We start from the raw sequence: 57,671 nt of genomic DNA on the forward strand, positions 1-57,671 counted from the left end.
ACTATCCCATCTACCTGCGAAAATGATCTACTGGAAAAGCTACTGGAAAGTTACTGGAAAATTTTCTAGTAAAATATATTTGGCGCGTTTATACTCTAAATATGTCGCCAAACAATATAGACGCCATTCTTGCTTCCAATACTGAGGAACGTACCCGACAGTTATGCTTGCGGGACGAAGACCAGTGGTTTGAACGTAAGGCGATAGAAGTATCTCCAAAAATCTTGGCTCGCACGCTTATTGCATTTGCGAACGCTGAGGGCGGTACCGTGATTGTGGGAGTGAAAGACCGCAAAATTCAGGATTTAAGGCGGTTCACAAAAAAAATTAACGAGCTGCGTATGACTCCCGGTACTCAGTACTGTATTCCGCCGATTGATTGTGAAGTTACAGAAGTAGTAACTAGTTCCCAGGGTGGTGAATCTAGATTTGTTTTAGCTTTTTCGGTAATTCCTAGTGGGCAAGTGCATCACGGAACGGATGATAGTTGCTACCTCCGTCGTGGCGACCGTTCGCTGCGTCTGAGCTCGGATGAAGTCCGCCGCTTGGAGTACGACCGGGGAGCTAGGCAATTTGAAGCTGAAACTGTCCGCGACCTCATGGTTGATGACTTACCCCAGAAAAATATTGCTCCTTTCTTAGAAGCTACTGGCGCTACCCGCGGAAAAACACACCTGCTGCGTTCGCGTTCGCTTTGCGATAAGGATGGACGCATCAATAACGCGGCATATCTACTGTTTTCTGATTCTCCGCTGGTACTCCTACCGGGAGCATATGTCCGGGTATGTCGTTTTCAAGGAAATGAGCGCTTGACTGGTCAGAGCCAAAATATAGTTTTTGATCAGAGAACTGAGCTGCCCATACCGCAGGCGATTGAGCAAGCGGTGCAGTGGATTGAGGCAGTAATACCCCGACGCCGCGCCTTGGGGCAAGACGGCAAATTTGCTGATATGTCAGTGATTCCTCAAAGTGCCTGGTTAGAAGGTTTAGTTAATGCGGTGATACATCGTGCCTATGACCTAATAGGAGATGGTATCAGGATTGAAATATTTGATAATCGGATTGAAATTAGCAACCCGGGTAGCTTCCGAGATAGAAGGCTTGCCGCTAAAGCTCCCCTCGAGATAGCCAGATACGCAATAAATCCTAGGATTGCCCGCACTTGCTGCGACCTGGGGTATGCCCAGGAGCTGGGGGAGGGTATTAAACGTATGTTTTCACAGATGAAAGAGGCTGGGTTATCTGATCCGGAATACCGGCAAGAACCTATGCATGTGATCCTAACTCTGCGGTATCAGCCACGTCTAAAAGGAGCAGAGGAGGGGCTTTCACGTAGCGCAAAAGCAGTTATGGCAGCTTTGCAAGCCCTCGGAGGCTCCGGAGGAACCGGCGATATTGCTCAGTTTGCACTACTTACCAGACCGACAACGCGGGCGGCTTTGAAAGATTTGAAAGATCTAGGGATAGTTTCTTGGCAAGGGAAAAGTGTGCGCGACCCGCGGGCAACTTGGCATTTGAAATAGAGGAGTATGTGAGAGGTGCCTAGATTAAAAAAGTGCAAAATCTGCTTGTCTGGGCGTCATTCTTAGCTACTGGAAAAGCTACTGGAAAATTTCTTTTTCTAGTAGGTTACAACAACTATCCCATCTACCTGCGAAAATGATCTACTGGAAAAGCTACTGGAAAGTTACTGGAAAATTTTCCAGTAGAATTTACTATCTGATGTAAGCGTCAAAATAGCCCTAGAAGACTGAAAATATAACCTTGCCTAGAGTCGGTCAATGAACTCGGTCGCTACCTCTTCGGGTACGCCCTCTTCCCGCATTACATCCCGGATTGCGTCCCAGCGTTGCAGGCGTCCTTGATCCCGCATTTGGCGTAGCTTATCGCGATCGGCTAGCGAAGAAGCCAGCAGATTATCTACGCTGCCGATTTCCTGTTCGAAATGAGATTTGCGAGCGCGGTCGCGGGCATTTAGACCTCTTACACTGCGAGCCACCAGGAGTACTAACGCTGCACCACAGAGAACAAAACCGATCGTCAATAAAACACTCATGCGGCGATTGTCTCACTTCGCCCTGAAGTAGTCCTGAAAACGAACTGAAAATAAGTTGTTACCAGGGGTTTAGGGATTTGCCCAGCCATTGGGAATACATCCCAGGTTTTCTCCGCCATCTGCGCTTTGCTGTTGCATTACCGGAGCTAAGCCTCCCGGTTGGGGACAGAACAGATGTCCGTGTCCGAGCCAATGCCCGGTTTCGTGGGAAACCTCGTAGATTCGGTAATCGGTGATGGTTTTCCCTTTTTGGAACCACATTTTTGCGCCGCCAATCCACCGGTGGGCATTGAGCACCACATTATCGCCATTGCGACAGTTGGAAACCCCATTAGTGGTCAGGGGGGCGCAAAGCCGGTCGGTCAGGGCGGGGCTGGCGATAACTATCCGAAAATCAGCCTGCCCATCGGTGCGGGTAAACGAGATTTCCCCCTGTTTTCCGCCCCATCCGCGGGGATCGTTCAAGATAGCGTGAATACTTTTTGCAGCAGTTTCACCGTTGAGGGGTAGCCCGTTTTCTACTTCCACCCGATAAAAGTAGACTTTGCCGGTGCCGCGTCCTTGCCAGGTTCCGGGTACTACCGAAGTGTTTCCAGAAGCCGAAGGGGGTACGTCTTTAGAGGTTTCTCCTCCCGGTAAGTCTCCTTTTACCTGCAAGGCGATCGCCGGCTCTTTTGCTTGCTGTTTGGGATTAACCAGCGGAACCGCAGTCCAATGTAAAGTGGGCGCGGTCTGGACTGCCTGCGCCGACTTGGGGGCTCGCGGCATTGCGGAAATGATCAGAATAAAGGTGATAGTCAGCGCAATCGCAAGTGAGGAGGCGCGAATAAGCAAATTCCAGTCCGAGCGCCGACGTGCGCGGTTGGCTCGAGACTGCAGACGCTGTCTCCTAGGGGGATACTCTGACACATTCAATAGTTTAAGCGATACCGGGAGTCAGTTTTACTGCCTCGCTGTGTATGAGGTCCTTGGTGAGGGATAACTAGCACAGCGCCGGTGACAAATGCAGAAAACTCTGTCTGTTGCCGACGTGTTTCCTGAAGATACAGTAGCCTTGGTTTCAGTTCAGGGACTCAAGGCCTAAGATCTGGTTTCCACCTGTTAGGATTAGATACGGAAGTATCGCTTTTTAGCGCAGTCTAAATTCAATATGGAGGCCATTAACCTATGGCAAAATATGTCTACACGTTCGCCGAGGGCAACAAGGATATGAAGGATCTGCTGGGGGGCAAGGGTGCCAACCTGGCGGAGATGACCAATCTGGGTTTGCCTGTTCCCCCTGGTTTTACGATTACTACCGATGCTTGTCGGGCATACCTCAAACATAACGAGGTTCCCGAAAGCCTAGTTCCAGAAGTAACCAAGGCTTTGCGTGCGGTGGAAGATCAGATCGGGCGTACCTTGGGGGATGAAGAAGAACCGCTGCTGGTGTCCGTGCGTTCGGGTGCGAAGTTCTCGATGCCCGGAATGATGGAAACCGTCCTCAATGTAGGGCTGAATGACCGTTCGGTAGTTGGTCTGGCAAAAATGTCAGGTTCGGATCGCTTCGCTTGGGATTCTTACCGCCGTCTGGTGCAAATGTTTGGCAAGACAGTGCTAGATATTGACGGCGATTTATTTGCCGATGCGCTCGATTCCATGAAAGAAAAAGTTGGCGCGCGAGCCGATGTGGATTTGACTGCCGAAAACCTGCAAGATTTGACAGCACAGTTCAAACAGATCGTTAAAGAACAGACCGGGAATGATTTCCCGCAAGATCCTCGCACCCAAATGGATATGGCGATTGAAGCCGTATTTAGGTCTTGGAATACCGAGCGGGCAGCAATTTATCGTCGTCGCGAACGGATTCCGAATTCGCTGGGAACCGCGGTGAATATCTGCACCATGGTGTTTGGGAATATGGGTGATGATTCCGGAACCGGCGTGGCCTTTACCAGGGATCCTTCAACCGGGAAATCAGGTGTTTACGGTGATTTCTTGATGAACGCGCAGGGCGAGGACGTGGTTGCCGGTATCCGTAATACCGAGCCGCTTTCTCACCTCAAGACGGTAAATGAGCCGGTTTACAATCAGCTAATCAAGATTATGCGCAAACTGGAAACCCACTACCAGGATATGTGCGATATCGAGTACACCATCGAGAAAGGCAAGCTGTGGATGCTGCAGACCCGCGTGGGTAAGCGGACAGCAGCTGCTGCTTTCCGGATTGCGGTTCAGCTAAACGAGGAACGTCTAATCACCAAGGATCAGATGCTAGAACGCGTCAGTGGTGAACAGCTCACCCAGTTGATGTTCCCCCAGTTTGATAATGATGCCGTGCGGGTCAGGCTAACTCGCGGTATGCCGGCTTCTCCTGGGGCTGCTGTGGGCGGAGTTGCGTTTAATAATGAGCAGGCTGAGGCCGCAAAGAATGCTGGGAAATCCTGTATTTTGGTGCGGCGGGAAACGAATCCTGACGATTTGGCAGGTATGGTCGCTGCCGAGGGCGTGCTTACGGCGCGTGGCGGCAAGACTTCTCACGCCGCGGTAGTGGCGCGTGGTATGGGTAAGACCTGTGTTTGTGGCGCAGAAGCTCTAGATATTGATGCCGAAGCCGGGACTTTGACCGTTGACGGCAAGACTTTCCACGAAGGCGACATGATCGCCATTGATGGCGGAACCGGGGAAGTGTTCGAGGGTGCGGTTCCGGTTCAGGACTCCCCAGTAACTACTTATTTAGAGAGCGGTCTAACAGCTGGTCTTGAAGCTTGTGACAACGATGCTGATTTGCAGGATTTGGTGCGTTGCGTAGACCGGATGATGGAACTGGCTGATAAACGTGCCCGCTTGCAGGTGCGTGCGAATGCTGATAATCCGCAGGATGCGAAGCTCGCAGTAGAGTTTGGAGCTAAAGGGATTGGGCTGTGCCGTACGGAGCATATGTTCTTAGGTGATCGCCGTCCTCTGGTTGAACACGCTATCCTTTCGGAGCCAGGTTCTGCTGACCGTAAAGACGCTCTCGCTCAGTTGGGTGAGCGCCAGCAGCAGGATTTTGTGGAAATGCTGCAAGTTATGGACGGCAAGCCGATGACGGTTCGCTTGATTGATCCTCCGCTGCACGAGTTCCTGCCAGATTTGACTGGTTTAGAGGTTAAAGTTGCCCTGCAAAAAGCTGAAGGCAAGGTAAACCCGGATGATCAACGGATGCTCACTGCAGTTCGGAAGATGCATGAAGCTAACCCGATGCTCGGTCTGCGTGGGGTGCGTTTGGGTATGTGGATGCCCGGTCTGTTTGAAATGCAGATTCATGCGTTAGTGTCTGCTGCCGCAGAATTGAAGAAGCAGGGTCTGGATCCGCGCCCGGAGATTATGGTTCCCTTGGTAGGTTCGATTACGGAGCTGGGAATTATTCGCGACCGCGCTCAGGCGATTATTGACGAGATTTCTCAGTCAGCTGGCGTGGAACTGGATATCCCGATTGGTTGTATGATCGAGCTTCCTCGCGCTGCGATTACCGCCGAGTCTATGGCTAAAGAGGCTGATTTCTTCAGCTTCGGAACCAATGACCTAACTCAGACTACCTGGGGTTTCTCTCGTGATGATTGTGAGGGCGTGTTCTTCCCCAAGTACATTGAAGAGGGCGTGTTTGGGACTTCTCCTTTCGAAACGATTGATACTCATGGTGTGGGTCGTTTGGTTAAGGAAGGGGTCGGCCGCGGTCGCTCTACTAAGCCGGAGCTGAAGATGGGTGTTTGTGGCGAGCATGGTGGCGATCCGGAATCGATTCATTTCTTCCACAAGACCGGGTTGAATTACGTGTCTTGCTCGCCCTTCCGGGTAGCAGTTGCCCGCCTGGAGGCTGGTCGCGTGGTGGCTTTGGAGAACATTGAAGGATCCGGAGAGGACGCTACTGCTTAATAGGTATTTCGGGTGGCACCTGGCCTTCCTGCCTTGACCGGCAGGGCTGCTGGGCAGTCGCACCCTAAGCTATTTTCATAGCACCCCTGGGGGTCGGCGAGATAATCCCGCCGGCCCCCCTTATTTCATTTTGGTCGGCGCAGTTAGGAGCGAGCTTGCCCCGATTTCCCCCAACCCGATATGCGGGAGAGCCGTAGCAAATGTGGGTGGGAACAATACTCTGGTGGGAGTTTTTCTTTAGACTCGTTTTAGGAGGTGGGCACGGTGAATTGGATTAACAGCTTCGAAATTATCTGCTACTTGCTTACGACAGCGCTGATTATCGACATCCTAAGAAAGAAAAACTGGGATGAGTTGAGCCTGTTTTTCTCAGCGGCGCTGGCAGGTTTCGCCCTCGAAATGCTGGCAGTTTGGCTGACCGGAATCTATCACTACAGTTCACAGTATTTTATTAGCATTGGTTGGGCTCCCAACCAGTTCCCTTTCTTTGGGGGACTAATGTGGGGCGGGGTAGCGGTTGCGGCGCTTAGACTTGCGAAAAAAATCGGGTTATCGCGAGGCTTGACGGCACTGCTCGCCGGCTGGCTAGTGGTTTCAATGGATCTTCTCCTGGATGTGGCCGCAATTCGGCTAAACGGGGGATTTTGGATTTGGGAAGGACGCCCAGTTACTCTGGCCATCAACCACCATATGTTCATGAGTGTAATCTGGGTTAACTTCTTGGGATACCTCTTTGAAACCCCAATGATCGTTTATTTAAATCAGCGTTTTTGGCAGCGTCAGTCCCGGCCAAGGTCTAAACCATTAATCGCCGTGGCTACCCTAGCTATCGGCCTAGCAGGCGTGACTTTTGTAGGAATCGCCTCCGCCGCGTCCTTAAAACTCAATCAATTAACCGATGAGTGGTTTGCCCCGCTAGCCTTCCTGGCGCTCTGGGGATTTATTTTCGTAATTTCGCTGCGGCAGGTAGTAAATAAGAAAACCCACCTGACTTTTAAGGGATCCAAAGACTGGACAATATTTATTTTTTGGGCAGCGATCTATGGCTACTGCCTGGTAGCGCTAGAGTTCCTGGGTATTTTTAAGGCAGTGCCCGCCTATCGAATTTTCGCGTATTTTCTATGTCTGCTCACTTTGGCTTTATCTCTGGCAAGCCAGCGACCTGCGCTGACAGTTGAACGGTGACGTCTACTTGGGTAAATACGGGAAGTGTCAGCCTTAACTGCCTGAAGTGTCAGAAATAAATAATTCTGACACTTCAGGTGTATGGAGCTATTTGAACGGTTTTCAAGAGATCTGCTGGCTGTAATATCACTGCTCCAGGAGTATGGGAATGGAACACGCTTTAGGAGCTAAGCGGGGAACAGATAAGATCAGGGGTAGAAGCAAGGAAAGGTGAGTTATGGCTATCGGAGCAGGCGACTACCGCACCTTTAGCTCTCTCTTGCGCGAAAGTTTCCGCGGGGAAGTGCTAGATTCCCGCACTGACCGCGCCGTCTATGCTACTGATTCTTCGAACTATCGGATTCCCCCGAAGGTTATTGCCTGCCCGAAAGATCAAGATGACCTGCGGGTATTGCTGCAGATAGCCCGGGAATGCCAGGTACCAGTGACTGCCCGAGGCGCGGGTACCTCGTGTGCGGGAAATGCCATTGGCCCCGGAGTAGTAATCGACTATTCGCGCCATTTGAACCGGATAATAAAAATTGACCCCGAAAATCGTTACGCGATTGTAGAGCCGGGGGTAGTACAAGCCCAGTTGCAACAGGCAGCAGCCCCCTATGGGTTACGATTCGGTCCGGATCCTTCTACCTCTTCGCGCTGCACTATTGGGGGGATGATCGGCAATAATGCCTGTGGCCCGCATGCTACCGCCTATGGGCGTACCGCAGATAACGTTTTAGAGTTGCGTCTAATTGACGGCTTAGGACGCGAGATAATCGCCGGGCAGACCCCGCAAAACCCGCCAGAAACTTCGCAAGACGCGCCTGCACCTGACGAACAAATCCAACAAATTCCCGGTTTAAAATCCCTGGTAGCAGCGAATCTAGCTACTATCCGCAGAGAGTTTGGGCGCTTTGGACGCCAAGTTTCTGGTTATTCCCTGGAGCATCTACTGCCCGAAAATGGTTCTGCCCTCGCACCTTTCCTGTCTGGAACTGAGGGCACCCTGGGGGTTATTACCCAGGCGACCGTGCGCCTCGTCCCTCTGCCTAAAGCTCCCGTACTGGTGGCCTTAGGTTTCCCCGATATGATTGCCGCCGCTGCCGCGGTGCCGCGGATTCTTCCCTTAAAGCCCCTGGCAGTGGAAGGTATGGATGCCCGGCTGGTGGAAGTAGTGCGCCGGCATAAAGGCCCAGGCGCAGTTCCAGATTTGCCTAAAGGTAGCGGCTGGCTACTGTGCGAGGTCGGCGGGGAAGGCGTAGATGAGGACGCCACCTTACAGCGGGCGCGCCAACTCGCAGACGCTTCTGGAGCCCGCGGAGAGGCAGTCATGATTTATCCTCCCGGCGCCGATGCAGCTGCTCTTTGGCGGATTCGCGCAGATGGAGCGGGACTGGGAGGACGCACTCCCCAGGGAGATCAGGCCTGGCCAGGTTGGGAGGATGCGGCAGTACCTCCGGAAAATTTGGCCGCCTATCTGCAGGATTTCCAAAAACTGTTAGAAGAATTCGGGTTGGACGGACTGCTGTATGGGCATTTTGGGGACGGATGCGTACATGTACGGCTCAATATGCCACTGGGCAGCGCTACCGGACTAGGTAAATCGCGAGAATTCTTATTTGCCGCCGCGCAGCTAGTTGGAAAATACGGTGGTTCTATTTCCGGGGAACACGGGGACGGTAGAGCCAGGTCTGAGCTACTACCAAAAATGTATTCCTCGCAGGCAGTAGAGTTATTTGCACAGGTGAAAGCCTTATTTGATCCTGAGAACTTGATGAATCCCGGGGTATTGACCGGGCCGGCCGGTCCGGATGGGGTGGCAGAAAACGTACGGCGTACCCAAGCGCACGCCCTGAAAGCAAGTCCAGAAGGCTTTGCTTTTTCCGAGGACGCCGGGAGCCTTACCGATGCTTTCCATCGTTGTACCGGGGTGGGAAAATGCCGCGCCGATAACAGCGGGGCTGGCGGATTCATGTGTCCCTCTTTCCAGGCGAGTGGCCGCGAACAGGAAGCTACTCGCGGGAGGGCGCGTATCCTGCAAGAAGCCACCAATGGGGGGCTAATTCACGGATTGTCGGATCCCGAAATCTGGCAGGTGCTCGATTTATGTCTAGCGTGTAAGGCCTGTTCCGCGGATTGTCCTGCCGGGGTCGATATGGCAAAGTGGCGAAGCGAAACCCTATTCCGGCGCTACCGGGGACGGCCGCGTCCGCTGTCTCATTATGCGCTGGGATGGTTGCCGCGGTGGCTGCGGCTAATGGCAAAGATTCCGGGAGCCAGGCAGCTAGCAAACTTGGCTACCAAGATTCGCCCGCTAACCCAGGCGGCGCTAAAGCTGCTTCACTTGGATACGGAGCGTGTGCTTCCTCGCTTCGCGACTCACTCTTTAGAAAGTCAATATCCGAACCGCCTGTTTTGGCCGAAAGAATCAGCGGTTTCGCCCTGGAGGCAAAAGCAATCAGGCAAGCCCGAGGCAGTAGTACCTGCCGAAGTAGTTAAAGCTGGAAAAAGAACTCGGCAGGCGGCGCTTTCAGCCTCTAAATCCGTGGTGATTTGGGCGGATTCTTTTTCCCGAGGACTAGATCAACGCGGAGTCAAAGCCGCTATTCAGTTGCTGAGTAGGGCAGGCTGGCAGGTGTTTTTGGCCCCGCCAGATACTTGCTGCGGGCTGACCTGGATTACCACCGGGCAACTTAAAGGGGCCAGGCGACACCTCGAAAAACTTCTTGAACGTTTGGGGCCGCTTGCCGCTAATGGAATCCCGATTGTGGGAATCGAGCCCTCATGTACCGCGGTGCTACGAGACGACCTGTTAGAACTCCTCCCAGCTGACCCACGCGCCCTAATGGTTAGGGAAGCAACCTTTACCCTCGCCGAATTTATCAACACTAACTGTCCCGACCTGCGTTTACCTGACCTTGCCGGGGTGAAAGTAGTCGCTCAACCGCACTGTCACCATTATTCAGTGATGGGCTGGGAAGCCGACCGCGCCCTAATCGAGAAAACTGGTGCACAGTTGGTGGAACTGCAAGGTTGCTGCGGCATGGCCGGGAACTTCGGGATGGAAGCCTCGCACCGTCAGATGTCGCTGGCGGTAGCCGAGCACGGCCTCCTACCGCAGTTAAAAGCCAACCCGGACGCTGTTTTCCTGGCGGATGGGTTTTCTTGTCGCACCCAGGCCGAGACTTTGGCTGGCCGAGACGGAGTACATTTAGCGGAATTGCTGGCTAATCCGGATACCTTCAGGAAAAAATAGTTGTTAACAGCGCCATGGGCGCTAAAACCGGCGTCCTGAAGGATATCCGTGACACAATGGAGTAAACATCCTTTAGAAAAGCAGGGAGCGGTGAATCGATGGCACTTTTTGAACTGGAATCCGGCCGCCTAATACCGGCACAGTTTGGCACCCCGGTAGGGCATGGATTAGAGATGGATGTGCTCGAGTCCATTCGCTCGCAGGTGTTGGAGGTAATTGACCGTCCCCTTTTCCCGGTTGCTTGGGCAGGGGACAGCGGGGAATCGGGAACCGGCCCGCATTCCTTAACTGCCCTGGACGCTTCGGGACAGGTAGTTTCGGTTGAAGTGCTCTCCCGTCTCGATCCAGTGAGCCTGGTGGCCGCAATTTCTCGCCTCGGGCAGGTCTCCGGGCAAGGATGGATGGATTTAGCCAGTCAATATCCAGGAGGAGTACAAGCTTTTCAAACCGGTTGGGCAGAGTTCCGGGAAGCTATGCCGCCCACCACTCAACCGGGACCGCGATTATTCCTGGTAGTGGGGGAAATCGATGAGGGGTGTTACGCTGCGCTGGGGGTGCTGTTTGCTTCCGGAATTGAGATTCACCAAATTTCTGCCCGCCAGATGTCTAATGGCCGTCGTTTCTTAGAAGTGTCGCAGGTTACCTCAAGTTCTATTAATTATTCACGCCCGCAAATCGGAGGGCATCGGGCTCCGGCTCCACAGATTTCGTGGCATGTCGATGAAGAGTCCGCTCCGCAGGAGGCTCAAGTTTCTCCGGTGTCACCTGCGCCTCCCACGCCGCCTGCAGCGACAGAGGTTTCCGAAGAAGTATCGACTGGTGACGGGCAAGCAGAATCTATTGAAGGCGAAGAGTCGGTAGAAAATGTGGGAAACGTGGTACCTCAGGAGGATAGTCCGGAGGAAGAAGCGAGTGTAGAAGCGGAAACTCCAGCGGGAGAAGATGGGGGTGTAGCTCCAGAATCTTTAGCCGAAACAGCTAAGGAGACAGATGCTGCTGCCAATTCTGCTGTACCTGAGTTGCTGCAAAAAGATGCCGCAGGATTGCGTTCTATTTCGTCACTGGTTGGTCAAGATGCAGTGTTGCTGTGGTCAGATGATCGGGGACGGATTTGCGAAGCTCTCCTGAAGGAAGAGGGAGTGATTGATCCGGGTGACGGCCAGCTTACCGAGCAAGTTCAGGCAGTGTTTGAGCAGGTCGGGGGGAATAGTGAACTGGATGCGTGGGAGGCATTCCGGATTGGAAACCTGGAGGGCCCCACATTGGCAGAAGCTATTGCGGAAGTTAACGCGGAGATAGAACGCCATGCGGCTTCCGGCGAGGGCAAACACGGTCACTAGGAGACGATAATGGAGAAAGGGAGTTCATCTGCCGCGTCATTACCGACCGAGCCGGCAGCGATGCCCGCACCGGTAGGTCGGTGGGTGCCAGATATTTTAGGGCCGGGATTTGAGGCTCGTACCCTGGAGCTACCCCGTGATGACGAGGGCGAACTGTGTGCCACTTTGGTGCGTCACCTTCCCCAGGATGATCGCTGGGCGATCTCAAATACCCCCGATAAGCCTGCCTTTACCTGTCTGTTCATTCACGGTTGGAATGATTACTTTTTCCAACGGGAGCTGGCTCGCCATATTTCCTTAGCGGGCGGCGCGTTTTACGCAATTGACCTCTGCAAATATGGGCGATCTTGGCGAAAATGGCAGACATTTGGCTGGACTGAAGACCTGCTATCTTATGATCTGGATATTTACGCCGCTCTAGAGGTTATGCGGGAGGAACATCCGGGGTTGCCGTTAGTGTTGGCCGGTCATTCTACCGGGGGTCTGACGGCTGCCTATTGGGTGAACCGGCACCGGGATCAAGTGGCGGGACTGCTGCTGGATTCTCCCTGGATTGAAATGGCGGGGGGAACTTCCCAGCGTTTCGGGGCGCGCGCCCTGGCAGAATTGTTTTCCCGACGGGCAGCCAAGAAAGAGGTTCCGCTGCAGTCGGCTGACTCCGCTTACGTAGATTCTTTGATGGGTTGGGATAGCAAGGTTGACGGCACCCTGCCTAAACGCTTGGAACCCTGGCTGCAAGATCCCTCCCTGCAGGGATGGCCACTGGTTTCAAATTGGAAAGGTACTCCGGATGCGGTAGTGCGTTTTGGCTGGGTACGGGCGATTACTGTCGCTCAAAAGCGGCTTTTATCGGGTGAACCTACGGATGTGCCTACCTATTTCTTGACTTCTACCGCTTCTTCTAGTGGAAAACGCAAACGGGAAATGATGTTTACTGATTCGGTGCTAAACGTGCAAACCATGTGCGCGAATGCCTGGCGGCTTTCTCGTCGCGTGACCATGGAACGTTACCCCGGAAAACACGATCTATTCTTATCTTTCCCCGATGTGCGTCAAGAGGTGTGGTTCGGCAGTCACCGTTGGCTTGCCGAAGCCTTGCCGGGGCAAGCTCGTCCTATAAGTGAAATCGGCGAGACCGCAGCCCGCGCCATCTGCCCCTAGAGCTTTTTACTTATCCCGTTGTGTTGGGGAACTGAGCATATAAGTCAGCTCTCAGCTAGGCACTTAAGTTGAAAACTCCGAAAGAGTCTTTTCTTCAGAGCCTAGCTGAGAGCTTGGCCTAGGAGTCACCGCCCAAGGAGGATACCCAATCTGAGCCTAATGTTTGCTCGCTGGGTAGCAGTGAAACCGTTTTCCTTTTATTTATCGACAGTGGCTTGCTCTTGGGAAGCCAACTTTTCGATTGCTGCCACATCTGGCTGCGGAGTGTGAGGCAGATTGGTATTGATCTCTACCGAGGGGTTCTTTAGATCAATATCAGTGTCGTCTTCCTGGGGGTTGTACGGTATTTTCCCGTTTAGCACATCGTAAACGCGCTGGCGATCAATGGTCTTTGTCCAGGTGGCAACCAATAGGGTTGCAACTGCGTTCCCGGTGAAGTTGGTGAGGGCGCGTGCTTCTGACATGAAGCGGTCAATACCGACGATTACACCTACACCGTCTAGTAGTTCCGGACGGTGGGATTGTAGGCCGGCAGCTAAAGTAGCGATCCCGGCTCCAGAAACCCCAGCGGCGCCCTTCGAAGCAATCATCATGAAGATCAGCAAGCCGATTTGTTCGCCCAATCCCATAGGCTTGTTCATGGCGTCGGAGATAAAGATTGCCGACATAGTCAGGTAGATAGCAGTTCCGTCTAGGTTGAAAGAATAACCGGTAGGAACCACAATCCCCACCGTGATTTTGTGGATTCCCAGGTGTTCCATTTTCCGCATCAGGTTTGGCAACGCCGATTCGGAGGAGGAAGTAGCTACGATCAGCAGGTATTCTTTTGCCAGGTATTTCATCAGTTTAAAGATGTTGAAGCGAGTAAATATCGCTAGGACAGAACCTAATACCACGCAAATGAACAAGATACAGGTGATATAGAACGCCACCATCAGTAGCAGCATCTGACCTACCGCTTTGGCGCCGGTAGAACCGACCACTCCCGCCATAGCGCCAAAAGCGCCGATGGGAGCCAGCCACAAAACCATGTAGAGCACCTTGAAAACCAGTTTTTGGATGGCGGCGACAGCCCGCAAGATTCCGTCCCCGGTTTTGCCTAGGCTTTGTACGGCGAATCCTACTAAGAGGGCGATGAACAGAGTTTGCAGTACCGAGCCGGAGGTGAGGGAAGAGAAGAAGGTGTCGGGAATAATCGATTGGATGAAGCCAACGATCCCGTCCCCTTCTTGTTTGTTGCCGGAAGTGAACTGGGCTGCCGCATCTTTTGTGGCTTCAATATTTAGGTTGCTACCGGGCTGGATTATGTTTCCTACTACTAAGCCGATACCTAGAGCAAATGTGGACATAGTTAGGAAGTAGGCTAGAGCGATTCCACCAGCTTTTCCTACCGAGGCTGCGGCGCGTACCGAGCCAATTCCGAGGACAATCGTACAAAAGATTACGGGCACAATCATCATGGTGATTAGCCGGACGAAGGTGGTGCCGACAACCTTGAATTCTTTGGCTACATCGGGAGCGACTATTCCGAAAATAATCCCGGCGATGACGGCAATGATGACACCGATGTATAGCCAGTGAGTGTTGTCTTTCTTTGGCTTTTTACTTTCGGGCACATAAGGTTTGCTAGCGGTTAGCTCAGTGACCTGGGGGCTAACTTGGGGAATTACTTCACCTGTATTCTTATTGCGTTTGCGCATACCCATAGAGGAACTCCTGTAATACGTAATGGTTACAAAATCTGGGACTAAACGACTGGGAGGAAAATAAAAGTTTATCTTTCCAGCGAAGCGTGAAAGTAGGCTATAACCACTAAACTCTTGATGCAAAATCAATATTTTGGTTTTCCCCATATTTTGGTTATAGGCCTTTTATCCTAGGCCGTGAAAGCCTGTTTGTGAGGTTGCGCACATGCTACTTTTTTGGGAGGTTGCACTGCCTCGAGGCAAGTTTTTTAACGGTTGTGACAATCAGGTTGCGATAGCCGGCAGGGTGGCGTAGAAGCTGTCCTAGGGGCTGAACTCTCCACTAAGCTCTCAACTCAACTCTCAACTTTAACTCTCTATAGTTGAGAGCTACATGAGAGTTGAGTTGAGAGCTCGAATGGCTTGCGGTTTGCAGGGAAGGGTCACGTACGTGGTGTCTGTGGCTAAACGATGCTGTACTGTAAATCAATCTGTTACACGTTAAATAACCCACAAAAGGGGCATATCCTGCCCTTCTGCTTTGACCTGCCGGGAAAGGGGCTGTTAAATTGGCTATTGCCCAAGATCGCCGGTGCCCACACCAGTGGGTTTAAGTTCCAGATCGGAAGCCTGTGTAGGTTGAACGATGCGTAACGTATCGAAAATAGTTGCGCGTCCTCGGAAAAGAGGACGTCCTTCCCTTCGGGGGGCAGCAGCTAGGATCGATAGGTTTATTTTCGCCCCGTGCAATCTGCACGGGGTTTTCTTGTTCTGGCCCCCGGCACGGATAAACGGAAGGAGGGCCTAATGGCGAAAGCTGATAAGCAAGCCATGATCGCTCAGCTGGAAGAAAAAATCCGCTCCGCATCGGCCCTGCTGCTCACCGAATACCGCGGGTTGACCGTGGCTCAGATGACTGAGCTGCGCAAAAACCTGGCAGGAACGGCTACATATTCCGTCACGAAGAACACGCTGGCCAGGATTGCCGCCAAGAACCAGGGAATTGACTTCCTGGACGAGGAGCTAACCGGCCCGACCGCGATTGCGTTCGTAACCGGAGAGGCCGTGGATGCGGCCAAGGTGCTGCGCGACTTCGCCAAGGATAACGAGCAGTTGGTTATTAGAGGCGGTGTCCTCGACGGGAATTTCTTGTCTGCTGATGAAGTCAAGAAACTCGCTGAACTGGATAATCGCGAAACTACGCTGGCCAAACTGGCCGGAGCAATGGAAGGCAAACTGGTACAGGCTGCCTTTATGTTCAAGGCGCCCGCCTCCAAGGCGGTTCGCACCGTGGACGCCCTGCGCGAAAAGCAGGAAAAAGCGGCTTAGCAAGGCCGCATAGATCGACAAGAAAAAATCTGCCTCGCGTGGGCAAAAAGAAAGGAATGCCAATATGGCTAAGCTCAGCAAAGAAGAGCTAATTGATGCTTTCAAAGAAATGACTCTGTTGGAACTGTCCGAGTTTGTTAAAGAATTCGAGGACGTCTTTGACGTAGAGGCTGCTGCTCCCGCAGCTGTCGCTGTTGCTGCCCCCGGTGCTGCCGGTGGCGAAGAAGCAGCCGAAGAAAAGACCGAATTCGACGTAGTGCTCGAAGCCGCTGGCGACAAGAAGATCGCTGTAATCAAGGCTCTGCGCGCGCTACAGCCCGGACTGGCTCTGAAAGAAGCCAAGGAGAAGGTTGACTCCGCTCCGACCACCATCCTGGAAGGCGCTTCCAAGGAAGACGCTGAAAAGGCCAAGGCTGATCTGGAAGGCGCGGGTGCTTCTGTCACTCTGAAGTAAGGCTAGTTAGTCTTTTACTTTAAAAAGGCGGTGCGGGGAGAAGTTTCCCGCACCGCCTTTTTTACCGCATATGTACAGGCAATAATCCGCTATATGCTTCCAATTGCTGGCAACAAGATTGCGGTTAGGGAACTAGAGTTTTAACCGCGGACTTTGAGGAAGCTACAGGTTAATACCCTAAAGCTACTTATTCGCGGAGGGCACAAAACCAGGCAATTTTAAGTGCCAGCACGCTGGTAGGCGTTAGGATGCAAACAGCTTCGCGCGACTTAAATCAAAGTAGGGGTGATTTCATGACTGTGCTACGCCACCTGGGTAAAAAAGAATGGTTGCTTAGCGCGCTGGCGATTATCACCATTATTTGCCAGGTTTTCTTAGATTTGCGCCTGATTGATTTCATGCAAACCATCACCGAAATGATTGTGAAACCAGGTGCTACCGTCAGCGGGGTGCTATCAGAAGGCGCAAAAATGCTCGGCTGCGCCGCCGGATCGATGATAGTAGCCATAGTCACCGGTTATTGCATGGCCATGATTGGTGCCACCGTGGCCCGCAACCTACGTCAAGCCGTTTTTACCAAAGCGATATCCCTACCGCAAGCAGATTTTGAGCGCTTTGGCGCGCCCTCGCTAATTACCCGCTCCACAAATGATGTCACTCAGCTGCAAATGTTCGTGGTGATGGGGTGTCAAATGATGGTGAAAGCCCCCATCCTCGCCATCTGGGCAATCGTAAAAATCGCCGGGAAGAACCTTACTTGGACCGCCGCAACCGGAGTTGCGGCATTGATACTGCTGGTCATGATTTTGATCATTTGGCGAATCGTGATGCCGCGGATGATGCGGATGCAGCGGATCACTGACGACCTGAATCGAGTAACCCGCGAACACATGGAGGGGGTGCGGGTAATCCGTGCCTACGGCTCCCAGAATTTCCACGAGCAGCGTTTTGAAGCCACCAACACCGAACTAACCAACACGCACCTAATCGTATCCGGCACTTTTTCCTTCATGATGCCGGTCATGAACACGGTGATATCCGGGCTTAACCTGGCGATCTATGTTCTGGGTGCTTTCATGATTTCCGCAGCTGCCGGCGCGGAAAAAATAACCTTGTTTTCGCAGATGATCGTGTTTTCTGGGTATGCGACCCAGGCGATTGGCGGATTCTTGATGATGGCAATGGTATTCGTCTTCGCACCCAGAGCAATCGTTGCTAATCGTCGTATCCGGGAGGTACTAGATTGCGAACCTTCCCTAGTTGAGGCGGCCGATATCGACAATAAATCGAGTCGCGTCCTCGAGAAAGAAACCCGCCCAGACCTACAGGTGCCGGCGATTGAATTTAGAGACGTGTCATTTAGCTACCCCGGAGCCGAAGACGACGCCCTCCACCAGATAAATCTAAAGATTGCTCGCGGGCAAACCGTAGCCCTCATTGGAGCCACCGGCAGCGGGAAAACATCACTGGTGAACCTGATTCCCCGAGTTTATGATCCCCGGGAAGGACAGGTTTTGATTAACGGCAAAGACGTGCGGGAATGGTCGCTGCTAGACCTGCGTAACCAAATCGCATATTCACCCCAAAAAATCACGCTATTCACCGGCACTATCGCTTCCAATATTGCTTTTGGAAAAGGTCCGAAAAACATTACCCCCGTCGATATTGTTGAGGCTGGTGACATCGCTGCCTGCGATTTCATTGCCGATAAAGAGGGTGAGTACGCGGCGGAAGTAGCTCCAGGGGGCACAAACTTTTCCGGCGGGCAAAAACAACGGATTTCGATTGCCCGGACAGTGGCCAGAGACGCGCAAATCATGATTTTCGACGATACTTTTAGCGCCCTCGACTATGCCACCGACCGGGAGGTTCGCGGGCAGTTATCGGCGAAAGCAAGCGAGAAAACCCAGATCATTGTGGCGCAGCGGATCGCTACTGTGCGAGAAGCTGACCAGATTCTAGTGATCGATCACGGCAAAATCGTGGAGCGGGGAACGCATGAGTCGCTAATGGCTTCCTCAAAGATTTATCGAGAAATTGCGCTGTCCCAACTCTCTGAGGAGGAGTTGGCATGAAAGACCTAGAAATGAGCAGGTGGAATCGGCAAGTCGAGTCGGCGCGGCGTGGCCTAGAACCAGTCGCAGAAAAAATGTCACCAGTACGCCCAGGTGGAGGGCACGGTGGGAATGTCTATGAGAAAGCCCAGAAAGGACAGTTCTCCCAATCGGTGCGCGGTCTTGCCCAGTTTTTAGGGCGCTACCGGATAGCTATCCTGTTCGCGGTAGTTTTGGCAATTGCCGGATCGCTTTTGACTGCGGTCACGCCGATGTTCCTAGGGTTGATAACCGACGAGATTGCCGCCGGATTGCGTAGCAGTATCGATATGGATCAAATCTTTGCCCTGTTGCGGATGGCTACCCTCGTCCTTGCCTTAGGCTTCTGTTTTAACCTGGGGCAATCGTTGATTATGGTGATGGTTACCCAACGCACTGGGCAACGGATGCGTTCCGCGATTGACCGGAAAATCGATCGCCTGCCGCTGTCTTTCTTTGACAAAACCAGTCACGGCGACACTATGAGCCGGGTAACCAACGATATCGACACCCTGGTGCAAACCCTGCATTCGGCAATCACCACTATCATTACCGGCGTAGTCACCCTGGTGGGAGCCGCTTTTATGATGCTCTACACCGAGTGGCGGATGGCGCTAGCCGGTATGGGGGTCACCCTATTGGGGTTCGTTCTCAACGCGGTGATTATGATGTTCTCCCAGCGTTTCTTTATTCGCCGGCAATCCTATTTGGGCAGCCTAAATGGGCATATTGAAGAATCGCTATCCGGGCAAGGAATCATCAATATCTATAACGCGCAATCCGGCACCACTACCGAGTTTAACCGTCGTAACCAGCGACTTTTTAATGCGACTTGGCGCGCCGATTTCCTCTCCCAGTTAATGATGCCGGTAATGGGATTTGTGGGAAACCTCGGTTACGTGGTGGTATGCGTGCTGGGTGCAGTCCTGGTGGTGAAAGGCTATGTAACTATCGGCGTAATCGCCGCCTTCATGCTCTATATCCGGGTTTTTACCCAGCCGCTATCGAACCTAGCTTCTGCCGCGGCCTCCTTCCAATCAGCAGCCGCTGCCGGAGGGCGCGTTTTTGAAATCCTGGAAGAGGACGAGCTATCGGACGAATCCGAAAAACCGGCGCTGACTGGCCAAGTAACCCGGGGCGAGGTCGAGTTTCGGGATATCCACTTCTCCTACCAGAGAGGTAAAGAAATCATTCACGGCTTCTCCGCCCTAGTAAAACCGGGACAAAACGTAGCGATAGTAGGGCCGACTGGAGCTGGAAAAACCACCCTGGTAAACCTGTTGATGCGCTTTTATGAACTGGACAGTGGGGAAATCCTCTTGGACGGAACCCCGCTTTCTGCAATGCGGCGCGAGGACGTGGATTCACAGTTCGCTATGGTGCTGCAAGACAGCTGGGTGTTCCAAGGAACCTTGCGGGAAAACCTGGTATATTCCCGGCAGAACGTATCCGAGGAACGCCTGGAGCAGGTGATTAAAGCAGTAGGACTCAGTGACTTGGTTGCGCAACTGCCTCACGGCCTAGATAGCGAGATTCGAGAAGATTCTGCCCTCTCTAGCGGACAACGGCAGCTGGTGACTATTGCTCGCGCTATGCTTGCCGATAAGCCGCTGCTGATTCTCGATGAGGCTACATCCTCGGTCGATACCCGCACGGAACAGCTGATTCAGCGAGCGGTAGCCAAAGCTACCACGGGGCGCACCTCGTTCGTGATTGCCCATCGTCTGTCTACGATCCGCGACAGTGACGTGATATTCGTGATGGAACATGGCGATATTGTCGAGTTCGGCACGCATGAAGAGTTGCTGGCCTCCAAAGGCGCATACGCCCGCCTCTACAACGCACAGTTCACCAAAGGTGACATTGATGCTTGATTGATTCGCGCTGAAACTAGGTTCCCCTCCTGCCCAAAAACACGAAAAATGCTCATGCATTTTCCGAGTTTTACGCCCGCCTAGCCGACTCGGAAAAACCTAGTTTCAGCGCTTTCTTCGCCATTCATGTCTGTGTTTTGCTGTAGCTGCGCGTTGGAAGTTGCGGATCTGAAGAAGTAAAAGTGCTTGTGGATTCGGTTCCTGGCAGATGCTAAGAATGGAATTTATTGGGCAGAAGGAAAAATCTACCCTCCGCGCCTGCATAGATGAAACTACCTCTGGAATCTTCATCTTTATGTGCGGTCGGCGTAGTCACGCGTTCAAGGATGCCGGTCTGCAATCACCTAATATCGCCAATTCCACCAGTATGGAATATAGATACTGGTATTGAAGATTCGTGAGTCTAACGGTTCTAAGCTAGAAAGCGCGCTAGCTAGGGGGCGTTCTTGACTCTAAAGCACCTTAGAGAAGAAGTCTTGGGTGCGGGGGTTTTGAGGGTGGTTGATTACCTGTTCAGGGGTGCCCTGCTCCAAGATTTTGCCTTCGTCCATGAACACCACATGGTCGGCAACTTCCCGGGCAAAACCAATCTCGTGGGTAACCACAATCATGGTCATCCCGCCGCGTGCCAAATCCTGCATGACCGACAACACTTCCCCCACTAGCTCGGGATCAAGGGCGGAAGTGGGTTCGTCAAACAGCATTAGCTCGGGTTCCATGGCAAGGGCGCGGGCAATCGCGACTCGCTGTTGCTGTCCCCCCGAAAGCTGCGCTGGGTAATGGTCTGCGCGATCTGCCAGCCCCACCCGCTCTAACAGCTCCAACGCCTGAGCTTGCGCCTTCTCTTTGCCGATTCCTTTCACCTGTGTAGGCGCTTCCATCACGTTTTCTAGCGCCGTCTTATGGGGGAACAGGTTGAAGCGCTGGAACACCATACCCACTTGGGAGCGCTGGCGCGCGATTTCCTGATCGGTCAAACGGCGCAGCACGGTTCCCTGCTCGGTAAGCGAACCGCGACGGCGATCCAAGGCAGCGCGGAAAGGATTTTTCGAGGGCGCGTCCTCTTCCATCCCCAATAGTTCTCCGTTGAGGTAAACGCGTCCTCCAGACACCTGTTCCAACTCGTTTACGCAGCGCAGGAGGGTAGATTTGCCTGAGCCGGACGGACCCAGCAGCACGCACACTTCACCGATAGCTACCTGCAAACTTACATCCCGCAGTACGTGGAGATCCCCGAAAAACTTGTGGACGTGCTGCATATCCACCATCAGGGGTTGATTTTCTGTTTGTGAGGTCATGGGGTGTACTCCAAGAAAGGATCGTCTTTGGTGGTGCCGGATTCGGCCATGGCGCGCATTTTACGGGATCCGGCGGATTTCTTATCTCCACCGGTACGTTCATCGAAACCCCGACCGAAGTAACTTTCGATATGGTTTTGAATTACCATCAAAATCGAAGTAATTGTCAAATACCAGATAGCTGCCACCAGCAGTAAGGGGATCGGCAAGAATAGGCGCTGCCCGATGGTTTGGGTGGCGAAAGTAATCTCCAAAGTAAACGGCACTGCCAAGACCAGGGAAGTGGTTTTCAGCATGGAAATGGTTTCGTTGCCAGTAGGCGGAATGATTATCCGCATGGCTTGGGGCAGGATAATCCGTCGCAGAATCTGACTGCGTCGCATTCCTAGGGCGCGAGCGGCTTCTTCTTGCCCAGAATCTACCGCATTCAGACCGGAACGTACGATTTCTGCCAAATATGCGCCCTCGTTAAGTCCCAACCCTAAAATCGCTGCTACCGCCGGGCTAATTACCGTATTGGTATCAAAAGTCAGCAACTCTGGCCCAAAGGGAACCCCTAGAGACAGGGTGGAATAGAGGGTGGGCAGCATTCCCCAAAATAGTAGCTGCGTATAGATAGGGGTTCCGCGGAAGAACCAAATATAGGTCCAGGACACCCCTTTCATAATCGGGTTAGGGGATTGGCGCATAATCGCCATAGTTACCGCGAGGATCACCCCGATAAGCATGGAAACTACGGTCAGTATCAGCGTCCACATGATGCCGCGCAGCACCGTGGGGTGGAAGATATATATGGCTACCTGATCCCAACGGAACTTTTCATTAGTGACCAGGCCATGCACCAGCATGGCGGCCAGAATCAGCACTACAACCGCACTAACCAGGCGGCCCGGTGAAAATACCGGGCGCGGCCTGGTCAGCGTGGCGCCATCTTTCAATTTTTGGCTATTCATATTTAAAGGTTATGTCCTAGTAAGTTACTCGGAAACTTTCGGATTAATCTCGGCTTTTTCGAGAATGAAGCTATCAGCACCGTAAAGGGCGAAGATTTTCTCCAAAGTTCCGTCATCCATTAGTTTTTGCAGAGCTGCCTGTACCGCTTTCGCCAGTTGCTCGTTATCTTTATTAACCACTACGCCATGCTGGGCGGTCTCGAAAGCTTTGCCGACAATTTCTAGTTCGCCGCCGCTCATCTTGACTGCGTATCCCACGACTGGGGAGTCGGCGAGTACCGCGTCATACTGGCCTCCAGTGACCTTGGGGACAATCTCGGTCTGCATTTTGTGTTCTTTTACGGTGACTGCAGGTTTTCCGTCCGCCTCACACTGTTTGGAAATCTCTTTAATGGTTTCCTGTTGAGCGGTGCCGGTCTGCACCCCCACGGTTTTGCCGCACGGGTTCTTCGGATCGAACTTCTTGGGGTTGTCTTTAGCTACTCCGTAAGAGAAGCCTAGTTCGGCGTAGGAAACCATCTGGGTCTCGGCTTCCCGCTCCTTGGTGATGCTGAAACCGGAAACTCCGATGTCATATTTGGTTCCAATTTGCGGAATCAGGGAGTCGAATTCACCGTGAGTGGTGGTGCCGTCTTTTAGTCCCATGACTTTGGCAATGGCCTTGACCATGTCTACATCGTAGCCGGTAGGAGTCTTATTGTCGGCCTTCATGTATTCGGCGGGGGCGTAGTCTACCGAAGCCCCGTTCTTGAGAACTCCGGCCTTCTTGATGTCGGCAGGTACTAGTTTTTCTACTGCGGGGTCGGCTTTAATAGTTGATACATCAAAGCCCTTTTCGCCCGGATCGTCTGTGGGGGCGGTTGCCTCACTACCGGAGCTGCAAGCCGCTAATCCGAGCGAGGTGAGGGAAATGGCGGCGAGCGCCGCAAGTTTGCGTTTCATGATATCTCCAATCAGTAGGTCTGTAGAAAGTATGCAATGCAACGAATAATTATGCAAATTCCTGCGGGAGGTCTGTGGTGGGTATCTCTTTTACCCCTCCTGCGCCCTCGTAAAACTCGCGTTTTCAAGGGGCGAAACCCATTTTTTTGCGGTGAGGACGTGCACGAGCCTTATAAGAAACAAAACCCAGATATGCTAGGGACGTGAACAAACGCTGCTCTCGCAGGTCGCGGCACGCTATTGCTATTTTGATTTCTGCTTTAGCGTTAGCGCTACTTATACCCCTGCCCGCTCAGGCGCGCGAGCATCCCCGCGTCCTCGTCCTTATTTCCTCCGGTCTTTCCTGGTCAGACATCGATCCGGCAGAAAAAGAGGGCAAAGAATTCTTGGAGGCTCTAGGAACAGCTAGGGTAGCTAACTTGACTCGCCATAACGCGGCTAAAACTACCTGTCCCTTAGATGGGTATCTAAGTTTATCGACAGGCATGCGAGTAACTCCCACTAAAGCCCGTGCCCAGGGATATTGCCCCGAAATTCCCGCTCTGGGTGACGGTGTTTTCTCCGCAGCTGCGCTAAAAGAATGGCAAAAAGATGCCGCTCGGCAAAATGAACAAGCCGTTCCCGGAATTTTAGGGAAAAGTCTGGCAGAACAGGGTAAAAAAGTGGTGGCTATCGGTCCGGGAGCCAGCGTGGCCGCTATGGATAATAGTGGAAGGGTAGCTAACTATCGTCCGCGAGCAACTGCCGAGGAGCTTACCTCCCAGGTAAAAGTGGCTTTAGAGGACGCCGAAGTCACTATTGTCGATGTGGGATTGGTAAGTTCAAATAGCGCTATTAAAGTTTCCTCCACTTCGTTAAACGCCACTCCTGCCGATGGTTTACCGGGAGCAGATAGAACAGACAAACCCCGCAGTAAACAGGTTTTGGCCTCTCTTACTGCCGCCCTGAAAGCCGCTCAAGCCGCAGATCTGGTTTTCGGTTTAGACGTTGCCGATCATTCCGCCACGCCCCATTTAGGGATGGCTTTTACCCGCGCCCACGGGGAAAAGCCGGGAATAATTCGTTCCTCTTCTACCCGACAGTTGGGGTTAGTGTCTACCGTTGACTTCACCAGCCGCATCCTCGATGCCACCGGTGCAAACGCTCCTGAATATCTAGTGGGAGGAACCTTTAGCGTCGCGCGAGACTATGGAATGGCCGGCAATTTAGACTGGTTGCGCAACCAGGCTCTGCGATCCGATCAGGCAAGCATTCTGCAGGCGCGCTTTATTGTGCTAACCGGGATTATCTTATTGGCAGCAGTGGGGCTTTTGGTATTTCTACTACGACGGGAGTATTTGGGGCTCTCTAGTAGCTCCCGTAAGGTAATCGTGCTCTTGTGCCTGAGCGCCAGCTTACTGGGGCCGGCTAGTTTCCTGGCGTCTAATATTCCGGCCGGTATCTTGGGGGGAACTGGCGGGAATTTTACGGCCAACGTCCTACAAATGTCGGTTCCCCTCCTTACCGTGCAATTTTTCTTGTTACTGATTGCAATCTCCCTGGCTTTGGCGGTGTTTTGTCTGGCCGCCGGAAAGGTTGTTGCCAGGTGGTGGGCAGGGCTGCAATTTTCTGCTCCGGTACTGGTCGCTGCAACTCTAGTGATTATCTGGTTGCTGGTCAGCCTATTAACGGGATCTCCCGATCAAATCTCTGCCATGTTCTCTTCTGCCGCCACTGCTGCTACTCGTTTCTACGGGCTAAATAACAATAAGTATTCTTTCTTATTCGCCGCGGTCTTAGCCCTAGAATGCCTGGTTTTAGCGCCTGCAGTGGCCAAGTTCCCGGAGCGGCGCCGTCGCTACTTTATCTACGGTTTCACTCTGCTGACAGTAGCCGTAATCCTAGATGGTTTCCCCTGGCTAGGAGCCGATGTAGGCGGGCCGCTAGCCATGATTCTCGGGATAGGGATCACTCTGAACTGGGTACTAGGCAAAAAGGTGGGGCCAGGAAAAGTAGTGGCGCTTATAGTCGCCGCATTTTTGGCCTCGAGTTTATTTGTATTGGTCGACAAGCTAGCTAGCCCCCCTGCCCGCACTCACTTTGGGCGTTTTATTTCCGAGGTGGCGAATGGAGGCGGAGGAATTATTGTGAAGCGTAAAGCTGAAGCCATGGTGAATACCTTCGGTGGCTCCCTCATCTTCACGGTTTTGGTAATTCTGGGAGCTGGGGTAACTATTTGGTACCTTATTAGACGCAAACGAGGTGCAAGCGGCGTCGCGAGTCGTCCCCACGCGCGGCTTGGCGGAGGGTTGTCGACGTTGAATCGCATTCCGGGGGCAGCCTATTTTGCCAAGGGAGTGTTGCTTACCTCCGTACTGGCGGCACTAACGAATGATTCTGGGGCTCTGATCCTAGTTTGCGCGGGATTATTTACCCTTCCGGCTCTCGATGTCATGCTGATTTTAAGTGCCAAGGAAAAGTCGCAACTGCAAAAACTGAGAAGCTAGAGGCTAAATAATCAAAATTCGGTGAAGTCGGTAACTTTCCTCTCTAGAGTTTTTGTATGCCTAACTCCGTTTGATAGTCTTTTGAGGTGCCTGAGTGCACGAGGCGGGTTACCCAAGCGGCCAAAGGGATCTGACTGTAAATCAGCCGGCGTAGCCTTCGGGGGTTCGAATCCCTCACCCGCCACGATGCTAAGTTTTCGGACTTGGCGGCAAACAGGTAGACTGCTAACTGGCAGGACGGAGTAAAATCTGTTTAACCAGCAGCTACGTTTACTGTTGCCCCGATAGCTCAGTAGGCAGAGCGTCTCCATGGTAAGGAGAAGGTCCAGGGTTCAAATCCCTGTCGGGGCTCTAGGGTTTGTTTTCACAGATCCTCAAGCGGCGGGGTAGCTCAGTTGGTGAGAGCGCACGACTCATAATCGTGAGGTCGCGGGTTCGAACCCCGCCCTCGCTACTTTTCAATTTCGATTGAAAATAGGTAATGCCGCTAATCGGGCGGCCCGAGACATAGAGGTAAATAAGAATGGCCAGCAAGTCGTCCGACGTACGTCCTAAGATCACTCTGGCGTGCAGTGAATGCAAAGAGCGTAACTACATCACCAAGAAGAACCGCCGGAATAATCCGGATCGTCTGGAACTGATGAAGTACTGCCCGCGTTGCCGTAAGTCGACTTCGCACAAAGAGACTCGCTAAGGGCGGGATCATTTAGCTAGCTGCTCTCGGCTCCTGCGGGTCTGTCGCGTATCCGTTCTCTATGTGCCAGATCGTTAACTTGGAATAGTCGCTAATGGATGCGGAAACCGTTGGAATAATCAGCTAGAAATAAAGATAAAAGAATACAGTTTAGGCTTAACGCCAAACGTATAGGCTTAATACTAAATGGTTGGGGGTCGCTGCTAAGCGACCCCCAACCATTTACTATTTCAGTTCGGCGCTAGGGGCTGAGGTAATCCCAATCTCAGGATTACCCCAGCCCCCTAGTAGTTAGCTCCCTAACCAGCCAGTTTTTGCAGCGCCTGCAAAGACTTCTGGGCATTAGCTTTCGGGCCGCCACCAGCCGGAGGTTCCGCATCAATCATGATGTCCTGTTCCAGCACGTAGTAGCCGTCAAACCCGGCTTTGTCCAGTTCAGACACAATGGTACCGAAATCAATGTCGCCCTCTCCGATGGGGGCAAACATGCCGGCCTTAACTCCCTGCGACCAGGTGATTTCACCAGGTAGCAACTTGTCAGTCATTTCCTTATGTACATCTTTGGCGTGGACGATCACCGTGCGACCGGGGTATTCCTTAACGATTGCCACTGGATCACAGCCGCCACAAACCATATGTCCGGTATCCAGGCACAGGGCTACCTTGGATTCATCCAGCATTTTGCGGATCTCGCAGTCATTTTGAATCATGGTTCCCCAGTGCGGATGCACGCAGGCTTTCACCCCGGCTTCAGCGCAAACATCGCTGATCCGATCCAAGTTCCCGAACAGAGTCTTCCATCCTTCCTCATCAAGTACCGGGCGATCATCATAACCGTCACGGCCGGAATCAGCTGCCAGAATCAGGTACTCGCCACCGGCAACTTTAAAGGCTTCAAGCTCCTTCTGTACTGCCGGAATCGGGTCAATCTCGGGGTCGTGCATAATCGCCAGGAAGAAAGCTCCCACCGGCTTCAAATCGTACTTGCTAACTTCTTCGGCGCGAGCGGCGGCCTCAATCGGCAACCACCCCTGGGGGCCGAATTCAGTCGCGGCTAAACCGATTTCCTTCATCTCGGTCAGCACCCGCTCAGGGGTCATCTGGTATCCCCAACCTGGTACTTCACATACACCCCAAGAAATAGGAGCTCCCGCAATCTTCATATTATCCTCCATTGGTATTTATACAGGTAAATAGGGTTTGTTCAACTTGTTTTCTTCTTTATCTACTTTTATTGCTGTCTGATAAGACGCCCTGGTTACTGGCGCGTCCTCCATAATCCTTATTGGATGCCGCTCGGTAACCTATTGGCCTACTTTGACCGGGCGTTGTTCGCGAGCTGACTTTCCAGCGGCCTCTGCTAGTAGCAGCGCTTGAGCGCCATCCTCGATTGAAGGGGTAGGCTTGCCGCCTTCCGTAACTACCGAAATGAACTGGTTTAGCTCAGCCGCATAGGCCTCGGCGTAGCGAGTTAGGAAGAAATCCAGGTACGGTTCGCGGGACAGAGAATAGCTGTCTTTAGAAAGCGACACCGTGGTGGGACGCTGATTGTCGGCATTTAATTGCCCGTCATGGCCGGTTACCTCTAGGCGCTGATCATAGCCAGTGGCGCAATGACGATTATTGATAATGGTGGCTACTGCTCCCGACTTGGCGGTTAGCACAATCACCGCGGCGTCATAGTCGTTGCAAGCCGCAATTTCGGGATCTAGGTTCTGCGGGATGGTAGTGACGGTGTCAATGTCTCCCAGCAAGAAACGAGCCATATCGAAATCATGGATGGTCATATCTTTGAAGATTCCCCCGGAAACTTTAATGTAGTCCGCAGGAGGAGCCGCCGGGTCGCGTGAAATAATGGTTACTTGTTCAATTTCACCGATCTCGCCCTTATCCATCAGCTCTTTTACCCGCGCAAAAGAGGGATCAAAACGGCGGTTGAAACCCAACATCACCGTGGGATCTAGTCCCTTGAGCGCTTCGCGCAGTTCTTCAACTTTCGCGGTTTCCATGGCAACGGGTTTTTCGCACAGGGCAGCTTTACCAGATTTAGCAGCGGCGATGATATGAGGAACGTGCAGCGGCGTGGGAGAACCAATGATCACGGCATCAATATCGGGGTTATCCCAAATTTCTTTTTCGTCGGTTACTCCGCGTCCCCCGTATTGTTTAGCGAGTTCGTCAGCCGCTTCTTGGCGGATATCAAAAACCACTTCAAGAGAAGCATCTGGGTTGGCCGCTAGGGTTTTTGCGTGAACGTGCCCGATTCGTCCGGCACCCAGTAATCCAAATTTCAACATAAAACAACTCTGTTCTCTGCAGGGGAGTAACTAAGCTCCCATTCCTTTGTCCTTACAATAAACAAGAATAAAGGAATAATTTACGAATGTAAATACATAAACAAAAAATTTCGGTAAAACCGATAACCATTTAGCTATGTACCGCGGTATCCGGTAGCGATTACGGGGATACAGGTAGTCGCAAGATAGAAGGACGCGCGCACCCTCCTAGAAAAATCGAATAAAACGCTACTTCCAGCGCAGTAGCATTAAAAAGCCTCCGAAAGCTACGCCTAGACCCAAAGCTAGGTTCCAGTTACCGGCATTGGGGATGGGGTAGGAACCAGAAGAAATATAGTAAATAACCACCAGCACCAGGCCGACCAGCATTAACGCTACCGAAAGCGGTGCCCACCAACTGGGGGAAGGCTTCATATCAGCAGCCCAAGACTTGTTTAACTCCTCTGGCTGTTGTTCGCGGTGGGGCTTAGCGCCTTTACGCTTACGAGACTCCGGCACGGGGTGACCTCCAAAAGTAGGGTTTTACTAGCTAGGTTCATTCTAGTGTTATTGGCGCTGTAGACCTAGTTAGATCCGTTTTCCGGTAAATTAAGTCTAGGATGATACCAGGACATCGCGTCCTGAACCCACAGTAAGCGAACTCGGAAGAATATGAGTAGGAAAACCAAGCAAGCGCGGTCAGCGACCAATAACCGTCGGCATCGTTTTGATCCCATTGCGGCTTTCGGCGAGCTATTAATTATCGTGGGGTTGCTGGCCGGGCTCTTCGCGTTCTGGGACGTTTTTGTCACCGACTGGCAGGTTGCCAGTTATAACCAGAAAGCTTTAACCTCGTTCCAGCAAGCCAATAAATCCTGTCCCAATCGTATTTCGAAGGACGAACGCACTAGCGCTCCGCCCAGCGGGGGAATCAAGCAAGAAAATGAAACCCTAGGGGCACTGCATGTTCCGAAATGGAACTATATGGTGATTCCGGTTAAAGAAGGTACTACGCAAACCATTTTGAATACCGGGGCTGCTGGGCACTATGAAACGACGGCGCTTCCCGGACAAATCGGAAACTTCTCGGTTGCCGCCCACCGTCGTTCCTTTGGTTCTAACTTCCGCCGCATTGACGTGTTAAAACCCGGGGACACCGTGGTGATGGAGACTGCAAACGAGTGGCTGATCTATAAGGTCAGGGACCATAAGATTGTGCTTCCTACCCAATCGGATGTGATCTTACCGGTGCCAGAAAAACCGGGGGAGCAGCCCAGCGAACGCCTAATGACTATGACCACCTGCAACCCGGAGTATGGCAACTGGGAACGTTATATCGTGCATCTAACTTTCAATCACTGGGTGCCCAGAGATAGCGGCATCCCCAAAGAACTGGCAGAAGGAGGCAACGCATGTGCGGGCTAATCTGGGATCTACTGCCCGGCCCGAAGTGGCTGAAATTCCTGCAGGTAGTACTGATAATCGCCCTCATCATTATGGCCTGCTTTTGGTGGCTATTCCCCTGGATTTCCCAAACCCTGGATCTAACCGGTACCACCGTGGGCAGCCCCCAAGGATATAGCAGCAGCCAGGCAAGCTGGTTATAAGCTGGCTATACAGCACCTGCCGTTAACTGGGTATAACCACAGCTAGTGGCCAGGGGATGCTAAACCTAAGGGGTAGAGCTGCTCGGGGAAGGTTCCGAGCTGGCATTATCTCCCGTTGGCGAGGTAGACGGGGAAGACGAGGAACCAGGTGAGGGCGCAGGCGGCGTCTTCGCCACTTTAACCGTGACAGAGCTGCCTACCTTAACCCGTCCCAAAGGATCCACCGCAATGATTTGCCCATTAGGAGCCTCAGTGGTTTCTTCACTGATCGTATTCGTCTGTAAACCTAAGTCAGCGAGGTATTTCAACCCCTCTTCCTGAGTTTTACCGACAACCTGCCCGGAATCGATCGATACGTAACCGGAAGAAAGTACCAGAATAATTTCATCATCCTTGGTGGCCGAAGATCCCGCCTCCGGAGTCGTGCGAATAACCCGATCGGCTGCAACTTTGGAATCGTCCTCGTATTTTACCGAGCCGACCTGCAAACCCGCATCCTCTAAGGTCTTCCGAGCTGCCTCTTGGGTTTGTCCCGAAACATCGGGAACGGTAATTTCGGCAGCACCTGAAGACAGCTGGATAGTAACTGTCGAACCTATATCTACCAGTGAGCCAGGTTTAGGATCGGTAGCTGCGACTTTACCTTTGTCTACGGTGTCAGAAGCTATAGCTTGCCCCTGCTCCATAACTAAACCCAGGTCTTCTAAGCTGCGTTGCGCCTCGATAGCGGTCATTCCGATAATGTTCTCGGGAATGGCCACTTGTTCGGGCTCCTGGTTCTTATTGGAAGTGATCAGCCACCAAACCACCGCGATGAGGGCGATTGCCGCTAATATCCCCATGACTACTGCCCAAATAGTTTTCCTCTTCTTTTTCTTTTGGGCAATCTCTTTTTCCTCGTCCTCGTTATCTGGATCCTCTCCCAGAACCTGTGACCACTGGGCGGGAGCATAGGAAGTGTGGGGGGCAGCAATGCCTTCTGTCGGCGTGGTAACTGGTAGCGGTGGCAGCATCGGGGCAGAAATAGCAGCTCCGGCGGCCGCCCGCACCATATCCGAACGCATAGACGCCGCATCCTGATAGCGTTCCTCGGGTCGCTTAGCCAATGACTTCATAACCATGCGATCAAGTTCGGGGCTAATATCGGCGGCAATAGCAGACGGTAGCGGCGGCATTTCGGCCACATGCTGGTAGGCAACCGAAACTGCGGAATCTCCTTTGAATGGCGCCCTTCCGGTCAGCAGTTCAAATAACATGCAACCACAAGAGTACAGGTCAGAACGGGTATCTACGGTTTCACCACGTGCCTGCTCGGGAGATAGGTACTGAGCGGTTCCCACCACCGCATCGGTACTGGTCATGGTCTGTCCCGAGTCTTCTAAGGCACGGGCAATCCCAAAATCCATAACCTTGATTTTTCCGCTATTGGTAAGCATCACGTTGCCGGGCTTAATATCCCGGTGTACCAGGCCGCGTTTATGGGAATACTCAAGGGCATTGAGTACCCCCGACATGATTTCGACGGCCTCGTTAATCGGTACCGGTTGGCCATCAGTGAGGAGTTGGTGCACCGTGTGCCCTTCTACCAGCTCCATGACGATATAGGGGACGTGCACTTCGGTGCCGTCAGGGGCAGTCACCACCTGTTCGCCAGTGTCATAGACCTGCACGATGTTTTCATGATTTAAGGAAGCAGACGCCAAAGCCTCACGTCGAAAACGCGTCAGGAATACCGTGTCCTTTGCCAGGTCTATACGCAGCATTTTGATCGCTACTACCCGCGACAGCAGGGTGTCGTAGGCCTGGTGTACTTCCGCCATTCCCCCTCTGCCGATGAGGGAACGGATTTCGTAGCGTCCTCCGCCTATGCGGTATGGAGATTCTGCCATGGGTCTTCCTTTTGTTCCGAAACTACCATTATTACAGCTTTTTGTTGAGGGGGCACCGGCGTGGGGGCGGCGGAATAAACCAGGCTAGCCCCCAGGCTTAAAGCGGTTACCAGTATCCACAAAATCAGGGTTACTAATACCAGATATAGCGGAGAACGAGGCGTGGCGTTTCCATGTCTAGCTCTGGAAACATCTTGGTTCCACCATTTCTGGCTCAAGAAGGGCGCTTTTTCGTAAGGGCGACGTAATCTAGCCACCTGCGCCGCTAAGGGGTCAACCGGTCTTATGCCTATCTGGGATTCTAGCCGGCGGCTCCAAGCAGCTAACGGTGCCGTTAGGGAGGGAGCAGCAGCTTGCGCCGCTGGCGAAGGTGGCGTGGCATAACGAGGGGGCGCACTCGCTTTGCGCCAGTTAAGCGCTTGCGGCAGCGAACGCAGACGCTCTAACTGCGAGCGGGGTCGGGAAGCAGAAACTGGAGGTATCAGCGCCGCGAACTCGCGAGGACGTTCGCGCAGGCGTACTCGTTGTTGCCAGGCTTTCTCGGGTAAAGGCACCGAATCCGGTAGGATCTGGGGAGCCGGAACCGTCCCTCCGGAAAGATAGAGCATGGGGGAGCCGTCTTCTTCTCTAGGAGCGCTAGCGGTTGGTTGAGGCTGCCAGGTGGAGTCTTTCGTGGTCGCGGCAGCTGCCGGCTCATCAATATCGGGCGAGGGCGCCTGTTGCCGGGAATCAAGGCTTTCCTTAACGGAGGTGCTGGCAGGTAAAGGTATGTGTACTGCCTGGTCTAGTTGCGCTATTTCTTCCAGATCCTCTTGCAGATTCTCCAGATCAGCCGGTTCGGTAGACGTCGGATCTGGTGCTTTATCTGCCAGCTCTGCCGGTTCTGCTAGAGTGGCGGCTTCCTCTCCGACCTCGGGAACGCTGTCTTCATCAGCGGGGGCAGCTGGCGAGTCACCTGCGGAATTAAGCGCCTGTTGCACTTCCACTAAACGTTGCATTAAGGTATCTGCACTGGCCAGACGTTTTTGAGGTTCTTTTTCTAACAGCTGCATCACCAGTTCACGCAAACTGGGAGCCACAGAATCAGGCAGAGCCGGCACCGGTTTATTAACATGGGCGAAAGCAATATGTACCGGTTTGTCACCGCTGAAGGGGCGTTTGCCGGCTAAAGCTTCATACGCGATAATCCCCAGGGCATAGAGGTCGCCTGCGGGAGTAGCTGGCTGTCCCATCGCTTGTTCAGGCGGCAGATACTGCGCGGTACCCATAACCATCCCCGCCTGCGTTAAATTAACTTGCCCCGGAGCCTTAGAAATCCCGAAATCGGTTAGTTTTACTTCTCCCGTAGGAGTAACCATAATGTTGCCCGGTTTAATATCCCGGTGCACAATGCCGGCACCATGTACTGCACTGAGAGCATCAGCGGTCTGATACAGCACCGATAACAGGAAATCAGTCTCTAAAATGTGTTCCTGATCCAGGATTTCGGTGAGCGAAACCCCATCGACCAGTTCCATACTGATCCAGCCCAGACCGGAGTCCTCTCCTGAGGCGTGTACCTCCGCTAAGTTCGGGTGATGAACCCGAGAAGCGTTATAGGCCTCAATCTGCAATCGGGACAGGAAAAGCTTTTTACCCGCCAGTTCCGGGCGCAGAATTTTAAGCGCCAGCCTTTCGCCAGTTTTTTCATCCAGCGTCTGCCAAACCTCTCCCATACCGCCGATCGCAAGGCGAGAAAGCAGCAGGTAACGCCCCGATATCTTCATCCCAACTTTTAAGGAGGCAACCGCTTTTTGCGCGTTGGTGGCCTGCCCGGTAGCAGTCGCTGCCGGTTCCAGAGGAGTTGACATTTCGGCTTCCCCGGCGCGCGGCGGGACAGGTAATACGTGACTATCAGTCATGATTTATCGCCGCCTGTACCACTTGTTTTGCTACCGGTCCGGCAACCGGTCCGCCGTGAGGGGTGGGGTTGGAATTATCGCCCTCAATTACTACCGCGAAAGCCAGAGGCAGGTTAGGGGTATCTGCCCAGCCCACATACCAGGCATCGGTTTTGTTGCCACCGGTTTGCGCAGTTCCCGTTTTAGCACCCATCTCTACTCCGGCTACCCGGCCAGCTTCGCCGGTTCCCTCGGTAACGGTGGCGATCATCATCTGTCTAAGCTGCGCGGCGACCTCTTTAGAGATCGGTTTTCCGAGTTTGCCCCCGGAACGATAAGTTCTGGTGGCTTTTCCATCTGACCCCAACTCGGCGGCGACCAGGAAGGGACGCACCTGAGTTCCCTGATTGGCTACCGCTGCGGCTACGGTAGCCATCATTAGCGGTGAAGTGCGCACCTCATATTGCCCGATCGCACTCATCATAGTGGAAGCTATCCCCGGGTCGGAGGAAGGGAAATAAGATTTTTGGACTGGCAGCGGAATCTTTAAATCGCTCTTGGGATTGAAACCAAAAGCCTCGGTCTTGTCTTTTAATGCCTGATACCCCAAGTCTTGACCGATCTTAGCGAAAGGCGTGTTACAAGAATACGCAAAGGCATAAGTGAAAGTGGGATGGCCATTTCCGCATCTCGTGGATTCAATATTGGAAATTTTAGCCCGCGAGCCGGGCAGTGGCACCGAGACGGGAGCCTCTACGGCGTCCTCAGGCGCGCGGATTTGCTGTTCTAGGGCGGCAGCTGCAGTAATGATTTTAAAAGCCGAACCGGGAGGGTATTCTCCGCGCAAAGCCCGATCTAGCATAGGTTTGGACGGGTTAGCCTGCAGCTGCTTCAAGGTCTGTTGTGACTGTTTTTCACTGCCGGTCGCTAAAGAACTGGGATTAAAGCGCGGGGTGGTAACCGCTGCGAGGATTGCCCCACTTTGATAGTTGATGGCAACTACCGCACCTTTACGATTGCCGAGTGCCTGAGCTGCGGCCTGTTGAATCTGCGGATCGATAGTAAGGACAATCCCTCCGCCCTTTTGATTCTCTCCCGCTGCATATTTTAGTAACTGGGATAATGCCTGGCTGGAGGCTTCTCCCATTAACACCGAGTTCTGCAGCCGTTCCATCCCGGTAGCGTTACCTCCCGGGGAAAGATAACCGGTCAGATTAGAGTAAAGCGGCGCTTGCTCGGAGTAAACCCGGTGGTAACGCTTGCGGTAACCGGTAGAGTCTTTCGTGGGTTTTGAAGCCGCGATCGCGTTTTCTCCCACCATAATGGGGCCGCGTTCAATATATTTGGAACGGTAAAAGGCGCGAGAATTCCGCCCATCCGCGTTCAGGGAATCAGCCCCCAGGAACTGGATATAGGTGCACGCCACCATCAAAGATAAAAACATGACAAAGACTACGAAAAAAAGCCGTTTAATCTGTGGATTCATGACGTTCACCTCCCGGAACTGGTCGCGCAGGAAAAGCGGCGTCAGGTGCTGCAGGGCTGGAAAGCGGTTGCGCCGATGAGGCGCGTTTGGTCGGCTTCCCGCCGGGATGGGAAGTAGCGGGGGAGGAGAGATAGTTATTACGGCTAGCAGTCTTAGCCTTAAGCGAGGCAGAGCGTTTGTCTTGTTGGCGAGCAATTATTGCTTCTAGTTCGGCGGTATCGATGACTCCGCTTTCGGTTCTTACCGGCTGGCGCGCCTCGCTAGATAGGCGCAGTAGCAAGGCCAAGATCACCCAGTTGGCGACCAGTGAAGATCCACCCGCGGCCACAAAAGGCAAGGTAAGGCCAGTAGAGGGAATCACCCGGGTTAATCCTCCGACTACCACGAACACTTGGAATCCGATGGTGAAAGCAAACCCGGTAGCCAAAAGCTTTCCAAAGCTATCGCGCACGATCAAGGCAGTACGCAGCCCGCGTTCTACGAAAATAAGATAAAGCGTGAGCAGAGCAAGGGATCCGGTTAACCCCAGTTCTTCCCCGAGGGAAGCAAAAATAAAGTCTGAGTTCGCGAAGGGGGTTAGGGAGGGCGAACCTTGCGCCCAACCGGTACCGAGAATACCGCCGTCAGCCATCCCAAATAGCCCGGAGACTAACTGTCCCGAGCCTCCGATGGGGCGGGAATAGATTTCTGGATCGAGGGCGTGGAGCCAGACATCAATGCGCGCTTGCACATGCGAAAACAGGCGGGAAGCTAAGAACACTGCGGGTGCGAACAGGATCGCTCCGATTAGCAGCCAGGAAGTTTGATTGGTGGCCACATACAGCATGGCCACGAATAAACCGAAGATTAGTAGGGAAGTGCCCAAATCTCGCTCGAATACCAAAATCAAAATGGAGGCTGCCCACACCACCAGGAGGGGGCCGAGATCCCTTAGTCGTGGCAGTCGCATTCCCAGCAGCGATTTTCCCCCTTGGATTAAGGCTTCCCGCCGGGTAGTTAAATATCCGGCGAAGAAAATTGCTAAACAAATTTTGGCGACCTCGGAGGGCTGGATGGAAAACCCGATGTTAATCCAGATGCGAGCTCCGTTGATGCTGCGTCCGATAACCGGCGCTAAGGGCAGCAGTAACAGTACAATTGCCAGCAGCATCGACAGATAGGTGTAGTTACGCAGCTTGCGGTAGTCACGAACTACTGCCAGCGTAATCACCATCAAAACTACGCCTATCAGGGTAAATAACGCTTGTTTGAATCCGACATACAGGATGGAATCTGGGCCATAGGCCAAATCTAGGCGGTAAATCATCACCAACCCGATACCATTCAAGGCTAAAACTGCAGGTAAAAGTACTGGGTCAGCGTAGGGGGCGAGGAAACGAACCGCTAGGTGAGTGGCGAGGGCGAAGGCACCCAGTACGCACATATGCAATACGAAGGAAGTGGGCAGTGCCCCAGTGCGGTTAACATTAATCGAGAAATACCCCAAGAAACACATCGCCAGGGCGATCACTATTAGCAATAGTTCAGCCAGCCGGCCAGTAGGGTGTTTTATCTTTGGCACCAGTACATTACCCCCTTCCTATATCTGCTCTCTCATCTTGGTAGTTCGATTTTTTGATGGCTACTGGTTAGTTAGGAGTTACTAGCTGAGCTTGACGAGGAAGTTTCAGCGGTTGCAGATGCCTCCGATTCTTGCTTGGTTTCCTCTGCGGTAGTCGCAGGGGATTTAGTTTCGGAAATCGAAGTTGACGTGGCCGGCGGGGTGGGAGTGGGTCGTTCCGACATGCCATACCACACAGCAGTGGCAAATAGGGCTAGCAGGACTATCAGTCCCACAATCGCGCCGATGATTCTTCCCCAGCGATATTTGGGAGCAGAGTCTTCCTCAGTTAAAGATTCCGTCGGTATTGCCGCCCGCGCCTGACTAAAAGAATCGTCCTCGTCCTCGTTATCTGTTTGATCTTGACTGGCAGGATCGGATGTGTCCTGGTCGTCGCTGGCTGCTTCGTCGCCGGGCTTTTCTGTCTGTTGGCTACGGAGCTCAGCCAGCCGGTCGGTAGCAGCTGCCCCCACGATCTGAGGTTCTTTATCTTGCGGATCCTCGACAATGTCGGCAACCACGCAAGTGATATTGTCTGGCCCGCCCGCTTTTAGCGCTAGTTCTACTAGAGTTTCACAGGCCTGTTGCGGGGTTTCGCTCCGGTAAAGAATCTTGCCAATGGTGAGGCCAGAAACAAAGCCGCATAGTCCGTCAGAGCAGAGCAACCAGCGGTCACCTACTGTGAAGTCGGGTTGGGATTCGTCAAGATTCACGTCCTCTTGGGAATCTCCTAGCACCCGCAATAGCACAGAGCGTTGAGGATGGTTCTCTGCCTGTTCAGGGGTGAGTTGTCCCGTATCTACCAGGTATTGCACGAAAGAATGATCATTGGTCATTTGCCGCAATTCTCCGCCGCGCAAACGGTAGGCACGAGAATCCCCAATATGGGTCATAGTGATAGCGTTTTCGCTGCGACGAATCGCGATACAAGTAGTGCCCAGGCCGGCTAATGCCGGATCTTGGGTGGAGCGTTCGCACAGCTCCTGGTGTGCTTGGGCTATTGCTTCCCGTAGGCTTTCGAGAGCCTCCTCGGGGGTATCTGCTGCGGTGTCGAGGGAGCGTAAATGATCAATCGCAATCGAGGAGGCAATATCGCCCCCGGCAGGCCCGCCCATCCCATCTGCTAATACCAGCAAGTTGGGTCCGGCGTAACCGGAATCCTGGTTAGATTGGCGGATCTTGCCGATATCAGACAGGGCGGCATAGTTGAATCCGATGCTCATCTAGTTAACTCCATTGTTGTTTGTCCAATCCGCACTACCATTCCCAGCTCTAAAAGCTGAGCAGTGGTGAGACGGTTGTTGTCAATGAACGTTCCGTTCGTTGAGTTTAAATCCTCGATAAACCATTGCCCGTCACGGTAATAAATGCGGGCATGTCGATTGGAGGCGTAAGAATCCTGCAGAGGCACCGTGCAGTCCCCGGATCGCCCTAAGAGGATTGGTTGTCCATCCAGTTTTAACCGATTTCCGGCTAAGGCACCCCCCGTGAAAGCTAAGTAGCGAGGGCGACCCCCACGTTTGCTTTTACGAGGTTTAGATTTATCAGGTTGCCGGTTAGCTTTACGGGAGCGGCTGGTTGGGGTTTTTGCGGAGGCGGTGGCGGCCAGGGAAATATCGCGACGCAACACTACCGCTAATCCGATAACTAGCAGCCACAATAGGGCTACGAAACCGAATCGTAAAATAGTGTATAAAAGTCCAACCGCCACGATTACCGCCTACTATTCATCCGCGCTTGAAGTCCAAAATAGCAGGTGGGTGCGGCCGATCGTTAGTTCGTTACCGTCTAAGAGAGTGGCGGCACTGATGCGATGCCCTTCTACATAAGATCCATTAGTCGACCCCAGATCGGTGGCAATTACCCCTTGGGGAGTAATCCGAAGTTCCAGGTGACGTCGGGATACTCCCGGATCGTGGACTACGATATCGGCTTCCGATCCGCGACCGATCACTGTGACCGGCTCGGTGAGTAGCCACTGTTGCCCCTCAATATCAATGATCGGATGGGAGGGGCTGGCGCCGGCGGTAGTTACCGGCGCTGCCGGCCCGCGACGGATCGAGTTATCGATTTTTAGCTCCCCTAGTGGGTGGTCTCCGGCTGAGAACACTACTTCTACCGGGCCGACAAACACGTAGCTTTGTTCGGTGGCATAGGCGGTGGCATCTTGGGCGAGTTCTTGCGAAAGCACCTGCGAATTAGCCGCCATCACCGAGTCATAGTCTTTTTGGTTGAGCAACACCTGGTATTCGTTCGGTACCACCACCCGGCCGTCACTCAAGGTGGCGCGGGAGTTATCCATGCTCTCACGAATAGCCGTTTTTACATCCACGGCTTTAATCGAGCTGGCGAACATCTTCGAAAAAGGGGCGTTTACCCCCAAAGAAACGGCTTTTTCGAAGCGGTCAACCACTCCCATATTTTCGTCCTCTCCTGTAAATCTAAGAATCTACGGTCAGTGCCTGCCTTGCGCTGTTATAAGTAGCCGGACATTGCCGGTGCTAACTGCGCGCAGTAGACATACCTAACTTCAAGGTTAATCGAAAATTCGCTAATAAGTATTATCCCAGGGTCAATAGGACGAATTTCTAGCAACTTATTGGGGGATAGGAGCTGTTGTCAGTCGGTAGGTTATTACTCGGCAGAGGAAAAACCTGTTTATTACTTGTGAAACGTAACGCCTTTTGCTCCTGGGCTTGCTCCCGCCTTTGGTTTCGGGGTAGATTTCTATTCGTTGGTTAACGCTTCCGGGCGTTAATCTCAAGCGCAAGTGGCGGAATTGGTAGACGCGCACGGTTCAGGTCCGTGTGCCCTTTACCGGGCATGGGGGTTCAAGTCCCCCCTTGCGCACCAGATTTTAAGGCTCTGACCAGTAGGAATGCAGCGGTCAAAATAAAAATTGTCTCCACGTTGTCTGAACGTTGTCTAATGAAAGTTCCGCGTGCAATATCCGTGCAATATCGAAATCAGTTTTTTCTCAGCCTCGCCCTAATCGTCTACAAAGGCGCAGGTGTGGGTGCCGGAGGCAGTAAGCTTCCCGTCCTCGGAAAATATCTTTAAGAAATAAGTCGCGAGGGTGCGCCCGCTTTGGGCTAAAGTCGCTACGCAATACACCCGCCCCGCGCTGGCCGGACGATGGTGGGTGACAAAAATATTAGACCCCACCGCATGTTTGCCTTCCGGAGCCGCATAGTTGGCAGCCAAAGACCCGGTAGTTTCTCCCAACACCGCATTCGCCCCGCCGTGCAGCACCCCCAGGGTCTGGCGGTTACCCTCTACCGGCATGGAGCAAACCATCAAATCCGCGCCCAGGTGGTGAAAACGGATCCCCATCGCCTCAATAAGCTGTGCCTTAGCCGAGGGACACTTGTCGGAAACATCCGGCAAGGAAAGCAAGAACCGGGAGGTTTGTTCGGGATCGGTCAAATCCGGCAAAGCAATCGGGTCGTCAACTTCGTCGCGGTAAACCAGTTTTTTTTGCATACACCCATACTATTGCTGGCGGCAGAGGGTAAATGGCTAGATTGCTATTTCAGAGGCTCCAGTTCTTTAGTGTCTTAAGGCGGCTGCTGGAGGGATTTTAGCAGCACGTAAGGCAGGAACCAGGGATGAGAGTATTCCGATGATCATTCCTCCGGGAATCAATAGCACCGGTATTATCGGGTACATTACTGGCGTCCACCCTTGTAGCTTGACTAACACTAACAGTGAAACTAAGCCGAGAAGTACTCCAAAAAAAGCGCCGATGCCGCCAAGAAACACTCCTTCAATAATAAACTGGCATGCAATGTGACGCGGACGTGCCCCAAGAGAACGACGTAGCCCTATTTCTGTAGTGCGTTCAATAACCGAGGTTAGCGTAGTTGTCATAATTCCTATTGCTCCCACTACTAAGGAAAGAATAGAAACCCCGATTGCCATTGTGTTTAATGAAGTTGTTACTTTACCTCGGAGTTCTTCGGTACTTGGTGGCATTCTGACCGCTACTAGTTCTGAATGCCTGGCAGATACTGCATACGGAAGAGCAGCTGCCACTTTTTTAGTGGCACCTAACTCGGTTTCAACCACGCCAGCAAGTCCCTCTCCAGCTTGATATGACACATCACTGCCGTCTAGATTTTTAGAAATAATTACCGCTGAACTTGCGCCCGCGGCCTGGCCAGTGGAGGACAAGACCCCAAACACTGGAATAGATTTGCCATCGCAAATAATTCTTGTGGTGCCGTCAGTTGTGGTCATATCCAAGTTGTTAGCAGCAGTTGGCCCTAACAAGGCGACCGGCCCTGGAAATTGCTCCACGCTTTTATCGAAAAATCTCCCGCTTTTTACTTTCATGCCACTGGCTTGTAAAAACCCGGGATCAGCCACGATTATAGGAGTGGCTTGAGTCTCGCCGGGGTGAGTGCGGCAATCGGCTTGAGGTGCGGCGCTGTAACGTCCTGCTGCTTTTACCCCCTGCATTTTCGTCACCCTGTCAGTGAAGTTTTTATCTAGTATTTGCTCAGCATCTTCACGGGCAGTAACGGTTATGGTAGTCGCGGTACGCTCATCGAAAGTTGCGTTTATGTCGGCACTGGCGGAGAGAGACCAACCTAAGGTGACAAGAAAAACTAGAATCCCCACGGTTATCCCAAACGCGGTCATGACGGAGCGCATTTTTCTGCCCCAGATGGCACCAAGAGATTGCTGTAGTAGCAGTCCCCAATTAACTCTTGTCATAATTGATCTGCTCCACGTTTCCATCTACCACCAAATAACCGTGGCCGAAATGGTCGCGCACTTCCGGCTCATGCGTGACCACTACCAGAGCGCACCCACTGCTCCGTTGTACCTGCAATAAGAGTTCAATAGTTTTTTGGGAATTATCTTGATCGAGATTCCCCGTGGGTTCATCAGCTAACAGTAGACTGGGTGACCTAGTTAAGGTTCGAGCAATGGCTACCCGTTGTTTTTCACCCCCGGATAAGGTACTAATACGAGCGGTTGCTCGATGTTCTAGCCCCACTGCCGATAAACAAAAGAGTGTTTTTTCTTTTCGTATGTTCCTTTCGAGATTACTGTAGGTAAAACCCAACTCGATATTTTGTATTACATTCAGGTAAGGAATTAAACCGAAATCCTGAAAAATAAAACCAATGTGATCAGCTCGTAATTGATCAATTTGTGCTGGTTTTAGTTTACTGCAATCCTTCCCTTGTATCCTTAACGTGCCTTCGTAGTTGGGGTCTAATAACCCTAGGATATTTAGGAGAGTTGATTTTCCCGCCCCAGAAGGACCGGTAATTACTACTGATTCCCCTTTTTTTATTTTTAGATTCACATTTTTTAAGGCATAAACAGTAGAATTTCCTGTCCCGAAGGTACGGTTTAAGTTATGCATTTCTAGGATAGGGGGCTCATTAGTCGGAGGGGCTATATCAAAGGTATTAACCTGAGCGTTAGAGTCCACTTATTTATCTCCCAGCAAGACAATTTCTCCAGTTTTTACTGCCCCTTTAATGGCTACGGCTCCATCGCCACTTTCGATAATTTCAACATAAGTTTTCTGGGTAGAGTCTCCGGTCTTCTTTTGCACATAAGTCCCTTTGTTATCCTCTCGGATTGCTGCCTCGGGCACAGTGAACGGATAAGTAGTGTTAGAACCGATGGTTACGCTCCATTGACAAGTTGTTAGGGCGTTATTTGGGGGATTATTTAAGGGGATCCGCAAAGTGTATGTTGGTTCTGAGCTTTGTTCTTCATCACTATCATTGGAGTCAGGCGAGGTGGGAATTGCGGGTAATGTGGTCTCATTATTCCATTGACCAGACTCCAGTTTTATTGGTAAACCTTCACGCAGCTTCAGTATCTGTTTTGCGTCTAATTCCAGGATTGCTAAGGGTGCGCCTACCCCGATTTTCACACTAGAGTTCTCACCCAGATAGCTACCCAAATCAGGCAGCTCGGCAATAGTGGAATTGGCAGGTATATAGGCGACTTCACTGCGGGGGATAACTAATGAATCATCTGAGCCAGTTTCGTTGTCAGTGCTTTTGGCATCTGATTCTGGCTGGGATTTATTATCAGAGGTATCCTGACTGCTATTTCGCTTATTGGGGTTCTGAGCCGGAGCATAACCGTTGTTTCGATAGAGCTTCGCGACGAGCTGGGCAGTGTATTTACCTAGATGTCCATCTGCTGAAACCGAATAGCCGCAGCTCTTCAATGCTTTTTGTAGCTGGGTGACATCCTTGCCGCTGTCTCCGATATGGAGGTCGCGGTAGGCAGGTATTAATCCGTTTAACGCTAAAAGGGGACGCCCTGATATTTCTAGCAAAGCATGACAGTAGGGAGCAGGTTTTCCAGCGCTGACTGGCAACGCCGAGATCACCCCTACTTCGTCCTCGCTGCTAACTGAAAGAGGAATTTCTCTTTCGCTAGAGGACGAAATGTTAGCTGTTCCTGTTAGCGTGCGAGATAGTTTTCCAGCTTCTACTTTCGCGGTAGCGACCGGGTGAGCACTAGAGATAGGACGCGCCTTGGAGGGGGACAAGAAACTCAACGTCAGAAGTAAAACAAAACCCAGACATATAGCTGCTCCAGTAGCAGTAACAATGACTGTTTTCCACGCAACTTTACGTTTACTGCGGCTCAAGAATTTCAAGTTATAGCATCCTATGTGGTGGGACGAAAATATTAGTTTTCTCTGGAAATATTTTTACTCTTTTTTAGGCTATCTTGGCGTAGTTCTTGCCACTCCGTGATTAGCCCTGGTTTCTTCGCTAATATCTTATGTACCGCTAGTGCCTCCGCTTTGGAAACTTTTTCAAGATACCTGGTGCTTGTCATACAGCGAGAAGCGGCCTGAGCTGCCTTTATTTCTTCTATACCGGGATTTGGTGCTGGCCAGGACACGTCGGGAGCCTCATCCCCCTTCGGGCTAGACAGGGAAGAGGGGGATAAAAACTGAGTGTATCCCTCGTTTTTCATGCATTTATTCCAAGCTGCTGCAGCTTTGTCTTTCGTTGTGGAGATTGCGTCTGCGGCTTGTACAGAAATGTTGGTAGCTTCCTGCTCTAGTTCGACCATGCGTTTATATTTTGGAAGTACCTCTTTCATTGCTTCGTTTACACATCCTGAAGGGTTTTTACTGTTTTCGTCTCCGTAGAGCGCCCGATCTTCGGGAGACGAAATTTTATCGTCTGGAGCTTTAGCATCCTGGTCGTACCATCCTGGGGCGGCGACGCCGTATTTTACCGCGTCTTCTTCTGAGACGTATTCATAAACATTTTCAATTGCCTTTTCGTTCATTGAAATCAATTCCAATGATGGGGAATTGGCGTCTGTGGGAGTATAGGAAAATCCTTGTTTCTGCATACAAGAAGTAACTGCCGCATAATACGCATTACGCAACTGGTTAGTTTCTGCCTGTGGGGGATAGAGAATAGCGTTGGTCTCGCTTAGATAAATGTGGCTATTTACAGCAGATTTACTAGGAGTCCACTCAGCGTTATCATCAACCGGATGTGAAGCGCACGCCGTCATAAAGCTAACCAGTGAAATTCCGCAGAGTATTTGTAAGATTTTCAGCGCATGGTTGGTTCTCATACGGATCCTCAATATATCTTGAATGGAAAGTAGAAAATGCCTGCCCAGCTGGAGCGGAATAGGAATCTCCTAACTTTGTGGATGATGAATCAATACGCTAACTATAAAACCAGACTTTTTTGTTTTTCAATGGTTTGGAGGGCGAATTTTGGGCAGACTTTTCTTCGACACCCTCAGAGGAATAAAGTTAAGTTCTGACCGTAAAACTCAAGTAGACCCTAGCCCGCAAAAGGGCAGAGTCTCCTAGCTGATAGGGACGAAATGTCTAATAACGATCAGAACCCCCAACCAAGCTCCCCCCAACAATCCCCGAAGAAACAACTCGGGGGTTTGTGGAAACTTCACGGTGATGGCCGCTCGATTGGCTCGGGTGAAGTAGTAATGCCTCGCGAACGGCTCTCCTGGCCGCGCACCATCGGTATCGGCACCCAACACGTAGTCGCCATGTTCGGCGCCACCTTCCTGGTGCCCTTACTAACCGGCTTTCCGCCTAACACCACCCTGTTCTTCACCGCCATCGGAACCTTGCTATTCGCGCTGGTAACCGCCGGTAAACTGCCCTCCTATTTGGGGTCGTCCTTTGCGTTAATCGCCCCGATCACCGCGGTGTCTGCCCAGTACGGGCAGTCGGCGGCGCTCGGCGGAGTCATTAGCGTCGGGGTAATTTTGGCGCTCATCGGGGTCATCGTTCATTTTGCGGGCATCGTGTGGATTGACCGCATCATGCCGCCCACCGTAACCGGATGTATCGTAGCTCTGATCGGCTTTAACCTGGCTCCGGCGGCCTGGAATTGGTTTAAAGAGGGCGCGGTCACGGCAGTCATTACCGTCACCTCCATCGTGCTCATCACCGTCCTATTCAAAGGCATCATCGGCCGTCTATCTATTTTGATTGGCGTAGGGGTGGGCTATATCGCGGCGGTAGTTCAGCATGAAGTTGACTTCAAAGCCATTGGCGAGGCCGCCTGGATTGGCCTGCCCGAATTCCATAGTCCTTCTTTTGAGCCTTCTACCTTGGGGCTCTTTATCCCGGTAGTGCTGGTTTTGGTGGCTGAAAACGTCGGTCACGTGAAATCGGTATCCGCCATGACCGGAGAAAATCTTGACCATTTGACCGGACGCGCCCTCTTTGCTGACGGGGTTTCTACCGTATTTGCTGGTTGTGGTGGCGGTAGTGCTACCACCACCTATGCAGAAAACATTGGGGTAATGGCTGCCACCCGTGTCTACTCTACTGCCGCCTATATCGTGGCTGCTTTCGTGGCTTTGGCGCTATCAATGTTCCCCAAGTTTGGGGCGGCAATCGCAACGATTCCTCCCGGGGTGCTCGGTGGCGCTGCTACCGTTCTCTACGGCATGATCGGGATGCTGGGAGTGCGTATCTGGGTGCAAAACAAGGTTGATTTCGCGGATCCGGTGAATCTCAATACCGCCGCGGTCGCCATGATTATTGCTATCGCTGACTACACTTGGCAGATCGGTTCCCTCACCTTCAATGGTATTGCCTTGGGTTCGGCCGCCGCGATCGTGGTCTACCACGTGATGCGGGGGATTTCGAAGGCGCGGGGTACCTTCCTCGAGCAGGCCTCTCCAGCTTCTGTCCCGGCAGGTACGGATCTAGAGTCCCGCTCCTATGAAAAACGGGTAGCCCACCTCTCAGAATCCCTAAATCCGAAAACCGCTGAGGATTCGGGGAAACAGCAGGCTTAGAGACTAGGCAATCTGCACTAGTTTGCAGCCTTCCATCTCGTCAAGATCGTTATGCGCTTCTTCCTTAAATTCTTCGGGACTAACCATATCGGTGTAGCGAGATCCAATAGTCACGGTCACATCCGAGGTAGGACGAGGATCTAGAATAACTTCTGCTTCCTCAAAGGCGCGTGCCAAAGTGTAGGCTACGTTCACCCCGGTGGGGCCGGTAACTATCCGGATGTTGCCCTCGTAGGAACCGGAACTGATATTCCCAGTGTCTTTGACCGGAACTCCGCGTTCTTTAAGTCCCTTGGCTACTTTCCCGGCCAGGCCGGAAACATCGGTGCCATTGACCACATGGATCTCCATTTTGTCTAAGGGAACCGCTTTTTCCGAGGTCGGGCAGGGAACGTCTCCCGCCTGTGCGTATTGGGGTGCCTGTTTAAAGTCGTTGAAGAAGGGGAAGGGTAAAATCCCGAACCCAATCAAGATGGATAGCACCAGTAGTCCGGCCATCACCGAACCGATAACGGTGAAAACCATAGTTTCCCGTTGTTGACGGCGCCGCACATAGCGCTGATGGGGGGTAAGGTCTGCCAGCGGGTCTACTTTTTCAGGATTTGCTGCCAGATTCGGTTGCTGCGGGTCCCCACCGCTGTTGGGGCTCACCTGGGTTTTACTCATGGTTGTTACTTTACCTCCCTTAGCCTTAGGGCATCGTTGGCGGGTACGTTTTAGACGCTAAAACTAGTAAAGTAAAGCCAAGAAAACCACTGAGCTAGAGGATCATATGGCGAAAAAACTGTCACTTTCCCGTCCGGCGGGGACAGTCGCGATTATCACTAGTGTGATCCTCACCTTGATCTCGGTGGCGTTGGCGGCCGGTTTCATAGTTTTGCTAGGTTACGCCTTGTCGCACGGATTTTCCGGGAAGAGCCTTTCGGGTATGTTGGGCGGTCTAATCTTTGTGGCTGTGATGCTGGGGGGATGTGAAGCCACCCGGATTAGTATCGAGCAGCATTCTATTTATAAAGAACAGCAGGCTTTGCAGTCTCGGCTGCTGCTAGATTTTTTCCGGCAAGGATCGGGGGTATTAGCTTCCCGTAGTGCCGGATCCCTAATAGACATGATGACGTCCGGTACTGAGAAAATTCAGCGGTACCGCCAGGCTTTCCTAGGTTCCATGATCGGGGCGATGGTGAGTCCGTTACTGGTGCTGACGATAATGGCGTTGTTTGTCGACCCCTGGTGTGCCTTGGTGTTACTGGGTTTTGTGCCGCTAGTGCCGGCAATTATTTTTGGGTTTTCGAAACTAACCCGGAAAGTTTCGAGCAGCTCGCGGCGGCGACGGAATCAGCTAGCAGCCTCCTATCTAGATGCGCTTTCAGGTTTAGAAACTTTGACGCTGCTAGGAGCCGCTGACTTAAAAGGTCAGCAGCTGGCTCAGGTTGGGGAAGAAAATCGGCTTTCCACTATGCGCCTGCTGGCTGCCAATCAACTAATCTTGCTGGTAATTGACCTGGGATTCAATCTTTTACTCCTTACTGTCGGGTTTGCGCTCACCCTGTGGAAGGTAATCAATGGTGCTTGGGGTAGCGGTATTACGGTGATCGCTCCGGTGGTTTCCATGGTGGGGTTAACTTTGCTGCTCTTAGAGCCGATGAACAAAATCGGATCCTTCTTCTACGTGGGGATGGCGGGAATGGCGAATCAACGTCTAGTACGCGCCTTTTTAAGTGGCAAAGCCCCCTCCCATGGTCAAGACGGGGACGCCAGTTCCGATAAATCGCAGGTAGTAGCGCACTCTGATTCTTTCCTCTCGCTGCAGGATCTCACTTTTGCTTATCCCGGGGGCGATCCCGTGCTGCAGAACCTGGATTTAGAAATAAGGCAAGGGGAATGGGTGGCGATTTGCGGTCCTTCCGGAGCCGGAAAATCCACCCTGATTGAAATACTTAAAGGTAATATTTTACCCAGCAAAGGAGCCTATTATCTGCAAGGACGCGCCCTCGAGGCTAACAGTAGCGCCTGGTTTGCAGACCAATCGGCGCTAGTCCAACAGCACACCTGGATTTTCACCGGCACCATCCGCTCCAACCTGATGATGGTAGCTCCCCGCGCCAGTGAAGAACGCCTATGGGAGTGCCTGGAAAAAGTGGGACTGGCCGCAGAAGTTCGCGCTTTCGCGCAAGGACTAGATACCCCGGTAGGCGAGGACGGCTATGCCCTATCGGGAGGGCAAGCCCAGCGCTTATCTTTAGCCCGGGCACTATTGTCCCAGCGAGAGTTACTACTGCTGGATGAGCCAACTTCGCAGATAGATTTAGAGTCCGAGGCGGCGATTACCCAGGCACTCGCGGAGATAGCGAAAGAAAAAACTATCGTTCTGCTTACGCATCGTGCCAGTGCCCTGGAGTTTGCTGACCGCGTGCTGTACCTCCAAGATGGCGCTTTAAAGGAGGTAGTGCGGTGAAGAAACTACCGGAGCTTATAAAGTACCTACTCCCTGCTAAAGAGGACGGCGAAAACCCGCGGTCACCTGTAAAAACCGGGAGGGATGCTAGTGTGCCGGAGCTAGGAACCCGCCAGCTGGTTAACTGGCTATTACACCTGGCTCGGCCCGTGCTGAAACCTCTTTACATCTCCGGGGTAGCCCGCCTGTTAGATCAGGCTTTCGGTATCGCCCTCATTGCTTTTGGGGTCTACCGTATCGGCGCGGCAGTAGTAGCAATCGCTGGTGGCACCCTCTTGAGTTCGGCTTACCTGTGGGTGAGCGTAGGGGTGTTGGCGGTTTTAGCGTTACTGAAAGCAGTTTTTCGTTACCTAGAACAGTTCGCCGGACACTATGTGGCCTTTAAAGCGCTAGAGATTTTCCGGCAAGAAATGTTTAGGCGCCTGGTGCCGCAATCCCCGGCTTGTATGGTGGGGGCTAAAAGCGGGGATCTCCTGACTCGCATCACCGCCGATATTGATCGTATCGAAGTGTTTTTTGCGCACACCTTGGTTCCTGCATTTAGCGCACTGGTTATCCCCCTCGCGGTCTCGATTCTGGCCGGATTTTTGGTTTCTCCCCTTAGCGGCGTTTTATTATTCCTGGTTTACCTGGTGACTTTGCTGTCCCTAATGCTGCTAGGGGGCGGGGAAGGCAGCCAAGCGGCGGATGCAGTCGGGAAAGCCCAGGGTCAAGTTGCCCAATCGGTGACCGACTCGGTGAACGGGATTAGTGAGGTGACCGGCTACGGTTTGCAGCGGGCGCGCACTACTCAACTTGAGCGCTATATGTCGATTGTGGGAGCCTGCGCGCGCCCTTTGACCTCGCTGCAGGCTTTACGTCGGGCTCTGACCCAAAGTGGAATGTACTTAGCAGCGCTGGCGGTCATCTGGGTGGGAATGCCTTCACCAGGCGATTTAGCTGCGATTCCCGCCGCCCTGGCCGCCACCTTTGCGGTAATGCGTTCTTGGGAAGTATGCCGCGGGGTGGAAGATTTCTCTACCCACCTGGACAACACTTTCGCTGCCGCCCGCCGGGTTTGGCAGGTGGCGAACTCTGCTCCTCAGGTAGCTAGCGGTGGCAAGAACCCGCCCGCGCAGCCTTTCCCGATTATTTTCGAGGACGTGTCTTTCACCTATCCCCAAAGCGGAAAGCAGGCATCCTCCCGGCAGACCCTGCAGGATGTTTCCTTTACTATTCCCGCGGGTTCCTGGACTGCTATATGTGGCGCTACCGGGAGCGGAAAATCTACTTTGGCGAGACTGCTACTGCGGTACTGGGATGTCGATAGCGGGCAGATTCTGCTGGGAGATTTACCGCTGGCGCAGCTAGATCCGCAAGCTATTCGCCTCGCGATTCCTCTGGTTACCCAGCGGATTCATATTTTTTCGGCCTCGATTGCCGAAAATTTGCGGTTAGGTCAACCCGATGCCAGTGAGGAACAGCTGTGGCAAGTGTTAAAAACGGTGGAGCTGGATCAGGCTATTACGAGTTTACCTGCAGGTTTAAATACTCGCGTAGGCAGATATGGTGGGGCACTGTCAGGGGGACAGCGGCAAAGACTATCTTTGGCGAGGGCGCTGCTGACTGACTCTCCAGTCTTGGTGTTAGATGAATTCACCGCCCATTTGGAGCCAGCATTAGCGGCGCGGATCCGCCACCGGGTGCGGGAGATGCGTCCTGAGTCCACCATTATTGAAATCACTCACGCCCTGCGCCAAGTAGAAGAAGCCGACCAAGTGCTGGTGCTTTCTGGGGGCAAGCTGGCAGAAGCGGGAGAGCCGAAGCAGTTGCTCGCGCAAGCAGGGGAACTGGCGAAGCTATATGCCCATGAAAAGGAAGCAGTCTTTACGTTGTAGACCGGAACCCCGAAAACAGGCAAGAGCGCGCTACCAGACACCCCACGCGGAGCCTCCAAAATAGTATTTTGCTCCCCAGCAGCCCGAAAACAGGGAAGAAAGCTGTGAAAATGCGCACGTCCTCGCCTGACATGTGGCATAATGAGCGTTTTCAAACTAGCATTAATACTTGCGTTTGCCGTAGCCCGATGTGGTCTGGTCTGTTGATTCGCCCTAAAAATGCGCAAGGCGATCGGAAGAACAACCAGCGCCTGGAAGGGGCCGGAAACCAGAAAATCGCGCGAAGTTACGTCGTCCGAAAGGAATCCTTTTGGCTGCTGAAACCGCATCCGCCAATAAGCCCTCTCGCCTGTCGTTTGCAAAACTGCAGGAAGTTATGGCTCCTCCGAATCTGCTTGACATTCAAAGGAAATCTTTTGAATGGCTCTTAGGCACCCCCCAGTGGCGCGAGAGTGCAGAAGAAAAAGCAAAAGCGACCCATCGCACCGATCCCGTGTTGTCGGGCTTGGAGGAAGTTTTTGAAGAAATTTCCCCGATCCAAGACTTCGCTGGCTCCATGTCGCTGTCGTTTTCCGACCCCAAGTTTGAGCCCCCCAAGTATTCCATCGAAGAATGCAAAGCCAAGGATTACACCTACGCGGCTCCCATCTTCGTAACCGCGGAATACATGAATGAAAACACCGGCGAAATTAAATCGCAGACCGTGTTTATGGGGGATTTCCCGCTGATGACTCCGCGGGCAACTTTCATTATTAACGGTACCGAGCGGGTAGTGGTCTCCCAGCTGGTGCGCTCTCCCGGCGTCTACTTCGAGAAAGTCGCCGATAAGACTTCAGATAAGGACATCTACGGCTGCAAGTTCATTCCTTCCCGGGGTGCTTGGCTAGAGCTAGAGATCGACAAACGGGAAAACGTAGGTATCCGTATTGACCGGCGTCGTAAACAGTCCGGCACCATTTTCCTACGTGCCCTGGGGATGACGGCGGAAGAAATCCGCGAAGAGTTCAAAGACTATCCGATCATGCTTTCCACCTTGGAAAAGGATTCGGATAACATTCAGTCCACCGATGATGCCCGGGCAGATATTTACCGCAAGATCCGCCCTGGAGAGCCGGCTAGCGCAGAAGCAGGCCGCAACCTGATTGAAGGATTCTACTTCAACCCCAAGCGCTATGACCTGGCCAAAGTTGGTCGCTACAAGGTCAACCGGAAACTGGGGCTTACCAGTGATATCCACGCCTCCACTTTGACGCTGGACGATATTATCGCTGGTTTCAAATACCTATTGGCGCTGCAAAAAGGCGACCAGACGGTGTCGGCCACCAACGAGGACGGCGAAATCATTGATGTGCGGGTAGAAACCGACGATATCGACCATTTCGGTAACCGCCGGATTCGCGCAGTTGGTGAACTAATCCAAGCCCAGATTCGCACCGGGCTTTCCCGGATGGAACGGGTGGTACGCGAACGCATGACCACCCAGGACGCGGAGGCTATCACTCCGCAGTCGCTGATTAACATCCGTCCGGTAGTGGCCGCGATCAAAGAATTCTTTGGTACTTCGCAGCTGTCCCAGTTCATGGATCAAAACAACCCGCTTTCGGGGCTAACCCACAAGCGGCGCCTGTCCGCGCTAGGTCCGGGCGGTCTTTCTCGTGACCGTGCCGGCATGGAAGTTCGTGACGTGCACCCGTCCCACTATGGCCGGATGTGTCCGATTGAATCTCCGGAAGGCCCGAACATTGGTCTGATCGGCTCGCTGGCAACCTATGCCCGGTTAAACTCCTTCGGGTTTATTGAAACCCCCTATCGGGTAGTTAAAGACGGGAAAGTCACCGATGAGGTGCACTACCTCAGCGCGGATGAAGAGGCCGGTTACAATATCGCCCAGGCTTCAGCTCCGTTAAATGATGACGGTTCTTTTGCTGAAGAGTTGGTTCTGTGCCGGATTGCTGGGGAAGACCCTCAGGAAATGCACCGCGACGAAGTGGACTTCATGGACGTTTCAGCGCGGCAAATGACTTCAGTCGCCGCCGCCCTGATTCCGTTCCTAGAACACGATGACGCTAACCGCGCCCTCATGGGGGCTAACATGCAGCGCCAAGCGGTTCCGCTACTGACCACCGAAGCTCCACTAGTGGGTACCGGTATGGAACGGCGTACCGCTATGGATGCCGGCGAAGCTATTGTTAGCGACCATGCCGGGGTAGTAGTAGAAGCCGATGCGGCACATGTACAGCTCATGTGCGATGACGGCTCCTACTTCACCTATAACCTAGACAAATTCCACCGCTCCAACCCCGGTAACTGCTACAACCAGCATGTACGGGTGGCTGCCGGTGACCGGGTAGAGATCGGGGATCTGATCGCTGACGGCCCGGCAACTGATCATGGTGAACTGGCCTTGGGTAAGAACCTGCTGGTTGCCTACATGTCTTGGGAAGGTCTGAACTACGAGGACGCGATTATTCTGTCCCGCCGGGTAGTCCAAGATGACGTGCTCACTTCGATCCATATCGAAGAACACGAAATCGATGCCCGTGAAACCAAGCTGGGTCTAGAAGAAATCACTCGCGATATTCCTAATATCTCCGAGGACGCCCTATCTGACCTGGACGAACGCGGTATTATCCGTATCGGCGCCGAGGTGCAGGCTGGCGATATTTTGGTCGGGAAAGTAACCCCGAAGGGTGAAACCGAGCTGACCAGTGAGGAGCGCCTGCTGCGCGCCATCTTCGGTGAGAAAGCCCGCGAAGTGCGGGACACTTCACTGCGCGTGCCGCACGGCGAAACCGGGATTGTGATCGGGGTTCGCGAGTTTAACGATGAAGACGACGAACTACCTCCCGGGGTAAAACACATGGTGCGCGTCTATGTCGCGCAGCGCCGTAAGATCACCATTGGCGATAAAATGGCTGGTCGTCACGGTAACAAAGGTGTGGTTTCCAAGATTCTGCCGATCGAGGATATGCCTTTCTTAGAGGACGGCACTCCGGTTGACATTATTTTGAACCCCATGGGTGTGCCGGGACGTATGAACATCGGGCAGGTACTGGAGTTCCACTTAGGCTGGATCGCTCACCAGGGTTGGGATACTTCCCTGCTGGCAGAAGAAGGCGCCAAGTGGATTGAGAAACTCCCCAAGGAAGGGCTATCGGCTCCTGCCGGTCAAAAGGTGGCCACCCCGGTATTCGACGGTGTGGAAGAAGACGTGCTCACCGGTCTGCTCAGTTGCACCCGCCCGAACGCGGATGGGGATCGCCTCATCAACGAAGACGGTAAAGCACAACTATTTGATGGGCGCAGCGGTGAACCGTTCCCCTACCCGATTTCAGTAGGCTACAAGTACATGCTGAAACTACACCACCTGGTAGATGACAAGATTCACGCTCGTTCCACCGGTCCTTACTCGATGATTACGCAGCAGCCGCTGGGCGGTAAAGCCCAGTTCGGTGGCCAGCGTTTCGGGGAGATGGAAGTGTGGGCGATGGAGGCCTATGGCGCCGCCTATTCGCTACAGGAACTGCTCACTGTGAAATCGGATGACATTACCGGCCGCGTGAAGGTCTATGAGGCGATTGTTAAGGGCGAGGATATTCCGCAGCCTGGTATTCCGGAATCCTTCCGCGTCCTCATACAAGAAATGCGCTCCCTCTGCCTGAATGTGGAAGCCTTAGACGCCGAAGACAATGTGGTGTCCCTGGCTGAAGACGATGACGGTGCTGAGCGCGCCAGCGAAGAGTTGGGGATCAATATTGGCTCGCGGCCAAACCCCAATGTTTCTTTGGAAGAAATCTAGGCAGCAGGGAAGAGAAGGTAAGAGTCGATTATGGATGCAACGAAATTCGATCAACTACATATCGGCATGGCGACCGCCGAGGGCGTGGCTGAATGGTCATTCGGGGAAGTCAAGAAGCCGGAAACTATTAACTACCGCACCCTGAAGCCCGAAAAGGATGGCCTGTTCTGTGAACGCATATTCGGTCCCACCCGGGATTGGGAATGTGCTTGCGGTAAATACAAGCGGGTGCGCTATAAGGGCATCGTTTGTGAACGCTGTGGGGTAGAGGTTACTCGCTCTAAGGTGCGCCGCGAACGCATGGGTCATATTGAGCTGGCCGCCCCGGTTACCCATATTTGGTATTTCAAGGGTGTGCCCTCTCGTCTGGGTTACCTGCTGGATCTCGCGCCCAAAGATCTAGAGAAGGTCATTTATTTCGCGGCCTATATGATTACTGAGGTCGACGAGGACGCCCGCCACCAGGATCTGCCAAATCTGGAAAATGAGCTCAGCCTGGAAAAACAGCGTTTGTCTGAACGCTTCGAGGCACAAATTGTGGCTCGCCAGGAAAAACTGGAAAAAGATCTGGCGGCCTTAGAAGCTAAAGATGCTAAAAACGCCGAAAAGGAAAAGATCCGCAAAGCCGCCGATAAAGAGGTCACTCAGATGCGGCGCAAGCTGGATCGCGAGCTGACGCGTCGGGACGAGGTATTCACCCGCTTCAAAGAACTGCAGGTAGGCGACCTGGAGGGTGATGAGCGGCTTTACCGCGACTTGGAGATGCGCTATGGCATTTACTTTAAGGGTGATAAGGGCGCGCAAGCAGTCCAAAAGCGCTTGCAGGACTTTGATCTAAAAGCAGAGGCCGAAAAGCTGAAAGAGGAAGTGGAAACCGGTACCGGTCAGCGCAAGACTCGTGCTTTGAAACGGCTGAAAGTGGTTTCTGCTTTCTTGCAGACCGGGAATAAACCGGATTCGATGGTGCTAGATCGCATCCCGGTGATTCCTCCGGATCTGCGTCCGATGGTTCAGTTAGACGGAGGCCGGTTTGCGACCTCTGACCTGAACGATCTGTATCGCCGGGTGATTAACCGTAATAACCGTTTAAAGCGACTGCTAGATTTGGGTGCTCCCCAGATCATCGTGAATAACGAGAAGCGGATGCTGCAAGAATCGGTGGACGCCCTGTTTGATAATGGTCGCCGCGGACGTCCGGTGACTGGCCCGGGTAACCGTGCGCTGAAGTCACTGTCCGATATGCTCAAGGGTAAGCAGGGACGTTTCCGTCAGAACCTACTGGGGAAGCGGGTTGACTATTCTGGCCGGTCTGTGATCGTGGTAGGTCCGCAGCTCAGGCTGCACCAGTGCGGCTTGCCTAAGCAGATGGCTTTGGAGCTGTTCAAGCCGTTCGTAATGAAACGGTTGGTGGAACGGCAGGAAGCCCAGAACGTTAAGGCTGCCAAGCGGATGGTGGAACGCCAGCGTCCGCAGGTGTGGGACGTCCTCGATGAGGTCATCACCGAACACCCAGTGTTGCTGAACCGGGCACCTACTTTGCACCGTCTAGGTATTCAGGCTTTCGAACCGATCCTGATTGAGGGTAAAGCTATCCAGTTGCACCCGCTAGCTTGTGGCGCGTTCAACGCGGACTTCGATGGTGACCAGATGGCTGTTCACCTGCCGCTGGGCGCGGAAGCGCAAGCGGAGGCACGGATTTTGATGCTGTCTTCGAATAACATTTTGAAGCCGGCTGATGGCCGTCCGGTTACTATGCCTTCTCAGGACATGGTGATTGGGATTTACCACTTGACTTCGGATCCGGATCCGGCGCTGCCGGTTCCAACCGACGAGGACGGAAACCCGATTACCCCCAAGTTCTCTTCTCTGGGTGAAGCCATTATGGCCTATGACCAGAACCGTCTGGATATTAACGCTAAGGCGCTGATCCGTTTTGAGCCGGGCACAGTACCGCCGAAGGATTGGCAGGCTCCGGAAGGCTTCGAAGAGGGCGATCCGGTAGAGTTTGAAACCTCCATTGGGCGTTGCTTCTTCAATGAGGCGCTGCCGGTTTCTTACCCGTTCGTAAACGAGCAGGTGGACAAGAAGGGGCTGTCCCGGATTGTTAATACCTTGGCGGAACGTTACGACAAAGGTAATGTGGCGGCCTCTTTGGATGCTTTGAAAGAGACCGGTTTCCACTGGGCAACCTGGTCGGGTACTACTATCGGTTTCGCTGACGTGGTAGAACCACCGGTCAAGGCGAAGATTCTAGCCGAGTATGACGAAAAGGCTACCCAGGTTCAAGAGGATGCCGATCTCGGTTTGATTACCGCCCAGGATCGCTATAACGAACTGGTGGATTTGTGGACTGAATGTACGGCTAAAGTTGCCGAGGCGATGCGGGAGAACTTCCCTGCTCGTAACCAGGTGAACCGGATGGTTTCTTCTGGTGCTCGTGGTAACTGGGATCAGATCCGGCAGATTTCCGGTATGCGTGGCCTGGTGGCTGACCCGAAACAGAAGCTGATTGAGCAGCCGATTAAATCGAATTACCGTTCCGGTCTGTCGGTGCTCGAATACTTCATTGCTACTCACGGTGCTCGTAAAGGTTTGGCCGATACCGCGTTGCGTACGGCAGACTCGGGTTATTTGACTCGTCGTCTGGTTGACGTTTCTCAGGACGTTATTGTGCGTGAACAAGACTGTGGCACTCGCCGCGGCCTGGTACTGCCCATTGGTAACGCCGGTGAAAACGGCCAGGTTTACAAGCTGGATATCGTAGAGACCACCGCCTATGGACGTACCTTGTCTAAGGACGTTACCGATAAGGACGGCAACTTG

The 57,671-nt window shown here is 52.8% G+C and carries 41 protein-coding genes and 4 tRNA genes (1 of these 45 running past the window's edge); 23 read left to right on the top strand and 22 right to left on the bottom strand.

Translation table 11 applies throughout. From position 1 onward, the window contains the following. Window positions 1–101 precede the first annotated feature (101 nt). The gene (locus RDM26_RS02865; RefSeq protein ID WP_307737541.1) at window positions 102–1,523 is read left to right on the top strand and encodes an ATP-binding protein; all 1,422 of its coding nucleotides are present in this window, start codon (window positions 102–104) and stop codon (window positions 1,521–1,523) included. Between the two features lie 245 nt (window positions 1,524–1,768). Here RDM26_RS02865 and RDM26_RS02870 read toward each other — a convergent pair whose 3' ends face one another. Further along, the gene (locus RDM26_RS02870; RefSeq protein WP_307737542.1) at window positions 1,769–2,056 is read right to left on the bottom strand and encodes a hypothetical protein; all 288 of its coding nucleotides are present in this window, start codon (window positions 2,054–2,056) and stop codon (window positions 1,769–1,771) included. Between the two features lie 69 nt (window positions 2,057–2,125). Then, window positions 2,126–2,890, bottom strand: a complete 765-nt coding sequence (locus tag RDM26_RS02875; RefSeq protein ID WP_307737543.1) for a DUF3152 domain-containing protein — start codon at window positions 2,888–2,890, stop codon at window positions 2,126–2,128. Between the two features lie 333 nt (window positions 2,891–3,223). Here RDM26_RS02875 and ppdK point away from each other — a divergent pair, with 333 nt between their 5' ends. From ppdK to RDM26_RS02900, 5 genes are all read left to right on the top strand, one after another. After that, complete coding sequence (gene ppdK, locus RDM26_RS02880) at window positions 3,224–5,953, top strand: pyruvate, phosphate dikinase (protein WP_307737544.1); 2,730 nt, start codon at window positions 3,224–3,226, stop codon at window positions 5,951–5,953. Between the two features lie 264 nt (window positions 5,954–6,217). Beyond that, window positions 6,218–7,138, top strand: a complete 921-nt coding sequence (locus tag RDM26_RS02885) for a hypothetical protein (protein ID WP_307737545.1) — start codon at window positions 6,218–6,220, stop codon at window positions 7,136–7,138. A 217-nt stretch (window positions 7,139–7,355) separates the two neighbouring features. Continuing rightward, window positions 7,356–10,373 carry an FAD-linked oxidase C-terminal domain-containing protein gene (locus tag RDM26_RS02890; protein ID WP_307737546.1) on the top strand — a complete coding sequence of 1,006 codons (3,018 nt, stop codon included), beginning with the start codon at window positions 7,356–7,358 and terminating at the stop codon, window positions 10,371–10,373. A 98-nt stretch (window positions 10,374–10,471) separates the two neighbouring features. Beyond that, window positions 10,472–11,713, top strand: a complete 1,242-nt coding sequence (locus RDM26_RS02895) for a hypothetical protein (RefSeq protein ID WP_307737547.1) — start codon at window positions 10,472–10,474, stop codon at window positions 11,711–11,713. Between the two features lie 9 nt (window positions 11,714–11,722). Further along, entirely contained in the window at window positions 11,723–12,874 is a 1,152-nt protein-coding gene (locus RDM26_RS02900; RefSeq protein WP_307737548.1) for an alpha/beta fold hydrolase, read from the top strand. Between the two features lie 197 nt (window positions 12,875–13,071). On the opposite strand, the gene RDM26_RS02905 is transcribed toward RDM26_RS02900, so the two are convergent. Then, window positions 13,072–14,580 carry a cation:dicarboxylate symporter family transporter gene (locus tag RDM26_RS02905; protein WP_307737549.1) on the bottom strand — a complete coding sequence of 503 codons (1,509 nt, stop codon included), beginning with the start codon at window positions 14,578–14,580 and terminating at the stop codon, window positions 13,072–13,074. A gap of 786 nt (window positions 14,581–15,366) precedes the next feature. On the opposite strand from RDM26_RS02905, the gene rplJ reads away from it, so the two are divergent. From rplJ to RDM26_RS02925, 4 genes are all read left to right on the top strand, one after another. Then, window positions 15,367–15,888, top strand: a complete 522-nt coding sequence (rplJ, locus tag RDM26_RS02910; RefSeq protein ID WP_307737550.1) for a 50S ribosomal protein L10 — start codon at window positions 15,367–15,369, stop codon at window positions 15,886–15,888. Between the two features lie 64 nt (window positions 15,889–15,952). After that, on the top strand, window positions 15,953–16,342 hold the full coding sequence (gene rplL, locus RDM26_RS02915) for a 50S ribosomal protein L7/L12 (protein WP_307737551.1): 390 nt from the start codon (window positions 15,953–15,955) through the stop codon (window positions 16,340–16,342). 293 nt (window positions 16,343–16,635) lie between these two features. Beyond that, window positions 16,636–18,417 carry an ATP-binding cassette domain-containing protein gene (locus RDM26_RS02920; RefSeq protein ID WP_307737552.1) on the top strand — a complete coding sequence of 594 codons (1,782 nt, stop codon included), beginning with the start codon at window positions 16,636–16,638 and terminating at the stop codon, window positions 18,415–18,417. Beyond that, complete coding sequence (locus RDM26_RS02925) at window positions 18,414–20,309, top strand: ABC transporter transmembrane domain-containing protein (protein WP_307737553.1); 1,896 nt, start codon at window positions 18,414–18,416, stop codon at window positions 20,307–20,309. The genes RDM26_RS02920 and RDM26_RS02925 overlap by 4 nt, the downstream gene beginning before the upstream one ends. 452 nt (window positions 20,310–20,761) lie before the next feature. On the opposite strand, the gene RDM26_RS02930 is transcribed toward RDM26_RS02925, so the two are convergent. From RDM26_RS02930 to RDM26_RS02940, 3 genes are read right to left on the bottom strand one after another with little or no spacing between them, the layout of a single operon-like run. Next, a complete protein-coding gene (locus RDM26_RS02930; protein WP_307737554.1) occupies window positions 20,762–21,607 on the bottom strand; it encodes an ATP-binding cassette domain-containing protein in 846 nt (281 codons plus the stop codon). Continuing rightward, on the bottom strand, window positions 21,604–22,560 hold the full coding sequence (locus tag RDM26_RS02935; RefSeq protein WP_307737555.1) for an ABC transporter permease subunit: 957 nt from the start codon (window positions 22,558–22,560) through the stop codon (window positions 21,604–21,606). The genes RDM26_RS02930 and RDM26_RS02935 overlap by 4 nt, the downstream gene beginning before the upstream one ends. Before the next feature lie 24 nt (window positions 22,561–22,584). Then, window positions 22,585–23,502: a transporter substrate-binding domain-containing protein gene (locus RDM26_RS02940; RefSeq protein ID WP_307737556.1), complete on the bottom strand. Its 918-nt coding sequence runs from the start codon at window positions 23,500–23,502 to the stop codon at window positions 22,585–22,587. Window positions 23,503–23,705: 203 nt separating this feature from the next. On the opposite strand from RDM26_RS02940, the gene RDM26_RS02945 reads away from it, so the two are divergent. From RDM26_RS02945 to rpmG, 5 genes are all read left to right on the top strand, one after another. Then, window positions 23,706–25,988, top strand: coding sequence for a hypothetical protein (locus RDM26_RS02945; protein ID WP_307737557.1), 2,283 nt, complete (start codon window positions 23,706–23,708; stop codon window positions 25,986–25,988). A 102-nt stretch (window positions 25,989–26,090) separates the two neighbouring features. Next, window positions 26,091–26,172, top strand: a tRNA-Tyr gene (locus RDM26_RS02950). Window positions 26,173–26,266: 94 nt separating this feature from the next. Then, a tRNA-Thr gene (locus RDM26_RS02955) sits at window positions 26,267–26,339 on the top strand. Window positions 26,340–26,368: 29 nt separating this feature from the next. Continuing rightward, window positions 26,369–26,442 (top strand) — tRNA-Met (locus RDM26_RS02960). A gap of 69 nt (window positions 26,443–26,511) precedes the next feature. After that, window positions 26,512–26,682, top strand: a complete 171-nt coding sequence (gene rpmG / locus RDM26_RS02965) for a 50S ribosomal protein L33 (protein WP_024059865.1) — start codon at window positions 26,512–26,514, stop codon at window positions 26,680–26,682. A gap of 299 nt (window positions 26,683–26,981) precedes the next feature. Here rpmG and RDM26_RS02970 read toward each other — a convergent pair whose 3' ends face one another. The 3 genes from RDM26_RS02970 to RDM26_RS02980 form a co-directional block, all read right to left on the bottom strand. Beyond that, the gene (locus RDM26_RS02970; RefSeq protein WP_307737558.1) at window positions 26,982–27,845 is read right to left on the bottom strand and encodes a TIM barrel protein; all 864 of its coding nucleotides are present in this window, start codon (window positions 27,843–27,845) and stop codon (window positions 26,982–26,984) included. A gap of 141 nt (window positions 27,846–27,986) precedes the next feature. Continuing rightward, complete coding sequence (gene iolG, locus RDM26_RS02975) at window positions 27,987–28,979, bottom strand: inositol 2-dehydrogenase (RefSeq protein WP_307737559.1); 993 nt, start codon at window positions 28,977–28,979, stop codon at window positions 27,987–27,989. 228 nt (window positions 28,980–29,207) lie between these two features. Beyond that, entirely contained in the window at window positions 29,208–29,477 is a 270-nt protein-coding gene (locus RDM26_RS02980; protein WP_238127916.1) for a cell division protein CrgA, read from the bottom strand. Window positions 29,478–29,630: 153 nt separating this feature from the next. On the opposite strand from RDM26_RS02980, the gene RDM26_RS02985 reads away from it, so the two are divergent. Then, window positions 29,631–30,383 (top strand): class E sortase, encoded by a 753-nt coding sequence (locus tag RDM26_RS02985; protein ID WP_307737560.1) that lies wholly within the window; start codon window positions 29,631–29,633, stop codon window positions 30,381–30,383. Then, a complete protein-coding gene (locus RDM26_RS02990) occupies window positions 30,371–30,565 on the top strand; it encodes a hypothetical protein (RefSeq protein ID WP_307737561.1) in 195 nt (64 codons plus the stop codon). The genes RDM26_RS02985 and RDM26_RS02990 overlap by 13 nt, the downstream gene beginning before the upstream one ends. A gap of 65 nt (window positions 30,566–30,630) precedes the next feature. Here the strand turns inward: RDM26_RS02990 and pknB are convergent, their stop codons facing one another. The 7 genes from pknB to RDM26_RS03025 all read right to left on the bottom strand — a co-directional run bounded on the left by pknB (window position 30,631) and on the right by RDM26_RS03025 (window position 39,839). Beyond that, window positions 30,631–32,454: a Stk1 family PASTA domain-containing Ser/Thr kinase gene (gene pknB / locus RDM26_RS02995; RefSeq protein WP_307737562.1), complete on the bottom strand. Its 1,824-nt coding sequence runs from the start codon at window positions 32,452–32,454 to the stop codon at window positions 30,631–30,633. Next, entirely contained in the window at window positions 32,430–34,355 is a 1,926-nt protein-coding gene (locus RDM26_RS03000; RefSeq protein ID WP_307737563.1) for a protein kinase, read from the bottom strand. The genes pknB and RDM26_RS03000 overlap by 25 nt, the downstream gene beginning before the upstream one ends. Continuing rightward, complete coding sequence (locus RDM26_RS03005; protein ID WP_307737564.1) at window positions 34,348–35,820, bottom strand: penicillin-binding transpeptidase domain-containing protein; 1,473 nt, start codon at window positions 35,818–35,820, stop codon at window positions 34,348–34,350. Before RDM26_RS03005 ends, RDM26_RS03000 begins: the two co-directional genes overlap by 8 nt. Continuing rightward, on the bottom strand, window positions 35,804–37,381 hold the full coding sequence (locus RDM26_RS03010) for an FtsW/RodA/SpoVE family cell cycle protein (protein WP_307737565.1): 1,578 nt from the start codon (window positions 37,379–37,381) through the stop codon (window positions 35,804–35,806). Before RDM26_RS03010 ends, RDM26_RS03005 begins: the two co-directional genes overlap by 17 nt. Window positions 37,382–37,452: 71 nt before the next feature. Further along, window positions 37,453–38,643 carry a protein phosphatase 2C domain-containing protein gene (locus RDM26_RS03015; protein WP_307737566.1) on the bottom strand — a complete coding sequence of 397 codons (1,191 nt, stop codon included), beginning with the start codon at window positions 38,641–38,643 and terminating at the stop codon, window positions 37,453–37,455. Then, window positions 38,640–39,131 (bottom strand): FHA domain-containing protein, encoded by a 492-nt coding sequence (locus RDM26_RS03020; protein WP_307737567.1) that lies wholly within the window; start codon window positions 39,129–39,131, stop codon window positions 38,640–38,642. The genes RDM26_RS03015 and RDM26_RS03020 overlap by 4 nt, the downstream gene beginning before the upstream one ends. Window positions 39,132–39,143: 12 nt before the next feature. Beyond that, window positions 39,144–39,839 (bottom strand): FhaA domain-containing protein, encoded by a 696-nt coding sequence (locus RDM26_RS03025; RefSeq protein ID WP_307737568.1) that lies wholly within the window; start codon window positions 39,837–39,839, stop codon window positions 39,144–39,146. A gap of 345 nt (window positions 39,840–40,184) precedes the next feature. On the opposite strand from RDM26_RS03025, the gene RDM26_RS03030 reads away from it, so the two are divergent. Next, window positions 40,185–40,273 (top strand) — tRNA-Leu (locus RDM26_RS03030). A gap of 135 nt (window positions 40,274–40,408) precedes the next feature. Here RDM26_RS03030 and RDM26_RS03035 read toward each other — a convergent pair. From RDM26_RS03035 to RDM26_RS03055, 5 genes are all read right to left on the bottom strand, one after another. Continuing rightward, the gene (locus RDM26_RS03035) at window positions 40,409–40,903 is read right to left on the bottom strand and encodes a hotdog fold thioesterase (RefSeq protein ID WP_307737569.1); all 495 of its coding nucleotides are present in this window, start codon (window positions 40,901–40,903) and stop codon (window positions 40,409–40,411) included. A gap of 66 nt (window positions 40,904–40,969) precedes the next feature. Continuing rightward, window positions 40,970–42,139, bottom strand: a complete 1,170-nt coding sequence (locus RDM26_RS03040) for an FtsX-like permease family protein (RefSeq protein WP_307737570.1) — start codon at window positions 42,137–42,139, stop codon at window positions 40,970–40,972. Then, window positions 42,126–42,869, bottom strand: coding sequence for an ATP-binding cassette domain-containing protein (locus tag RDM26_RS03045; protein WP_307737571.1), 744 nt, complete (start codon window positions 42,867–42,869; stop codon window positions 42,126–42,128). Before RDM26_RS03045 ends, RDM26_RS03040 begins: the two co-directional genes overlap by 14 nt. Further along, window positions 42,870–44,063 carry an efflux RND transporter periplasmic adaptor subunit gene (locus RDM26_RS03050; RefSeq protein WP_307737572.1) on the bottom strand — a complete coding sequence of 398 codons (1,194 nt, stop codon included), beginning with the start codon at window positions 44,061–44,063 and terminating at the stop codon, window positions 42,870–42,872. A gap of 32 nt (window positions 44,064–44,095) precedes the next feature. Continuing rightward, window positions 44,096–45,007, bottom strand: a complete 912-nt coding sequence (locus tag RDM26_RS03055; protein WP_307737573.1) for a hypothetical protein — start codon at window positions 45,005–45,007, stop codon at window positions 44,096–44,098. A 261-nt stretch (window positions 45,008–45,268) separates the two neighbouring features. On the opposite strand from RDM26_RS03055, the gene RDM26_RS03060 reads away from it, so the two are divergent. Then, on the top strand, window positions 45,269–46,717 hold the full coding sequence (locus tag RDM26_RS03060) for a solute carrier family 23 protein (protein ID WP_307737574.1): 1,449 nt from the start codon (window positions 45,269–45,271) through the stop codon (window positions 46,715–46,717). A gap of 3 nt (window positions 46,718–46,720) precedes the next feature. Here the strand turns inward: RDM26_RS03060 and RDM26_RS03065 are convergent, their stop codons facing one another. Next, window positions 46,721–47,383, bottom strand: a complete 663-nt coding sequence (locus RDM26_RS03065; RefSeq protein WP_307737575.1) for a LytR C-terminal domain-containing protein — start codon at window positions 47,381–47,383, stop codon at window positions 46,721–46,723. 106 nt (window positions 47,384–47,489) lie between these two features. On the opposite strand from RDM26_RS03065, the gene RDM26_RS03070 reads away from it, so the two are divergent. From RDM26_RS03070 to RDM26_RS03085, 4 genes are all read left to right on the top strand, one after another. Beyond that, the gene (locus RDM26_RS03070) at window positions 47,490–49,172 is read left to right on the top strand and encodes an ATP-binding cassette domain-containing protein (protein WP_307737576.1); all 1,683 of its coding nucleotides are present in this window, start codon (window positions 47,490–47,492) and stop codon (window positions 49,170–49,172) included. Between the two features lie 92 nt (window positions 49,173–49,264). Continuing rightward, on the top strand, window positions 49,265–51,049 hold the full coding sequence (gene cydC / locus RDM26_RS03075; protein ID WP_307737577.1) for a thiol reductant ABC exporter subunit CydC: 1,785 nt from the start codon (window positions 49,265–49,267) through the stop codon (window positions 51,047–51,049). A gap of 310 nt (window positions 51,050–51,359) precedes the next feature. Next, the gene (locus RDM26_RS03080) at window positions 51,360–54,848 is read left to right on the top strand and encodes a DNA-directed RNA polymerase subunit beta (RefSeq protein ID WP_307737578.1); all 3,489 of its coding nucleotides are present in this window, start codon (window positions 51,360–51,362) and stop codon (window positions 54,846–54,848) included. Between the two features lie 27 nt (window positions 54,849–54,875). Continuing rightward, window positions 54,876–57,671 carry the 5' portion of a DNA-directed RNA polymerase subunit beta' gene (locus tag RDM26_RS03085; RefSeq protein WP_307737581.1) on the top strand. Its footprint extends 1,104 nt past the window's final position, so only the first 2,796 of its 3,900 coding nucleotides appear in the window; it begins with the start codon at window positions 54,876–54,878; the stop codon falls past the right edge of the window.

The sequence above is a fragment of the uncultured Varibaculum sp. genome (genome assembly GCF_902489465.1).
Classification (GTDB): Bacteria; Actinomycetota; Actinomycetes; order Actinomycetales; family Actinomycetaceae; genus Varibaculum.

What these genes read in the sequence shown, in the direction of transcription:
- RDM26_RS02865 (WP_307737541.1), top strand. Translation starts at nt 102, where the DNA reads ATGTCGCCAAACAATATAGACGCCATTCTTGCTTCCAATACTGAGGAA.
- RDM26_RS02870 (WP_307737542.1), bottom strand. Translation starts at nt 2,056, where the DNA reads ATGAGTGTTTTATTGACGATCGGTTTTGTTCTCTGTGGTGCAGCGTTA.
- ppdK (WP_307737544.1), top strand. Translation starts at nt 3,224, where the DNA reads ATGGCAAAATATGTCTACACGTTCGCCGAGGGCAACAAGGATATGAAG.
- RDM26_RS02890 (WP_307737546.1), top strand. Translation starts at nt 7,356, where the DNA reads ATGGCTATCGGAGCAGGCGACTACCGCACCTTTAGCTCTCTCTTGCGC.
- RDM26_RS02895 (WP_307737547.1), top strand. Translation starts at nt 10,472, where the DNA reads ATGGCACTTTTTGAACTGGAATCCGGCCGCCTAATACCGGCACAGTTT.
- RDM26_RS02900 (WP_307737548.1), top strand. Translation starts at nt 11,723, where the DNA reads ATGGAGAAAGGGAGTTCATCTGCCGCGTCATTACCGACCGAGCCGGCA.
- RDM26_RS02905 (WP_307737549.1), bottom strand. Translation starts at nt 14,580, where the DNA reads ATGGGTATGCGCAAACGCAATAAGAATACAGGTGAAGTAATTCCCCAA.
- rplJ (WP_307737550.1), top strand. Translation starts at nt 15,367, where the DNA reads ATGGCGAAAGCTGATAAGCAAGCCATGATCGCTCAGCTGGAAGAAAAA.
- rplL (WP_307737551.1), top strand. Translation starts at nt 15,953, where the DNA reads ATGGCTAAGCTCAGCAAAGAAGAGCTAATTGATGCTTTCAAAGAAATG.
- RDM26_RS02920 (WP_307737552.1), top strand. Translation starts at nt 16,636, where the DNA reads ATGACTGTGCTACGCCACCTGGGTAAAAAAGAATGGTTGCTTAGCGCG.
- RDM26_RS02925 (WP_307737553.1), top strand. Translation starts at nt 18,414, where the DNA reads ATGAAAGACCTAGAAATGAGCAGGTGGAATCGGCAAGTCGAGTCGGCG.
- RDM26_RS02930 (WP_307737554.1), bottom strand. Translation starts at nt 21,607, where the DNA reads ATGACCTCACAAACAGAAAATCAACCCCTGATGGTGGATATGCAGCAC.
- RDM26_RS02935 (WP_307737555.1), bottom strand. Translation starts at nt 22,560, where the DNA reads ATGAATAGCCAAAAATTGAAAGATGGCGCCACGCTGACCAGGCCGCGC.
- RDM26_RS02940 (WP_307737556.1), bottom strand. Translation starts at nt 23,502, where the DNA reads ATGAAACGCAAACTTGCGGCGCTCGCCGCCATTTCCCTCACCTCGCTC.
- rpmG (WP_024059865.1), top strand. Translation starts at nt 26,512, where the DNA reads ATGGCCAGCAAGTCGTCCGACGTACGTCCTAAGATCACTCTGGCGTGC.
- RDM26_RS02970 (WP_307737558.1), bottom strand. Translation starts at nt 27,845, where the DNA reads ATGAAGATTGCGGGAGCTCCTATTTCTTGGGGTGTATGTGAAGTACCA.
- iolG (WP_307737559.1), bottom strand. Translation starts at nt 28,979, where the DNA reads ATGTTGAAATTTGGATTACTGGGTGCCGGACGAATCGGGCACGTTCAC.
- RDM26_RS02985 (WP_307737560.1), top strand. Translation starts at nt 29,631, where the DNA reads ATGAGTAGGAAAACCAAGCAAGCGCGGTCAGCGACCAATAACCGTCGG.
- RDM26_RS02990 (WP_307737561.1), top strand. Translation starts at nt 30,371, where the DNA reads ATGTGCGGGCTAATCTGGGATCTACTGCCCGGCCCGAAGTGGCTGAAA.
- pknB (WP_307737562.1), bottom strand. Translation starts at nt 32,454, where the DNA reads ATGGCAGAATCTCCATACCGCATAGGCGGAGGACGCTACGAAATCCGT.
- RDM26_RS03000 (WP_307737563.1), bottom strand. Translation starts at nt 34,355, where the DNA reads ATGACTGATAGTCACGTATTACCTGTCCCGCCGCGCGCCGGGGAAGCC.
- RDM26_RS03005 (WP_307737564.1), bottom strand. Translation starts at nt 35,820, where the DNA reads ATGAATCCACAGATTAAACGGCTTTTTTTCGTAGTCTTTGTCATGTTT.
- RDM26_RS03015 (WP_307737566.1), bottom strand. Translation starts at nt 38,643, where the DNA reads ATGAGCATCGGATTCAACTATGCCGCCCTGTCTGATATCGGCAAGATC.
- RDM26_RS03025 (WP_307737568.1), bottom strand. Translation starts at nt 39,839, where the DNA reads ATGGGAGTGGTTGACCGCTTCGAAAAAGCCGTTTCTTTGGGGGTAAAC.
- RDM26_RS03035 (WP_307737569.1), bottom strand. Translation starts at nt 40,903, where the DNA reads ATGCAAAAAAAACTGGTTTACCGCGACGAAGTTGACGACCCGATTGCT.
- RDM26_RS03040 (WP_307737570.1), bottom strand. Translation starts at nt 42,139, where the DNA reads ATGACAAGAGTTAATTGGGGACTGCTACTACAGCAATCTCTTGGTGCC.
- RDM26_RS03055 (WP_307737573.1), bottom strand. Translation starts at nt 45,007, where the DNA reads ATGAGAACCAACCATGCGCTGAAAATCTTACAAATACTCTGCGGAATT.
- RDM26_RS03060 (WP_307737574.1), top strand. Translation starts at nt 45,269, where the DNA reads ATGTCTAATAACGATCAGAACCCCCAACCAAGCTCCCCCCAACAATCC.
- RDM26_RS03065 (WP_307737575.1), bottom strand. Translation starts at nt 47,383, where the DNA reads ATGAGTAAAACCCAGGTGAGCCCCAACAGCGGTGGGGACCCGCAGCAA.
- RDM26_RS03070 (WP_307737576.1), top strand. Translation starts at nt 47,490, where the DNA reads ATGGCGAAAAAACTGTCACTTTCCCGTCCGGCGGGGACAGTCGCGATT.